This window comes from Mesorhizobium sp. M0296 (assembly GCF_040321675.1).
Lineage (GTDB): Bacteria > Pseudomonadota > Alphaproteobacteria > Rhizobiales > Rhizobiaceae > Mesorhizobium.
Genome location: NZ_JAMYRZ010000012.1, coordinates 1 through 56,251, shown reverse-complemented (window position 1 = coordinate 56,251; position 56,251 = coordinate 1). Strand labels below are relative to the sequence as shown.

54 protein-coding genes and 1 pseudogene (1 of these 55 cut by a window edge) are annotated in these 56,251 nt (G+C 63.7%); 35 read left to right on the top strand and 20 right to left on the bottom strand.

The annotated features are described in order from the left end of the window. The 9 genes from gcvA (NKI97_RS14030) to NKI97_RS13990 all read left to right on the top strand — a co-directional run. A protein-coding gene (gene gcvA / locus NKI97_RS14030; protein WP_292662413.1) for a transcriptional regulator GcvA crosses the window boundary here: on the top strand, positions 1-838 show its 3' portion. The gene continues 74 nt to the left of window position 1, outside the view; only the last 838 of its 912 coding nucleotides appear in the window; its start codon lies beyond the left edge, outside the window; it ends in the stop codon at positions 836-838. A gap of 214 nt (positions 839-1,052) precedes the next feature. Continuing rightward, the gene (locus NKI97_RS14025) at positions 1,053-2,363 is read left to right on the top strand and encodes an ABC transporter substrate-binding protein (RefSeq protein ID WP_352449478.1); all 1,311 of its coding nucleotides are present in this window, start codon (positions 1,053-1,055) and stop codon (positions 2,361-2,363) included. Between the two features lie 114 nt (positions 2,364-2,477). Beyond that, positions 2,478-3,350 carry a carbohydrate ABC transporter permease gene (locus NKI97_RS14020; RefSeq protein ID WP_023676993.1) on the top strand — a complete coding sequence of 291 codons (873 nt, stop codon included), beginning with the start codon at positions 2,478-2,480 and terminating at the stop codon, positions 3,348-3,350. Positions 3,351-3,361: 11 nt separating this feature from the next. Continuing rightward, complete coding sequence (locus NKI97_RS14015) at positions 3,362-4,186, top strand: carbohydrate ABC transporter permease (protein ID WP_023676992.1); 825 nt, start codon at positions 3,362-3,364, stop codon at positions 4,184-4,186. A gap of 51 nt (positions 4,187-4,237) precedes the next feature. After that, complete coding sequence (locus tag NKI97_RS14010; RefSeq protein ID WP_023676991.1) at positions 4,238-5,242, top strand: ABC transporter ATP-binding protein; 1,005 nt, start codon at positions 4,238-4,240, stop codon at positions 5,240-5,242. Further along, a complete protein-coding gene (locus NKI97_RS14005; RefSeq protein WP_352449477.1) occupies positions 5,239-6,009 on the top strand; it encodes an L-iditol 2-dehydrogenase in 771 nt (256 codons plus the stop codon). The genes NKI97_RS14010 and NKI97_RS14005 overlap by 4 nt, the downstream gene beginning before the upstream one ends. Before the next feature lie 71 nt (positions 6,010-6,080). After that, complete coding sequence (locus NKI97_RS14000) at positions 6,081-7,559, top strand: mannitol dehydrogenase family protein (protein WP_352449476.1); 1,479 nt, start codon at positions 6,081-6,083, stop codon at positions 7,557-7,559. A gap of 15 nt (positions 7,560-7,574) precedes the next feature. Next, positions 7,575-8,258, top strand: a complete 684-nt coding sequence (locus NKI97_RS13995) for an HAD family hydrolase (protein ID WP_352449475.1) — start codon at positions 7,575-7,577, stop codon at positions 8,256-8,258. After that, entirely contained in the window at positions 8,255-9,841 is a 1,587-nt protein-coding gene (locus tag NKI97_RS13990; protein ID WP_352449474.1) for an FGGY-family carbohydrate kinase, read from the top strand. Before NKI97_RS13995 ends, NKI97_RS13990 begins: the two co-directional genes overlap by 4 nt. Positions 9,842-9,855: 14 nt before the next feature. Here the strand turns inward: NKI97_RS13990 and NKI97_RS13985 are convergent, their stop codons facing one another. Then, complete coding sequence (locus NKI97_RS13985) at positions 9,856-10,437, bottom strand: histidine phosphatase family protein (RefSeq protein ID WP_352449631.1); 582 nt, start codon at positions 10,435-10,437, stop codon at positions 9,856-9,858. Between the two features lie 245 nt (positions 10,438-10,682). Here NKI97_RS13985 and NKI97_RS13980 point away from each other — a divergent pair, with 245 nt between their 5' ends. Next, complete coding sequence (locus NKI97_RS13980) at positions 10,683-12,086, top strand: MATE family efflux transporter (protein WP_352449473.1); 1,404 nt, start codon at positions 10,683-10,685, stop codon at positions 12,084-12,086. Positions 12,087-12,102: 16 nt separating this feature from the next. Here the strand turns inward: NKI97_RS13980 and NKI97_RS13975 are convergent, their stop codons facing one another. The 4 genes from NKI97_RS13975 to speB all read right to left on the bottom strand — a co-directional run bounded on the left by NKI97_RS13975 (position 12,103) and on the right by speB (position 15,430). Next, positions 12,103-12,750: an amino acid ABC transporter permease gene (locus tag NKI97_RS13975; protein ID WP_023722520.1), complete on the bottom strand. Its 648-nt coding sequence runs from the start codon at positions 12,748-12,750 to the stop codon at positions 12,103-12,105. Further along, a complete protein-coding gene (locus NKI97_RS13970) occupies positions 12,747-13,415 on the bottom strand; it encodes an amino acid ABC transporter permease (protein ID WP_352449472.1) in 669 nt (222 codons plus the stop codon). The genes NKI97_RS13975 and NKI97_RS13970 overlap by 4 nt, the downstream gene beginning before the upstream one ends. A gap of 6 nt (positions 13,416-13,421) precedes the next feature. After that, entirely contained in the window at positions 13,422-14,243 is an 822-nt protein-coding gene (locus NKI97_RS13965; protein ID WP_352449471.1) for a transporter substrate-binding domain-containing protein, read from the bottom strand. 125 nt (positions 14,244-14,368) lie between these two features. After that, entirely contained in the window at positions 14,369-15,430 is a 1,062-nt protein-coding gene (gene speB, locus NKI97_RS13960) for an agmatinase (protein WP_352449470.1), read from the bottom strand. 183 nt (positions 15,431-15,613) lie between these two features. Here speB and gcvA (NKI97_RS13955) point away from each other — a divergent pair, with 183 nt between their 5' ends. The 8 genes from gcvA (NKI97_RS13955) to NKI97_RS13920 all read left to right on the top strand — a co-directional run bounded on the left by gcvA (NKI97_RS13955) (position 15,614) and on the right by NKI97_RS13920 (position 24,666). Beyond that, the gene (gcvA, locus tag NKI97_RS13955) at positions 15,614-16,588 is read left to right on the top strand and encodes a transcriptional regulator GcvA (protein ID WP_023676980.1); all 975 of its coding nucleotides are present in this window, start codon (positions 15,614-15,616) and stop codon (positions 16,586-16,588) included. A 192-nt stretch (positions 16,589-16,780) separates the two neighbouring features. Then, positions 16,781-18,085, top strand: a complete 1,305-nt coding sequence (gene pncB / locus NKI97_RS13950; protein ID WP_352449469.1) for a nicotinate phosphoribosyltransferase — start codon at positions 16,781-16,783, stop codon at positions 18,083-18,085. 163 nt (positions 18,086-18,248) lie between these two features. Continuing rightward, on the top strand, positions 18,249-19,688 hold the full coding sequence (locus tag NKI97_RS13945) for a hypothetical protein (protein ID WP_352834693.1): 1,440 nt from the start codon (positions 18,249-18,251) through the stop codon (positions 19,686-19,688). Between the two features lie 162 nt (positions 19,689-19,850). Next, positions 19,851-21,155 (top strand): ABC transporter substrate-binding protein, encoded by a 1,305-nt coding sequence (locus NKI97_RS13940; protein ID WP_352449467.1) that lies wholly within the window; start codon positions 19,851-19,853, stop codon positions 21,153-21,155. 233 nt (positions 21,156-21,388) lie between these two features. Beyond that, positions 21,389-22,270, top strand: a complete 882-nt coding sequence (locus NKI97_RS13935) for a branched-chain amino acid ABC transporter permease (protein WP_352449466.1) — start codon at positions 21,389-21,391, stop codon at positions 22,268-22,270. Continuing rightward, positions 22,267-23,229, top strand: a complete 963-nt coding sequence (locus tag NKI97_RS13930; RefSeq protein WP_352449465.1) for a branched-chain amino acid ABC transporter permease — start codon at positions 22,267-22,269, stop codon at positions 23,227-23,229. The genes NKI97_RS13935 and NKI97_RS13930 overlap by 4 nt, the downstream gene beginning before the upstream one ends. Further along, positions 23,226-23,954 (top strand): ABC transporter ATP-binding protein, encoded by a 729-nt coding sequence (locus NKI97_RS13925; RefSeq protein ID WP_352449464.1) that lies wholly within the window; start codon positions 23,226-23,228, stop codon positions 23,952-23,954. Before NKI97_RS13930 ends, NKI97_RS13925 begins: the two co-directional genes overlap by 4 nt. After that, complete coding sequence (locus tag NKI97_RS13920; RefSeq protein ID WP_352449462.1) at positions 23,947-24,666, top strand: ABC transporter ATP-binding protein; 720 nt, start codon at positions 23,947-23,949, stop codon at positions 24,664-24,666. Before NKI97_RS13925 ends, NKI97_RS13920 begins: the two co-directional genes overlap by 8 nt. Here the strand turns inward: NKI97_RS13920 and NKI97_RS13915 are convergent, their stop codons facing one another. Further along, positions 24,667-26,094 (bottom strand): sodium:proton antiporter, encoded by a 1,428-nt coding sequence (locus NKI97_RS13915; RefSeq protein WP_352449461.1) that lies wholly within the window; start codon positions 26,092-26,094, stop codon positions 24,667-24,669. A gap of 40 nt (positions 26,095-26,134) precedes the next feature. Then, entirely contained in the window at positions 26,135-26,734 is a 600-nt protein-coding gene (pncA, locus tag NKI97_RS13910) for a bifunctional nicotinamidase/pyrazinamidase (RefSeq protein ID WP_352449460.1), read from the bottom strand. Between the two features lie 272 nt (positions 26,735-27,006). On the opposite strand from pncA, the gene NKI97_RS13905 reads away from it, so the two are divergent. The 6 genes from NKI97_RS13905 to NKI97_RS13880 are packed head-to-tail and all read left to right on the top strand — an operon-like array spanning position 27,007 to position 34,068. Continuing rightward, positions 27,007-27,867, top strand: coding sequence for an FAD binding domain-containing protein (locus tag NKI97_RS13905; RefSeq protein ID WP_352834688.1), 861 nt, complete (start codon positions 27,007-27,009; stop codon positions 27,865-27,867). Further along, positions 27,867-30,620 carry a molybdopterin-dependent oxidoreductase gene (locus NKI97_RS13900; RefSeq protein WP_352449458.1) on the top strand — a complete coding sequence of 918 codons (2,754 nt, stop codon included), beginning with the start codon at positions 27,867-27,869 and terminating at the stop codon, positions 30,618-30,620. Before NKI97_RS13905 ends, NKI97_RS13900 begins: the two co-directional genes overlap by 1 nt. After that, positions 30,617-32,161, top strand: a complete 1,545-nt coding sequence (locus NKI97_RS13895) for a 6-hydroxynicotinate reductase (RefSeq protein ID WP_352449457.1) — start codon at positions 30,617-30,619, stop codon at positions 32,159-32,161. Before NKI97_RS13900 ends, NKI97_RS13895 begins: the two co-directional genes overlap by 4 nt. Further along, entirely contained in the window at positions 32,158-33,033 is an 876-nt protein-coding gene (locus NKI97_RS13890; RefSeq protein WP_352834685.1) for a UPF0280 family protein, read from the top strand. The genes NKI97_RS13895 and NKI97_RS13890 overlap by 4 nt, the downstream gene beginning before the upstream one ends. Then, positions 33,026-33,610, top strand: a complete 585-nt coding sequence (locus NKI97_RS13885) for an amino acid synthesis family protein (protein ID WP_352834682.1) — start codon at positions 33,026-33,028, stop codon at positions 33,608-33,610. The genes NKI97_RS13890 and NKI97_RS13885 overlap by 8 nt, the downstream gene beginning before the upstream one ends. Then, positions 33,607-34,068: a MarR family winged helix-turn-helix transcriptional regulator gene (locus NKI97_RS13880; RefSeq protein ID WP_352449630.1), complete on the top strand. Its 462-nt coding sequence runs from the start codon at positions 33,607-33,609 to the stop codon at positions 34,066-34,068. Before NKI97_RS13885 ends, NKI97_RS13880 begins: the two co-directional genes overlap by 4 nt. 68 nt (positions 34,069-34,136) lie before the next feature. Here the strand turns inward: NKI97_RS13880 and NKI97_RS13875 are convergent, their stop codons facing one another. From NKI97_RS13875 to NKI97_RS13865, 3 genes are read right to left on the bottom strand one after another with little or no spacing between them, the layout of a single operon-like run. Further along, entirely contained in the window at positions 34,137-35,102 is a 966-nt protein-coding gene (locus NKI97_RS13875; protein ID WP_254815861.1) for a substrate-binding domain-containing protein, read from the bottom strand. Beyond that, positions 35,099-36,412, bottom strand: a complete 1,314-nt coding sequence (locus NKI97_RS13870; RefSeq protein WP_023676963.1) for an ABC transporter permease — start codon at positions 36,410-36,412, stop codon at positions 35,099-35,101. Before NKI97_RS13870 ends, NKI97_RS13875 begins: the two co-directional genes overlap by 4 nt. Then, positions 36,409-37,992, bottom strand: coding sequence for a sugar ABC transporter ATP-binding protein (locus NKI97_RS13865; protein ID WP_352449455.1), 1,584 nt, complete (start codon positions 37,990-37,992; stop codon positions 36,409-36,411). The genes NKI97_RS13870 and NKI97_RS13865 overlap by 4 nt, the downstream gene beginning before the upstream one ends. 217 nt (positions 37,993-38,209) lie before the next feature. On the opposite strand from NKI97_RS13865, the gene NKI97_RS13860 reads away from it, so the two are divergent. Both NKI97_RS13860 and NKI97_RS13855 read left to right on the top strand, forming a co-directional pair. Beyond that, positions 38,210-39,229: a LacI family DNA-binding transcriptional regulator gene (locus NKI97_RS13860; protein ID WP_352449454.1), complete on the top strand. Its 1,020-nt coding sequence runs from the start codon at positions 38,210-38,212 to the stop codon at positions 39,227-39,229. A gap of 254 nt (positions 39,230-39,483) precedes the next feature. After that, positions 39,484-40,107, top strand: coding sequence for a L,D-transpeptidase (locus NKI97_RS13855; RefSeq protein ID WP_352750083.1), 624 nt, complete (start codon positions 39,484-39,486; stop codon positions 40,105-40,107). A gap of 156 nt (positions 40,108-40,263) precedes the next feature. Here NKI97_RS13855 and NKI97_RS13850 read toward each other — a convergent pair whose 3' ends face one another. The 3 genes from NKI97_RS13850 to NKI97_RS13840 form a co-directional block, all read right to left on the bottom strand. Beyond that, on the bottom strand, positions 40,264-41,265 hold the full coding sequence (locus NKI97_RS13850) for an LLM class flavin-dependent oxidoreductase (RefSeq protein WP_352750084.1): 1,002 nt from the start codon (positions 41,263-41,265) through the stop codon (positions 40,264-40,266). A 151-nt stretch (positions 41,266-41,416) separates the two neighbouring features. Beyond that, positions 41,417-42,577: an AI-2E family transporter gene (locus NKI97_RS13845; protein WP_352750085.1), complete on the bottom strand. Its 1,161-nt coding sequence runs from the start codon at positions 42,575-42,577 to the stop codon at positions 41,417-41,419. Positions 42,578-42,710: 133 nt separating this feature from the next. After that, positions 42,711-43,772 (bottom strand): LLM class flavin-dependent oxidoreductase, encoded by a 1,062-nt coding sequence (locus tag NKI97_RS13840; protein ID WP_352750086.1) that lies wholly within the window; start codon positions 43,770-43,772, stop codon positions 42,711-42,713. Positions 43,773-44,002: 230 nt separating this feature from the next. Between NKI97_RS13840 and NKI97_RS13835 the strand changes: the two genes are divergently transcribed. Beyond that, positions 44,003-44,431 carry a DUF6481 family protein gene (locus NKI97_RS13835; RefSeq protein ID WP_023718183.1) on the top strand — a complete coding sequence of 143 codons (429 nt, stop codon included), beginning with the start codon at positions 44,003-44,005 and terminating at the stop codon, positions 44,429-44,431. An 82-nt stretch (positions 44,432-44,513) separates the two neighbouring features. Here NKI97_RS13835 and sugE read toward each other — a convergent pair whose 3' ends face one another. Then, positions 44,514-44,828 carry a quaternary ammonium compound efflux SMR transporter SugE gene (gene sugE, locus NKI97_RS13830; protein ID WP_352750087.1) on the bottom strand — a complete coding sequence of 105 codons (315 nt, stop codon included), beginning with the start codon at positions 44,826-44,828 and terminating at the stop codon, positions 44,514-44,516. A 153-nt stretch (positions 44,829-44,981) separates the two neighbouring features. Then, positions 44,982-45,107: a hypothetical protein gene (locus NKI97_RS13825; protein ID WP_013528464.1), complete on the bottom strand. Its 126-nt coding sequence runs from the start codon at positions 45,105-45,107 to the stop codon at positions 44,982-44,984. Positions 45,108-45,322: 215 nt separating this feature from the next. On the opposite strand from NKI97_RS13825, the gene NKI97_RS13820 reads away from it, so the two are divergent. From NKI97_RS13820 to NKI97_RS13810, 3 genes are all read left to right on the top strand, one after another. After that, positions 45,323-46,132: a transglutaminase-like domain-containing protein gene (locus NKI97_RS13820; protein WP_352449448.1), complete on the top strand. Its 810-nt coding sequence runs from the start codon at positions 45,323-45,325 to the stop codon at positions 46,130-46,132. 122 nt (positions 46,133-46,254) lie between these two features. Continuing rightward, entirely contained in the window at positions 46,255-47,220 is a 966-nt protein-coding gene (locus NKI97_RS13815; protein WP_352619447.1) for a cation diffusion facilitator family transporter, read from the top strand. Between the two features lie 80 nt (positions 47,221-47,300). Further along, positions 47,301-47,705, top strand: a complete 405-nt coding sequence (locus tag NKI97_RS13810; protein WP_352834677.1) for a GFA family protein — start codon at positions 47,301-47,303, stop codon at positions 47,703-47,705. 39 nt (positions 47,706-47,744) lie between these two features. Here NKI97_RS13810 and NKI97_RS13805 read toward each other — a convergent pair whose 3' ends face one another. After that, entirely contained in the window at positions 47,745-49,007 is a 1,263-nt protein-coding gene (locus NKI97_RS13805) for a DNA recombination protein RmuC (protein WP_352834674.1), read from the bottom strand. A 103-nt stretch (positions 49,008-49,110) separates the two neighbouring features. On the opposite strand from NKI97_RS13805, the gene def reads away from it, so the two are divergent. From def to truA, 4 genes are read left to right on the top strand one after another with little or no spacing between them, the layout of a single operon-like run. Next, positions 49,111-49,641 carry a peptide deformylase gene (gene def, locus NKI97_RS13800; RefSeq protein ID WP_352455964.1) on the top strand — a complete coding sequence of 177 codons (531 nt, stop codon included), beginning with the start codon at positions 49,111-49,113 and terminating at the stop codon, positions 49,639-49,641. 16 nt (positions 49,642-49,657) lie between these two features. After that, positions 49,658-50,587, top strand: coding sequence for a methionyl-tRNA formyltransferase (fmt, locus tag NKI97_RS13795; protein WP_352834842.1), 930 nt, complete (start codon positions 49,658-49,660; stop codon positions 50,585-50,587). After that, positions 50,584-51,093: a GNAT family N-acetyltransferase gene (locus NKI97_RS13790; protein WP_352834672.1), complete on the top strand. Its 510-nt coding sequence runs from the start codon at positions 50,584-50,586 to the stop codon at positions 51,091-51,093. Before fmt ends, NKI97_RS13790 begins: the two co-directional genes overlap by 4 nt. Positions 51,094-51,111: 18 nt before the next feature. After that, the gene (truA, locus tag NKI97_RS13785; RefSeq protein ID WP_352834669.1) at positions 51,112-51,867 is read left to right on the top strand and encodes a tRNA pseudouridine(38-40) synthase TruA; all 756 of its coding nucleotides are present in this window, start codon (positions 51,112-51,114) and stop codon (positions 51,865-51,867) included. On the opposite strand, the gene NKI97_RS13780 is transcribed toward truA, so the two are convergent. Beyond that, entirely contained in the window at positions 51,849-52,457 is a 609-nt protein-coding gene (locus NKI97_RS13780) for a transporter (RefSeq protein WP_352455970.1), read from the bottom strand. The genes truA and NKI97_RS13780 overlap by 19 nt on opposite strands. A gap of 2 nt (positions 52,458-52,459) precedes the next feature. Next, entirely contained in the window at positions 52,460-53,659 is a 1,200-nt protein-coding gene (dapE, locus tag NKI97_RS13775; RefSeq protein WP_352834667.1) for a succinyl-diaminopimelate desuccinylase, read from the bottom strand. Positions 53,660-53,788: 129 nt separating this feature from the next. On the opposite strand from dapE, the gene NKI97_RS13770 reads away from it, so the two are divergent. Then, positions 53,789-54,820: a 2-dehydropantoate 2-reductase gene (locus NKI97_RS13770; protein ID WP_352834665.1), complete on the top strand. Its 1,032-nt coding sequence runs from the start codon at positions 53,789-53,791 to the stop codon at positions 54,818-54,820. Here NKI97_RS13770 and NKI97_RS13765 read toward each other — a convergent pair. Next, positions 54,810-55,910 (bottom strand): diguanylate cyclase domain-containing protein, encoded by a 1,101-nt coding sequence (locus tag NKI97_RS13765; protein ID WP_352834662.1) that lies wholly within the window; start codon positions 55,908-55,910, stop codon positions 54,810-54,812. The genes NKI97_RS13770 and NKI97_RS13765 overlap by 11 nt on opposite strands. Before the next feature lie 222 nt (positions 55,911-56,132). After that, positions 56,133-56,251: pseudogene (locus NKI97_RS13760) on the bottom strand (IS110 family transposase); the annotation flags it as partial.

The window sequence follows — 56,251 nt, the reverse complement described above, 5'->3', positions numbered from 1 at the left end:
GGCGCGGCATCTCTCGTTCACCAAGGCCGCCCAGGAGCTTGGCATGACGCAGGCGGCGGCAAGCTATCAGATCAAGCTTCTGGAGGAGCGCATCGGCGCGCCCCTGTTCTTGCGCCAGCCAAAACAGATCGTGCTGACCGAACCCGGCCAGCGCCTGGCGCCCGCGGTCAGCGAGGCGTTCGCGCTGTTGAGCGGCGCTTATGCCGCCGCGCGCACTGGCGCCGACGGCGTGCTTTGCGTTTCGACGCTGCTGACATTTGCCTCCAATTGGCTGGCGCAGCATCTCGGTTCGTTCCAGGTCGCGCATCCGTCGCTGGCGGTGCGCGTCGATACTTCGAACAGGGTTGTCGACTTTGCCAGAGAGGATATCGACATCGCCATCCGCTCCGGCGGCGGCAACTGGCCGGGCGTCGAGACCCATATGCTTTTCAGGGCCGATTTCACGCCGGTCCTTAGTCCAAAGCTCGCGGCAAGCATCGGCGGCGTCAAGGAGCCGGCCGACCTGCTGCGGCTGCCGATCCTCGACCCGGGTGACATCTGGTGGCGGGACTGGTTTGCCGCCGCCGGCCTGCCGGTCGAGGAGCTGGCCAAGCGTCCCGGCACCAGCATGGGCGCGCAGGCCTACGAGGCCAATGCCGCGATTGCCGGCCACGGCGTGGCGATCGTTACCAAGGCGCTGTTCAAGACCGAACTTGCCGACGGCCGCCTGATCCAGCCCTTTGATCTGGTCGGTGACGACGGCCACGCCTATTGGCTGGTCTATCCGACGGCACGACGCAACGTGCCGAAGATCCGCGCCTTCCGCGATTGGATCCTGAGCGAGATCGCTTGCCAGTAGGCTGAATCCCAGCAAGCCCGATAGCAAAGCGCCGGGCCCAATCAGCCCGGCCGAATCCTTCGTCAGGCATGCCGCAAACGTCCCAGGCTTGCCGCTGCACGAGACCCGGCGTGCTGCGCTGCAGCAACGAATCCGTCTTGACATAATTCATCGTAAGTGAGTAATTGCTCACAGCCAAGGCAAATGCTCATCTTGGTTTATGAGAGGAATTTTGATGAAACTTCGCACGTTCACCCTAGGCCTGTTCTCGGCCAGCGCGCTCGCTTTCGCCGCGCATGCCGAATCCATCACGATCGCCACGGTCAACAATGGCGACATGGTCCGCATGCAGAAGCTGACCGACGACTTCACCGCCAAAAATCCCGACATTCAGCTGCAGTGGGTCACGCTCGAGGAAAACGTCCTGCGCGAGCGCGTCACCACCGACATCGCCACCAAGGGTGGCCAGTACGACGTGATGACTATCGGCACCTATGAAGTGCCGATCTGGGCCAAGCAGAACTGGCTTTTGCCGCTCGACAAACTCGGCGACGATTACGACGTCAAGGACATCATCCCGGCCATAGCCGGCGGCCTGTCGGTCGACGGCAAGCTCTACGCAGCCCCGTTCTACGGCGAAAGCTCCTTCGTCATGTACCGCAAGGACCTGATGGACAAGGCCGGGCTCAAGATGCCCGATGCACCGACCTGGGACTTCATCAAGCAGGCCGCCGACAAGATGACCGACCGCGCCAACGGCGTGAACGGCGTCTGCCTGCGCGGCAAGGCCGGCTGGGGCGAGAACATGGCCTTCCTGACCGCCATGTCGAACTCGTTCGGCGCGCGCTGGTTCGACGAGAACTGGAAGCCGCAATTCGACCAGCCCGAATGGAAGAACACGCTGCAGTTCTATGTCGACCTGATGAAAGCCGACGGCCCCGAGGGCGCGTCGTCCAATGGGTTCAACGAAAACCTGGCGCTGTTCCAGCAGGGCAAATGCGGCATGTGGATCGACGCTACCGTCGCTGCCTCCTTCGTTTCCGACCCGAAGAACTCCACCGTCGCCGACAAGGTCGGCTATGCGCTGGCGCCGGACAACGGCCTCGGCAAGCGCGGCAATTGGCTGTGGGCATGGTCGCTAGCCATCCCCGCCGGCACGCAGAAGGCCGACGCCGCTCAAAAGTTCGTATCCTGGGCAACCAGCAAGCACTATGCCGAGCTCGTCGCCTCGAAGGAAGGCTGGGCCAATGTTCCGCCGGGAACGCGCTCGTCGCTCTATGCCAATCCCGAATACCAGAAGGCAGCACCTTTCGCCAAGATGACGCTGGACTCGATCAACTCCGCCGATCCGACGCACCCGACCGTCAAGCCGGTGCCTTATGTCGGCGTCCAGTTCGTCGCCATTCCTGAGTTCCAGGGCCTCGGCACCACCGTCGGCCAGCTCTTCTCGGCGGCACTTGCCGGCCAGTCGAGCGTCGACGATGCCTTGAAGCAGGCGCAGGACGCCGCCACCGCGACGATGACCGAAGGCGGTTACATCAAGTAAGCTCCTCCCGGTGCCGGTTGCCAATGGCGACCGGCAACGGCCGCCCGAATCCCAGTTCGGGCGGCCAGCTTTCACACCGCTGAAAAACTTGGCCGACCTCGAAGGGTGACCGTCATGGCTACTCAGCAGACCCGTTCGCTTGCCCGTTTCATGATGGCGCCATCCGTGGTGCTGCTGCTGGTCTGGATGATTGTGCCGCTGGCATTCACGCTGTGGTTTTCCTTCCAGCAATACAACCCGCTCAATCCAATGCGCGACGGCTTCGTCGGGTTTTCGAACTACGCGCTGTTCTATTCCAACCCGGCATTCCTGCAGTCGATCCTCAACACGCTCACCATCGTCGTCAGCGTGCTTTTGATCACGGTGATTGGCGGTATTCTGCTCGCCCTTCTGCTCGATCAGCCGATGTGGGGACAGGGCATCGTCCGCATCCTTGTCATCTCGCCGTTCTTCGTCATGCCACCGGTGGCAGCACTGGTCTGGAAGAACATGATCATGCATCCGCAGTACGGGGTTTTCGCCGATATTGCGCGCTTCTTCGGCGGGCAGCCGATCGATTGGTTCGGGCAGCACCCGCTCCTGGCGATCATCATCATCGTTGCCTGGCAATGGCTGCCGTTTGCTACGCTGATCCTGTTGACCGCGCTTCAGTCGCTCGACGTCGAGCAGAAGGAAGCCGCCGAAATGGACGGCGCCGGCTTCATCAGCCGCTTCATCTATTTGACGCTGCCTCACATGTCGCGCGCCATAACCGTCGTCATCCTGATCCAGACGATCTTCCTGCTGTCGGTCTATGCCGAGATCCTCGTCACCACCAACGGCGGCCCGGGTTACGCCTCCACCAACCTGCCCTTCCTCGTCTATCAGAAGGCATTGCTGGAGTTCAAAATCGGCCAGGCGTCCGCCGGCGGTATCATTGCCGTCATTCTCGCCAACATCGTTGCTTTCTTCGCTATGCGCGCTGTCGGCAAGAACCTGGATAAATAAGGGAGGATAAGATGGCACGTGCAGTCACCACCCAGCACAAGACGATTGCTACCGCGGCCGCCTGGATCGTCGCGCTGCTGATCTTCTTCCCGATCCTCTATACGATCATCACCTCGTTCAAGTCGGAGCAGGAGGCTATCCAGGGCTTCAACCTGTTCCCGTCGGGAACCACGGAGAGCTATTCCGAGGTCCAGGCGCAGAACGGCTATTTCAAATTCTTCCTGAACTCGGTGTTCCTGTCGGTCGGCTCGACCATCCTGGCTCTGCTCGTCGCCATACCGGCGGCATGGTCGATGGCGTTTTCGCCGGGCAAACGCACCAAGGACATCCTGATGTGGATGCTTTCCACCAAGATGATGCCGGCCGTCGCCGTGCTGTTTCCGATCTATCTGATCTTCCGCGATACCGGTCTGCTCGACAGCCGCATCGGCCTGATGGTCATGCTGATGCTGATCAACCTGCCGATCGTGGTCTGGATGCTTTACACCTATTTTCGCGAGATCCCGGGGGAGATCCTGGAAGCGGCGCGCATGGACGGCGCATCGCTCTGGAACGAGATCATCTACGTGCTGACGCCGATGGCGGTCCCCGGCATCGCCTCGACCATGCTGCTCAACATCATTCTCGCCTGGAACGAGGCGTTCTGGACGATCCGGCTGACCACCACCGAGGCCGCGCCGCTCACCGCTTTCATCAGCTCCTTCTCCAGCCCGCAGGGGCTGTTCTGGGCCAAGCTTTCGGCCGCCTCGACGCTGGCGATCGCGCCGATCCTGATCATGGGCTGGTTCAGCCAGAAGCAGCTGGTCCGAGGCCTGACATTCGGTGCGGTAAAGTAGCGGGCATCGCCTGACGCAAAACGAAAAGATAGCCCTTCGGGGGAGGAAACCATGGGAAACATCACGCTCAAGAACGTCTCCAAATCCTTCGGGGCGACGTCCATCATCCCCGGCCTCGATCTGGTCATCGAGGACGGAGAGTTCGTCGTCTTCGTCGGCCCGTCGGGCTGCGGCAAATCCACCCTGTTGCGTCTGATCGCCGGTCTCGAGGATACCAGCGGCGGCACCATCATCATCGATGGTCGCGACGTCACCGGCGAGGCGCCGGCCAAGCGCAAGCTGGCTATGGTGTTCCAGTCCTATGCGCTCTACCCGCACATGACGGTGGCCAAGAACATCGCCTTCCCGCTGAAGATGGCGGGCGAGGACCAGGCGACCATCGACAAGAAGGTGAAGGACGCCGCGCGGATCCTGAACCTCACCAACTACCTCGACCGCCGCCCCGGCCAGCTCTCCGGCGGCCAGCGGCAGCGCGTCGCCATCGGCCGCGCCATCGTGCGCCAGCCGTCGGCCTTCCTGTTCGACGAGCCTTTGTCCAATCTCGACGCGGCGCTGCGCGGCACCATGCGGCTGGAGATCAGCGAGCTGCATCACCAGCTCAAGACAACCATGGTCTACGTCACCCACGACCAGATCGAGGCGATGACCATGGCCGACAAGATCGTCGTGCTCAATGCCGGCAATATCGAGCAGGTCGGCTCGCCGATGGAGCTCTATAAGACGCCGAAGAACCTGTTCGTCGCCGGGTTCATAGGTTCGCCGAAGATGAACCTGATCGAAGGCGCGCCGGCCGCCAAATATGGCGCCAAGACAGTTGGCATCCGCCCGGAGCATATGAACATTTCGAAGACGTCAGGCGACTGGAAGGCGACGGTCGGGGTTGCCGAGCATCTCGGCTCCGACACGTTTTTGCACGTCCAGGCGGATGGTGTCGGGCAGCTGACGGTGCGTGCCGACGGCGAGTTGGCCGCCCATCACGGCGACACAATCTACCTGACGCCGGAAAAGGCCAAGCTGCATCGTTTCGGCGCCGACGGGAAGGCGATGCTGCAATGAGGCTCCGGGGTAAATCGGCGCTGATTACCGGATCGGCGCGCGGCATCGGCAGGGCGTTTGCCGAAGCCTACATGCGCGAAGGGGCGACGGTCGCGATTGGCGACATCAACCTCGAAGCCGCCGAGAAGACGGCTTCGGAAATCGGCCGCAATGCCTACGCGGTAAAGCTCGACGTCACCGATCTCGCGTCTATCGATGAGGCCGTCAAGGCGGTCGAAGCCAGGGCCGGCGGCCTCGATATCTTGATCAACAACGCTGCTTTGTTCGACTTGGCGCCGATCGTCGAGATCACCAAGACAAGCTACGACAAATTATTTTCGGTCAACGTCGCCGGCACGCTGTTTACGTTGCAGGCCGCCGCCCGTTCTATGATTGCCCGGGGCAAGGGCGGCAAGATCATCAATATGGCAAGCCAGGCCGGGCGCCGCGGCGAGGCGGTGGTTGCCGTCTACTGCGCCACCAAGGCCGCGGTCATCTCGCTCACCCAGTCGGCAGGGCTCGACCTGATCAAACACCGCATCAACGTCAATGCCATCGCCCCGGGTGTCGTCGACGGCGAGCATTGGGACCATGTCGATGCATTGTTCGCCAAGTTCGAGAACCGGCCGAGGGGCGAGAAGAAGAGGCTGGTCGGCGAAGCCGTGCCTTATGGCCGCATGGGCACGGCGCAAGACCTCACCGGCATGGCGGTGTTCCTGGCCAGCGATGAGGCCGAGTACATCGTCGCCCAGACCTATAATGTCGATGGCGGCCAGTGGATGAGTTGAGGGGGCGAAGGCGCTCTTCCCCCCGTCTCCTCCACGGGGGGAAGAGCCGTCCCGCTAAAGGGTAAAAGCAGATGACCGTGAAACTCTCTTCTTCCATCCTCGCCAAGCTGCCGCCCAAGGTCGCCGGCCCGAAATATGATCGCGCCGCGCTCAAGGCCGGGATCGTGCATTTCGGCGTCGGCAATTTCCATCGCTCGCACCAGGCCGTCTATCTCGACGATCTGTTCAATTCGGGTGTCGGCCACGACTGGGCCATTGTTGGCGCCGGCGTCTTCGAGGGCGAGAAGGTCGGCCGCGGCAAGTTGCAGGAGCAGGACTGGCTGACCACCGTGGTCGAGCAGGACAGCGGCCATATGAGCGCGCGCGTCACCGGCGTCATGATCGAATTCCTGGTGCCGGGCGATGCGGCCGCAATCGTCGAGCAGCTTGCCGATCCGGCGATCAAGATCGTCTCCCTGACCATTACCGAGGGCGGCTATTTCATCGATCCGGCATCCGGCGTCTTCAATCCGACACATCCCGACATCGTTGCCGACGCTGAGCCGGGGGCGACGCCGAAGACCGTCTTCGGCCTCGTCCTCGCCGGGCTGCTGCGCCGCCGCGCCGACGGTATCGTGCCCTTCACAATCATGTCCTGCGACAACATCCCCCATAACGGCCACGTCACCTCAGATGGCGTCATCGGCCTTGCGCGGCTGATCGACGAAGGTTTGGCAAACTGGGTGAGCGAGAACGTTGCCTTTCCCAATGGCATGGTCGACCGCATCACGCCGGCCACCACCGACCGCGAGCGCGGCATTCTCTCCAGCGAGTTCGGCCTCGACGACAATTGGCCGGTGTTTTGCGAACCGTTCAAGCAATGGGTGCTGGAGGACCGTTTCACCGACGGCCGCCCGCCGCTGGAAAAGGTCGGCGTGCAGTTCGTCAGCGACGTCGCGCCCTATGAGCTGATGAAGATCCGCATCCTCAATGGCGGCCATGCGACCATCGCCTATCCGGCCGGGCTGATGGACATCCATTTCGTCCATGAGGCGATGCAGGAGCCGCTGGTACGCGGCTTCCTCGACAAGCTCGAGCATGACGAAATCATCCCGACCGTGCCGCCGGTTCCGGACACCGACCTCGAAGATTACTACCAGCTCATCGAGCACCGCTTCTCCAATCCGAAGATCGGCGACACCATACGCCGGCTTTGCCTCGACGGCTCCAACCGCCAGCCGAAATTCATCATCCCGACCATCGCCGACCGGCTGAAGGCTGGCAAAAGTGTCACCGGCCTTGCGCTGGAATCGGCGCTCTGGTGTCGCTACTGCTTCGGCACGACGGATTCCGGTGCCGTCACCGAGCCCAACGACCCGAACTGGGGCCGGTTGCAGGCGACGGCCAAGGCGGCCAGGGACATGCCTGCCGCCTGGCTTGCCATGGAGGACATCTATGGCGATGTCGGCCGCTCGCCGCCGTTCGCTGAAGCCTTCGGCCAAGCGCTGAGACTGCTGTGGGCGGACGGCGCGCGCGCGACACTGACGCGCTATCTCGCCGGCGATCTCTGAAGCCGATCCAGCGCGATGACGCCTGAACTGGTCATTTTCGACTGTGACGGCGTGCTGGTGGACAGTGAGATGCTGTCCGTCTCGGCATTGCTGGAGATGATCGCGCTTGCCGGTGGCAACGTCAGCGAGGACATTGCCTACGAGCACTTCCTCGGCAAGAGCATGAAGAGCGTCCGCGAAATCCTCGCAAGCGACTTCGGGCTCGATCTCACCGAGCAGCATCTGACCGAGATGCGCTCCGAACTGATGCGCAGATTCCGCGAGGAGCTGAAACCGATGCCAGGTATCGCACAGGTCCTGCCGAGACTCGGCGTACCGTGCTGCGTCGCCTCCTCCGGCACCCTGGAACGCATCCGCTATGCGCTCGACGTCACCGGGTTGCTTGGGCTGCTGGAGCCGCATTTGTTCAGCGCCGCCATGGTGGCGCGGGGCAAACCGGCGCCCGATCTCTTTCTCCATGCAGCAGATAAAATGAGAGCGGCCCCGCGAAACTGCCTCGTCGTCGAGGACAGCCCGGCCGGCATCGAAGCGGCGCGGGCGGCCGGCATGCGCGTCCTTGCCTTCACCGGCGGCTCGCACACCGGCAACCCGGCATTGAAAGCGCGGCTTGCGTCGAGTGAGCCGGACTTTATATTCGCTGACATGCTGCAATTGCCCGATCTGATTGCAGGCCTGGGAGCGAGAGCAAGAACACCTTGACCAACAGTTTCGTTTGCGCGGTCGATGTCGGCACCGGAAGCGCTCGTGCCGGCATTCTCGACACCGGTGGCGCCTTGCTCGGCCGCGCCGAGCACCCGATCGCCATGCAACGGCCGAAGGCCGACCATGCCGAGCACGATTCGCAGGATATATGGTCGGCGGTGTGCATGGCCGTCCGCGCTGCCCGCGAAAAGGCGGGCGTGCGGGCCGAGGATATCGTCGGCATCTCCTTTGATGCCACGTGCTCGCTGGTGGTGCGAGACCGGCATGGCGGCCAGCTCAGCGTGTCCGTCACTGGTGAAAGGCGCTGGGACACCATTGTCTGGCTCGACCATCGCGCAATTGCCGAGGCCGACGAATGCACTGAAAGCGGCCACGCTGTGCTCGACTATATCGGCGGCGTCATGTCGCCGGAAATGGAGACGCCGAAGCTGATGTGGCTGAAGCGCAACCTGCCCGGAACATGGAACGAAGCCGGCTGTCTATTCGACCTCACCGACTTCCTCACCTGGAAGGCAAGCGGCTCGCTCTCCCGTTCACAATGCACGCTGACCGCCAAATGGACCTATCTAGCCCATGAAGCGACCGGCTGGCGGCGCGACTTCTTCGAAGCCGTCGGGCTCGGCGATATCTTTGAGCACGGCAACCTGCCGGAAAAGGCAAGCCCGGTCGGTGCCGATATCGGCCCGCTCGGCGCGCAAGCCGCGACGGAGCTTGGCCTCACCGAAAAATGCCGGGTCGGCGCCGGTGTCATCGATGCCTATGCCGGCGCGCTTGGCGTGCTCGGCGGTTTCGCCGGTGACGCGACGAACATCGGCCGCCATCTGGCCCTGATTGCCGGTACGTCGAGTTGCGTCATGGCGATGTCGCCCGATCCGCAGCCTTTCGCCGGTGTCTGGGGCCCATATTATGGCGCAGGCCTTCCCGGCCTGTGGCTGTCGGAAGGTGGCCAGTCGGCCACCGGCGCGCTGCTCGACCACATCATCCGCTGGCATGGCGCCGGCGGCGAGCCGGATGCCGCCATGCATGCCAGGATTGCCCACCGCGTCGCCGAGCTGCGCGCCGCCGAGGGCGACAACCTCGCCGCAAGGCTGCACGTACTGCCCGATTTTCACGGTAACCGCTCGCCGCTCGCCGACCCGCATGCCGTCGGCGTCATCAGCGGGCTGACGCTGGATGCCTCCTTCGACAGTCTGTGCAAGCTCTACTGGCGCACCGCCGTCAGCATCGCGCTTGGCGTCCGTCATGTGCTGGAAGCGCTGAACGAGAACGGCTATCTGATCGACACGCTGCACGTCACCGGTGGCCACACCAAGAACCCGCTGTTGATGGAGCTCTATGCCGATGCCACCGGCTGCACGGTGGTCGAGCCGCTGGCGGATGAGGCGGTGCTGCTCGGCACCGGCATGATTGCCGCCACCGCGGCCAGGCTTTTTCCCGATTTGAACGCTGCCTGCGTTGCCATGCAACAGGGCGGCAGGACGCGAGAGCCCAATCCGGCTGCCGCCGGCCGGTTCGATCGCGACTACCGCGTGTTTCTCGAAATGCACACGCAAAGGCAGGCGCTGGACGCGATCCGATAAATCGGGGTCGGTTGCTATCTCTGGTTCCAGCGCCGGATGACCGGCTCGTCAAGGTCGTGCTCATAACCGAGCACGCTTATGCTGGCGGTATCCAGCACGAAAAACGCGCCGGCTTGCGGCGGCAGGCCGAGCCAGCGTGCGGCCAGCACCCTAAGGAAATGCGAGCTTGAGAAGACCAGGACATTGCTGCCGACCTCGCGCAACTGGCTGACGATCCGGTCCGCCCTCGAGCCGACATCCGTGGCGGACTCGCCGCTCGGGCAGCCGTCGCGAAAGAGACGCCAGCCGGGGCGCTCGGCGAGGATTTGCTTGGTGGTCAATCCCTCATAGGCACCATAATCCCACTCCGCCAGATCGTCTTTCTTCACGCCTGACGAGCCGAAGCCGGCCAGCGCACAGGTGTTGAAGGCGCGCTGCGACGGGCTCGACCACACCGCCGAGACGGACAGGCCCTTGAGCCGCTCAGCGATCCGCCTTGCCGCTTCCTCGCCGGCCGGCGTCAGCGGTATGTCGGTTCGGCCGGTATGTTTTCCGGACGCACTCCATTCCGTCTCGCCATGCCGAACCAGATAGATTTCGGGAAACGCGCTCATCAGGCGGCCTTTCAAATGGATCTGCCGCGACCATAGTGGCTTCCATAGCCTCTCCAATAGCCTCTCCAATAGCCTGCATTGAACCGACTGGCTTAACCCTTCCGCAAGTCAGCCTCTTGCCACCGGTGCCCATTTGATAGACAAACCCGTCGTAATGCGGAATCCGGCCGATCTTGGCCATTTTCCGCGCTGAGACGCGGCTTCCGGCTCTTGCTGACGTGCCGCAATCGGATAGGCGGAAAACTAGAATGTCTGCGATCGAAGCCGACGCTCGCGCGCCGGAAAACCTTTGGCGTCGGGAAATCAGGGCGATGCTGGCGCTCGCCTGGCCGATGGTGCTGACCAATCTCGGCCAGACCGCGATGACCGCTACCGACGTCATGATGATGGGGCGGCTGGGGGCGGACACGCTGGCCAGCGGTGCGCTTGGTGCCAACCTCTACTTCATGCCGCTCATCTTCGGGCTCGGCCTGATGCTTGCGACCTCGCCGATGATGGCGACCGAGCTCGGCCGTCGCCGGCACTCGGTGCGCGACCTGCGCCGCACCGTGCGCCAGGGTCTGTGGCTGGCGATCCTCATTTGCATTCCGATATGGGCCCTTCTCTGGCACGGCGAGAGCGTGTTGCTGGCCATGGGTCAGGAACCGGCGCTGGCGCACCAGGCCGGCATCTATCTGCGCTGGCTCGAATGGGCGGTGCTGCCCTTTTTCGGCTACATCGTCCTGCGCTCGTTCATTTCGGCGCTGGAGCGGCCGGGCTGGGCGCTGATCATCGTCTTCGTTGCCGTCGCCTGCAACGCCTTCTTCAACTGGCTGTTCATGTTCGGCAATCTCGGCATCCAATCGATGGGCATCGCCGGCTCCGGCCTCGCCACCACTCTGTCCAGCACGTTGATGTTCGCCGGCATGGCGGCGGTGGTGATGCTTGAGAAGAAATTCCGGCGCTATCGCCTGTTCGGACGCTTCTGGCGCGCCGATTGGCCGCGCTTCAAGGGCCTGCTGCGGCTCGGCCTGCCGATCGCGGGCCTGCTGGCGTTCGAGGTGACGATCTTCAACGCGGCGGCCTTTCTCATGGGCCTGATCGATGCGGCTTCGCTTGCCGCCCATGCGATCGCCATCCAGATCGCCTCGATCACCTTCATGGTGCCGCTCGGCCTCAACCAGGCGGTGACGGTGCGCGTCGGACTTGCCCACGGCGCCGGCAATCCGGAAGGTGTCAGCCGGGCTGGCTGGACCGCCTATGTCGTCGGTGTCTCCTTCATGGCGCTGATGGGGCTAGTGATGATCCTGTGGCCGCATCTCTTGATCGGCGCCTTCATCGATCTGGGCAATCCGGCTAATGCCGAGGTGGTGGCGCTTGCCGTGTCGTTCCTCGCCTTTGCCGCGCTGTTCCAGGTTTTTGACGGTGCGCAGGCGGTCGCCAGCGGCATGCTGCGCGGCCTGCACGACACCAAGGTGCCGATGATCTATGCCGCGATCGGCTATTGGGGCGTCGGGCTGCCGCTCGGCGTGCTGCTAGCCTTTCGTTTCAGCTTCAACGGCGTCGGCATCTGGATCGGCCTGTCGTCGGGACTGGCGGTGGTTGCGGCACTCCTGCTGGTGCGCTGGCTGCGGCGTGACAGGATCGCGCCGCCGCTGGTATTCGGGCGTTGAATTGCTGGTCGCCCGCTCAGCGGGCCGCCGCCCGCTGCTCGAGCGAACGTGCGTATTGCGTCAGCGGAAAGCACATGACGAAGAAGATCAGCGCTACCAGCCCATAGACTTTGAATGGTTCGAAGGTCGCATTGTTGATCGCGTTGGATGTCCTCACCAGCTCCTCGAAACCGATGATCGACGTCAGCGCGGTCGACTTGATCAGCTGCACCAGAAAGCCGACGGTCGGTGCGCGGGTGATCGAAAACGCCTGAGGTAAGATGATCAGCCGGAGTTCCTGCAGATAGTGCAGGCCGAGGCTGGCGCCGGCGTCCCACTGGCCGCGCGGCAGTGCATCGACGCCGCCGCGCCAGATCTCGGCGAGATAGGCGCTGGCAAAGAAGGTCAGGCCAAGCACCGCCGCGGTCCACGGCTCGATGCGCAGGCCCAGCATCGGCAAGCCGAAGAACATCAGGAAGAGCTGCATCAGCAGCGGCGTGCCCTGGAAAAGCGCGATGTAGCCGGAGGCAAACCGGCGCGCCCATTTATTCTTGGCGATCCGGAAGAACAGCACGATCATGCCGACCACGGCCCCGCCGACAAAGGCGGCCAGCGACAAGAGCACCGTCCAGCGCGCCGCCAGCAGCAGGTTGCGCAGAATGTCCCAGAAGGTGAATTCGATCATGACACGCCGGCTCCGAGAAGCCGGCGCCCGCCGCCGACCAGCAGCCGGCGCAGCCCAATCGACAGGATGAGATAGACCATCGTCACGATGAAATAGGTCTCGAAAGCCCGGAACGTGCGCGCCTGCAGCATATCGGCTTCATAGGTCAGCTCGCGAACGGCGATCTGCGATACCACGGCGGATTCCAGCATCATGATGACGATCTGGCTGGTCAGCGCCGGATAGATCACCTTGAGCGCCTGCGGCAGCACGATCTTGATGAAGACCTGGCGCGGCCTGAGCCCAAGCGCCAGTGCCGCTTCCGTCTGCCCGGGCGGCACCGCGTCGAGCCCGGCGCCAACGATCTCGATCGTATAGGCGGCCATGTTGAGCGTCATCGCCAGCATGGCTGCCAGCACCGGATCGAGCCTGACGCCGATGCTGGGCAGCCCGAAGAAGATGAAGAATAGCTGCACCAGGAACGGCGTGTTGCGGATCACCTCGACATAGACGCCGATCGCCCGCTTGAGCAGGAGCGGACCGTTCCGCCGCCCTGCGGCGCCGAGGATGCTGAGCAACGTTCCCGCCAGCGTGGTCACGGCGATCAACAGGATCGTCGTGGCCGCGCCGCGCGCGATCGCCCCTGTCGCCCCGGCAAGCCAGCCGAAGTCGAGGCTATAGCTCACCGGCCATCAATCCTTGAGATTGGCGGGATCGAGCGGCGTCTTCAGCCAGGCTTTCGAGCTTTCGTCCAGCTTGCCGTCGGCCAGCATCTTGGCAACCGCGTCATTGACCGCCTGCTTCAGGCGGTCTTCCTTCTTGTTGAGGCCGATATGCGAGGGCGAGGTGAGAAGCTGGAATTTCTGCTCCGGCTTCAGTTCCTCCTGGCGGGCAAGCACCTGGGCGCCGACATCGTTGCCGACCACCATCAGCTGGGTCTGGCCCGAAATGAAGGCCTGGATGACGGAATTATAGTTGTCGAAGCGACGGATGTCGGCCGAGGCCGGTGCCGCCTCGGTCAGCGAGGTATCCTCCAGCGTGCCGCGATTGACGGCGATCGACTTGTCGGCGAGGTCTTCCTTGCCTTTGACCGCAAGAGCTGCCGGGCCGATGACGGCGATGTAATAGGGCGCGTAGGCGGCGGCGAAATCGATCACCTGCTCACGCTCCTTGGAATAGCCGACGCTCATCAGCAGGTCGACGCGCTTGTCGGTAAGGTACGGGATGCGGTTCTGGCCGGTCACGCTGACCAGATTGAGCTTGACCTTGAGCTGGTCGGCGATGAACTGCGCCACGTCGATGTCGTAGCCCTTGATGCTCATGTCGGCGCTGGCCGAGGAGAAGGGCGGGAAGTCGGAAAAGATACCGACATTGATCGCGCCTGCCTTGGTGATGTCGTCGATCGCGTCGGCATTGGCGGCCTGGGTGAAACCGAAACTGGCCGCGCCGAACATCAGCATGGCGGCGAAGGTTGATTTTAGCTTGATGTGAAGTGTCTTCATGTGAAGCGTCATTGTCATTCCCCTGCTGGAAGCTTGTTTGTTTGAGTCCGGCCGCCGGCTCCAGCGCGGCGGCCGCCTTCTGGACCATGATCTTCTCCGAAAACCGGTTCCCACTTTCCGGATCATGGTCGAGCGTGTCAGCCCGCCTTGCCGGTGATTGCCGGGCTGAAGACCATCAGGCTGAGGATCTCGAACAGCACCTGCGCGCCGGCGTGCGCCGTGTTGGTGGTCGCGTCGTACTGCGGTGCCACCTCGACGACGTCGCCGCCGACGATGTTGAGTCCCTTCAGGCCGCGCAGCAGCTCGAGCACTTCGCGCGTCGTCAGTCCGCCGACTTCCGGTGTGCCGGTGCCCGGCGCGAAGGCCGGATCGATGCTGTCAATGTCGAAGGAGACATAGGTCGGGCCGTCGCCGACTATCCTGCGCGCCTTCTCGATAATGGCGGGAATGCCGAGGCCGGTCACCTCTTCGGCATGCACGACGGTCATGCCGGACTCATAGGTGAACTCCCACAGATATTCGGCCGAGCCGCGAATGCCGATCTGGATGGTGCGGCTCGGGTCGAGCACGCCGTCCAGCACCGCGTTGCGGAACGGCCCGCCATGGTGGAACTTGGTCATGTCGAACAGGCCGCTGGTATCGCAATGAGCGTCGATATGGATCATGCCCACCGGCGCCTTCTTGCCGACCGCCTTCAGGATCGGGTGGCTGATCGAATGGTCGCCGCCGACAGACAAGGGCAGGACGCCGGCGTCGACGATCTGGTTGGTGCGGCGTTCGATGTCGTCATGGCTGGTCTCCAGCCGGTAGCGGCTCTGGAACGGCACGTCGCCGATGTCGGCGACCTTCAGCTCATGCGTCGGTGCGCATTCCAGCACATGATTGTAGGGGCCGATGCGCTCGATGGCGCGCAACGCCCTTGGCCCGAAACGGGCGCCCGGCCGGTTGGTGACGCCCAGATCCATCGGCACACCGATCATCGCCACCTGCAGATCGCCGAAATCCGGATTGTCGGCGGCGATTTCACGATAGGGCGCCGCGAGGAAGGTCGGGATGCCGGAATAGGGCGCCAGTCGCGTGCCGGTCTTGGAGAAGATCTTGTCGGCGACACGCTGGAATTTCGGGTCGAACATTTCGCCGCCATGGCTCTCGCCGTATTTGCGGCGCAACGCTTCGAGCTTGCCGCGGTCGTAACCCATGTCGGTCCTCCATGGCTGGTGCGGCGCGCGGGCGGCGGCCTCGATAGCCGCAGCCGCCGGCTGCCTGCAGATTTCACGTCTTGATGCAATGCCTGGGCAAAGTGTCCCGTAGCTGCATTGAAAAATCAATTGATATTGTTAGCGTGTTATCTGTGAGAAAATCTCACAGAGCCTAGGGTCCAAATGGCCAAGCGTTTGCCACCGCTCAACCCGCTGCGCGCCTTCGAGGCGACGGCGCGCCACGCCTCGCTGAGCAAGGCGGCGGCTGAGCTCAACGTCACCCACGGCGCCATCAGCCATCAGATCAAGGCGCTCGAGCAATCGTTGGGTGTCAAGCTGTTCGAGCGTGCCGGTCAGCGGGTGAAGCTGACGCCGCACGGCGCCGAGTTGCTGCCGGCGGTGTCGACCGCCTTCGACGGCATTGCCGCCGCCACGCAGCGCATGACGAGACCGGCCAGCACCGGCGTTCTCTCTGTATCCTGCGTGCCGGCGCTACTGTTGCTGTGGATGATCCCGCGGCTGGGCAGCTTCACCTCGCAATATCCGGATATCAGGCTGACGCTGATCCCATCCAATGATGCCAAGGACGTCCGCGCACCGCACATCGATGTCTGCGTGCACTATGGTGACGGCAGCTGGACCGACTGCTGGATGCGCAAATGGTCGGGCCTCGAACTGTTCCCGGTGGTCAGCCCGACGCTGATCAACAACCGCCCGATCCGCACCGTCCGCGACCTCGCCGATCACGTCTTCCTGCATGGCGACGACGGCCGCGAATGGCATACCTGGCTGGCCGCCGCCGACGCGCTGGACCTCGAGCGCGGCCGTCGCCATCATCTCGGCGATGCGCGGATGGCGACCGAGGCCGCGGTTCACGGCCATGGCGTGGCGCTCGGCGATACGGTGACGGCAAGCGGACTGCTCGCCAGGGGCCTGCTTGTCGCCCCGTTCAGTCTTTCCGTGCCGGCCGTCGACGATTTCTACGTCGTCTGCCGCAACGAGATGCGGTCGGCGCCGATCGTGCAATTGTTCATCGACTGGCTGTTTGCCGAGAAAGAACAGGCCGACCGCCGCGCTGACGCACCGGTGGCAGGCCGCATCGGCATTCGCCGCAAGCGTCCGGCGCTCAAGGTGGTCGGCGCCAAGACCGCATCCTGAGGCGGAAACTGCCGTAGGCGCCGCTTGCAGCAGGGGCTTCTTTTTGTCGGGCCAGCCCGCAAAGCGGGAGGCGCGTTCAAAAATTCGATGCTAAGAGGCATTTGGAGCAATTCCAGGAAAAGTGCGCAGCGGTTTTCCGTCCGGAATTGCGCTAGACAAAAGCTAGAGCGAGCAACGAAGGCGCATTAAGCGATGGCAAAGACCGATATAGCGCGGCGCGTCTACAATCACACCTGGAAGCTCGACCCGATCGTCCGCAGCTTGCTCGACACCGATTTCTACAAGCTTCTGATGCTGCAGATGATCTGGGGCATGTATCCCAAGGTCGACGCCACCTTCTCGCTGATCAACCGCACCACGTCGGTCCGCCTTGCCGAGGAGATCGATGAGACGGAGCTGCGCGAGCAGCTCGACCATGCCCGCACCTTGCGCTTCTCTAAGAAAGAGATGATCTGGCTCGGCGGCAACACCTTCTATGGCCGCAAGCAGATATTCGAACCGGAATTCCTCGCCTGGCTGGAAAATTTCCGGCTGCCCGAATACGAGCTTTCCAAGCGCGACGGCCAATACGAACTCGCCTTCAGCGGTCCGTGGATGTACACGACGCTGTGGGAGATCCCGGCGCTGGCAATTATCAATGAACTTCGATCTCGCGCGGCCATGCGGGCGTTCGGGCCGTTCGCGCTCGACGTGCTCTATGCCCGCGCCAAGGCCAAGATGTGGGCCAAGACCGAGCGGCTGAAGGCGCTGCCCGGCATCCGCATCTCGGATTTCGGCACCCGCCGCCGTCATTCTTTCCTGTGGCAGCGCTGGTGCGTCGAAGCGTTGAAGGAGGGCATCGGCGAGGCCTTCACTGGCACCTCCAACGTGCTGCTCGCCATGGACAATGATCTCGAGGCGCTCGGCACCAATGCGCATGAACTGCCGATGGTGTTCGCCGCGCTCACCAATTCGGAAAAGGAATTGAAACAGTCGCCCTACAACGTGCTGCAGGACTGGCAGCGCTACTACGGCGGCAACCTGCTGATCGTACTGCCGGACACCTTCGGCACCGCGGCGTTCCTGCGCGATGCCCCGGACTGGGTCGCCGACTGGACCGGCTTCCGCCCCGACAGCGCGCCGCCGATCGAAGGCGGCGAGAAAATCATTTCCTGGTGGCGCGAAAAGGGCAAGGACCCCAAGCAGAAGCTGCTCATCTTCTCGGATGGGCTGGAGGTCGAGACCATCGAGGAAACCTACCGCCACTTCCGCGGCAAGGTGCGCATGTCCTTCGGCTGGGGCACCAACCTGACCAACGATTTCGAGGGCTGCGCGCCGACCGAGACCAACCGGCTAGACGCCATCTCGCTGGTCTGCAAGGTCACCGAAGCCAACGGCAGGCCGGCGGTCAAGCTTTCCGACAATCCGGCCAAGTCGACAGGCGACGAGAAAGAGATCTCGCGCTATTTGCGCATCTTCGGCCAGAAGGACCGCGTGGAGCAGTTGGTGAAGGTGTGAAGTAGGGGAACTCTTGCGTAGTATGAGTTCCTTCGCGCCCCCCTCTGTCCTGCCGGACATCTCCCCCGCGAGGGGGGAGATTGCGCCCTCATTGCTGCTTTCGCCAATTGCTGAAGTTGCAGAAGGAGAGCCGACCGCGGAACCGCCGATCTCCCCGCTTGAGATGTCCGGCAGGACAGAGGGGGGCGCTGTAGAGCGCTGCATTTCGGCAATCAGGCCCTTTCCCGGCCTCGTCGCTTCCTTGGCATTCCCATCCACGCCCGCCTTCGCCCACGCCTCCGACCGCGGCCACGTGCTGCTGCTTCCCACCGGCTACTACGTCGTCGGTGGCGCGCTCGCGGTTGCCGCCAGCTTCCTTGTCCTGGCTCTACTGCCGCCGGACTCCCTCGACCGCTGCTGGCGCAAACGCCTGCCGCTTTTCGCCTTCGCTGACGGCGCGCGGACTGCCGTCAGCCTGGTATCCTTTGCCGGCTTTGCAATCCTCACTGCCGCCGGCCTGTTCGGCAGCCGCGATCCGCTCTCCAATCCGCTGCCGTTGACCGTATGGACATTGCTCTGGGTTGGGCTGGCCCTGCTGCAAGGGCTCGGCGGCGATCTCTGGTCATGGCTCAATCCCTGGTACGGGCCGTGCCGCGTCGTCTCGCGCCTGTCCGGTAGAACGCAGCCGTATCTGCTCCCCCAACGGCTCGGCTATTGGCCGGCTTTCCTGCTGTTCTTCGCCTTCGCCTGGTTCGAGCTGATCGACCCTGCGCCCGACGATCCGGCGCGGCTGGCCTGGGCCGCCGGCCTCTACTGGCTGCTGAGCTTCGCCGCCATGCAGGTCTTCGGCTACCGCGACTGGACCCTGCGCGGTGAGTTCCTGACCGTGTTCTTTTCCATGGTGGCGCGCTTCGCCATCGTCGAACGTAGTGCAGACGGCCGGCTAAAACTCTGCTGGCCGGGCGCCAAGCTGCTCGCTGCCGCGCCGCTACCGCTCAGCGGCGTCGCTTTCCTGCTGCTTGCGCTGTCGTCGGTGTCCTTCGACGGCCTGTCGAAAACCTTCTTCTGGCTAGGCTGGTTCGGCATCAATCCGCTGGAATTTCCGGGACGCACCGCTTTGATCGGCATCGGCAGCTTCGGCCTTGTGCTGGCCTTTGCCGTGCTTGCGGCCGTGTTCGCGCTCGCCGTCTTTCTTGGCCAGAACCTTGCCGGCAGCAAGCATTCGCTCGGTCACGCCGCCGGGCTTTTGGTCTGGTCGATCGTACCGATCGCGCTCGCCTACCACTTCGCGCATTATCTGACGGCGCTGCTGGTCGACGGCCAATATGCGATTGCCGCTCTCTCCGACCCGTTTGCGCTGGGCTGGAACCTGTTCGGTACCGCCGACATGTCAATTGAAGCCGGCGTCGTCGCCGGTGCCGGTTCGGCGTGGTGGCTGTGGAACCTCCAGGCTGGCGTCATCATAGCCGGCCACATGCTTGCGGTGCTTGTCGCCCATGGCTTGGCCTGGAGGCTGCACGCCCTTCCGGCTCGCGCCGCGCTCAGCCAGTTCCCGCTCACCGTGCTGATGATCGCCTACACCGTCCTCGGCCTATGGCTGCTTGCGACGCCGAGCGCCGGATGAACGAGGTGTGCGATGCCCGTCAATCGAACCTTGGGGAAAGCTCGCTTGCCACGTCAGAGCTTTGGTGATTTAGTTTGTACACATGCAATTTTCGCCCCTCTTAACAAGAGTGGCCTGCCTGCTACAGCCATTGGTCAAAGCTCAAAAACAAGGGGAACTGCCGTGACTGACAAGAATGGGTTTTTCGATCTCTCCAGATACGCTCTCACCCGCCGCACGGCGCTGAAGGGCCTTGCCGTCGGCGCCGGTCTTGCCGTCGCGCCGGGTTTCGTGCGTTACAGCCAGGCGCAGAGCTCGGCGCCGATCAAGATCGGCTTCCAGTCGCACCGCACCGGCATCGGCGCCGCCTACGGCCGCTGGTACGAGAGGACCACTGCCGCCGCGGTCAAGGCGATCAACGAAGCCGGCGGCATCAACGGCCGGCCGGTCGAGGTGATCATCGAGGATGACGGCACCGATCCCGGCCGGGGCGCCGAAGTCGTCGGCAAGTTCGCCTCCCAGCACAAGACCGATATCGTCTACGGCACGCTGTTTTCGCATGTCGTCATCGGCTCGGCGCCGGCCGCCGGCGAGGCCAAGATGCCCTATTTCGTTGTCAGCGAAGGCCACCACGTCGCCTCGACCAAGTTGAACCGCTACGTCTTCCAGCCCGGCATCACCGATGTGAAGAGCCAGATTCAGTCGATGGCGCCGTGGATTGCCGCCAATGCCGGCAAGAAGGTGACGCAGATCTTCCCCGATTTCGCCTTCGGCTACGACCATCGCGACTACCTTCCGCCGGCCCTGAAGGCGCAAGGCGCCGAGGTTATCGCCCAGATCGCCATCCCCCCGACGGAATCCTCCTTCACCAAATATTTCCCGCAGATCCCCGCAGAGACCGAGGTGATCTACCACGTCATGGTCGGCCCGGCGGTGCTCACCTTCGTCAAGGAGCTCGGCGAGTTCTATGGCTCCAATCGGCCACAATTGTTCGGCTTCATCGATTCGCTCGAAGCTACCGACATCAACAGCCCCGGCCTCGAATTCCTCGACGGCAGCCATTTCTGGGAAGGTTCGCCGCGCTACGCGCAGCCCGATGATTCCCCCGCACAGAAGGCCTACCGCGCCGCCGTCGGCATCGACGACAACGGTGCTGCTGTCGGCGACCCCAAGGACGTCTCCACCGCCGCGCATATGTTCGGCTGCTGGGAAACGCTCTACGTCGTCAAGAAGGCGATGGAGGATGCCGGCTACAAGGGGCCGGAAGACCGCGCCAAGCTGGTCGAGGCGACCGAGGCGTTGACCGAGTTCGCCGAGGGGCCGGAGCATCCGCAGGGACCGAAAACGTTCAACGGCAAGATCCACCAGTGCTTTGGTATCCAGAACATCTCCAAGGTCGAAGGCGGCCGGCTGAATGTCGTCCACAAGACCAAGATCGAGGACGGCCTCTACGAGCCTGAGGGGGATTACACGACGCAGACGCTGTGAGCTTGGTTTCATTAAGCACAGTGCGCTTCGGCCCACCCCCCTCTGTCCTGCCGGACATCTCCCCCTCAAGGGAGGAGATTGGCAGTGCCTGCGAAGGCGGCCGCTTTCCGACCTCGACGATTGGCGAAAGCGGTGATGACAGCCAATCTCTCGCCTCGAGGGGGAGATGCCAAGTTTTGGCAAAGAGGGCAGGCCAGAGGGGGGTGCCTCGCGCATCCGCCGGTGCTTAGCCGATGCACTTCGGACCTCACCTGCTCCTCGCCGCTCTCGAAGGTCTCGTCACCTCCGCCGTGCTGGCGCTGACGGCGCTTGGCCTGTCGCTGGTGTTCGGCGTCATGCGCGTCGTCAATGTCGCGCATGGCGAGTTCTTCATGCTTGGCGCGGTGCTTGCCTGGGCGATCTCAACGGCGGTATCCGGCCATCCGGCGCTCGGCTTCCTGGCCGCCCTGGTGCTGGCGCCGCTGATCGTCGGCCTGATCGCGCTGCTCGCCGAACGGCTGGTGCTGCGCCGGCTCAACTACAATCCGGAAGCCACCATCGTCGCCACCATCGGCATGCTCTACATCATCCAGCAACTGGCGCTGACCTTCTACGGCCCGGAGGCGCGGCCGGTGGAGCCGCCGTTCAGCTACCGCATCCTCCTGCCGTGGTTCGGTTATTCCGGGTACAAGCTGTCGATCATCGCCGCGTCGGCGCTGCTGCTGGTCGCGACCTGGCTGGTGCTGACGCGCACGAAAATCGGCCTCGTCATGCGCGCCACGCAATATGACAGCGAGACGGCGCAGGCCTTCGGCATCCCGGTGACCAGAGTCTATGCCGGTGTTTTCGCGCTCGGCGCCATGCTGGCTGCTGTCGCCGCGGTGCTGATCGTGCCGATCAGCCAGGCTCACTATCTGATGGGGCAGGACCCGCTGTTGCTGTCGTTCATCGTCGTCATCATCGGCGGCCTCGGCTCGCTGCGCGGCACGGTCGTCGCCGCGGTGCTGATCGGCCTTTCCGACGGCATCATCTCGGTGTTCTTCTCACCGACGCTGGCCAAGATCATCGCCACCTTGCTCGTCGCCATGGTGCTGGTGTTCCGGCCGCAAGGCCTGTTCGGGACGACATCGCGATGAAGGATGCTTCGCCGGCAAAGCCATATGCGCTGCACCTCGGCGTCATCGCCCTGCTTTTCGGGCTTAGCTTCGTCCTGCCGGAATACCATCACGGCCTGCTCGCCCGCATCATGGTGCTGGCGGTCTTCGCCATGGGCTACAATCTGCTGTTCGGCTATGTCGGGCTGCTCAGCCTCGGCCATGCCATGTTCTTTTCAGCCGGGCTCTATGGCGCCGGCCTTGCCGTCATCCATCTCGGCTGGAGCGTGCCGGCCGCCTTCGCAGCCGGGCTTGCCTGCGGCGCGCTTCTCGCGCTGGTGATCGGGCTGCTGGCGCTGCGCACCTCCGGCGTCGCCTTCATGATCGTCACCATGATGTTCGCGCAGGTATTCTATCTGGTCATCCTCTATTTCGCTGCCTGGACCGGTGGCGACCAGGGCATGGTCGTGCCGCAGCCGATGCGTGTCCTTGTCCTGGGCAGCACGTCGCTCGACCTCACCAACCCGACCGTGCGCTATATGAGCGCGCTGGCACTGTTCTCGATCGTGCTGCTCATAAGCCTGGCGATAGTCCGCTCCGGCTACGGTCGCGTGCTGGTCGCCATCCGCGAGAACGAGGAGCGGACCAAGATGCTCGGCTATGACACGTTCTCCAGCAAGCTCGCCGCCGTCGTCATCTCAGGCAGCATCTGCGCGGCTTCCGGCGCCGCCTATGCGCTGCTGTTCGGCTATGTCGGCTCGAGCTTCGCTTCGGTGCAATATTCCATCCTGCCGCTGCTCTGGGTGCTGCTAGGCGGCGCCGCCACCACGCTCGGTCCGCTGATCGGCACGCTGTTCATGTATTATGTCATCGACGTCGCCAGCGGCTACACCTCGGCCTATCTGCTGATCGTCGGCATAGCGCTCATCCTGCTGGTGCTGTTCTTCCCGAGAGGCATTCTCGGCAGCATCCGCCAGCGCTGGCTCGGGTGGTTGCCATGATGCCGCTGCTCACCACCAAAGGCCTGTCGCGCAGTTTCGGCGGCTTGCGTGCCGTCGACGGCGTCGACTTCGCGCTGATACCGGGCGAGATTCGCGCCATCATCGGCCCCAACGGCGCCGGCAAGACCACCTTCGTCAGCCTGGTCAGCGGCCGCATCCAGCCCTCGTCGGGCACGATCATCTTTGACGGCGCCGATATCACCAGCCTGCCTGCCTACGCCAGGGTTCGCCTCGGCATCGCCTATACGTTCCAGATCACCAGCGTCTTTGCCAATCTCAGCGCCTACGACAATGTTGCCCTGCCGGTGCAGCGCACGCTGACCGACGGCCGCTCGAAGGGTGCTGTGCACACCGGCGTCATGGCCGCGCTCGAGCGTACCGGCCTTGCCGACCGCGCCGACATGCCGGCCGGGCAGCTGTCCTACGGTCACCAACGGTTGCTGGAAGTGGCTATGGGGCTGGCACTGAAGCCGCGGCTGCTGATCCTCGACGAACCGACGCAAGGGCTTGCCGACAGCGAGATCGATAATTTCATCGAGCTGGTGCGCGAGATCGCCGATAGCGCCACCGTGCTTTTGATCGAGCACAACATGCCGGTGGTCATGCGGCTCGCCGACCGCATCACCGTCTTCAACACCGGCAGGATCTTGGCTGAAGGCACGCCCGAGCAGATCCGCGCCAATGCCGCGGTGCAGGACGCCTATCTGGGGACGACCCATGGCTGAGGCCCAGTCCAAGGCACTGACGATCTCCGGGGTCGACTGCTTCTATGGCGAGGTCCAGGTGCTCTATGGCCTCGATCTTGTCTTGAACGAGGGCGAAGTGCTCTGCCTGTTCGGCCGCAACGGCGCCGGCAAGACGACGACGCTGAAGGCAATCATGGGCCTGGTGCCGGTAAGCTCAGGCTCGATCCGGCTCGAAGGGCGGGAATTGAGCGGCTTGCCGGCGCACGAGGTGCCCAAGGCCGGCGTCGCCTACGTGCCGCAGGGCCGGCGGCTGTTCGCCGAGATGACGGTGGCGGAAAACATCGAGATCGGCCTGATGGCCCGCAACAAGGGCAAGGCGACGCGCGAGAACGTGCTCGATCTCTTCCCGCTGTTGCGCCAGCGCCTCAGGCAGCGTTCCGGCACGCTGTCCGGCGGCGAGCAGCAGATGCTGGCCATGGCCCGCGCCCTGTGTCTGGAACCGCAGGTGCTCCTGCTCGACGAGCCGACCGAAGGGCTGATGCCGTCGATGATCGCCAAGATCCGCGAAACGGTGTCGAAGCTGCGCGCGCTTGGCGTGTCGACAATTCTTGTCGAGCAGCGCGTCGATGCCGTGCTGTCGGTAGCAGACCGCGTTTGTTTCATCGAAAACGGCCGCGACCGCGAGACGGTCGGCGTCGAGGAACTGCGTTCCGATCCCTCCACGGTCCGTCGCTATGTCGGCGTCGGATGATCAGGCAAAGAACAGCAAGCCGGCAAGCAGGAATGTCGGGATCAGCACCGCGCCCGACCACGCCATATAGCCAAAGAAGCTCGGCATCTTGATGCCGCGATGCCTGGCAATGGCATAGACCATGAAATTCGGCGCATTGCCGACATAGGTGTTGGCGCCCATGAACACCGCGCCGGCCGAGATCGCCGCCAGCGTCGAGGCGAACTCGGTCATCAGATGCTGCGCATCGCCGCCAGCCAGCTCGAAGAACACCAGATAGGTCGGCGCATTGTCGAGGAAGGACGACAGCGCTCCGGTCAGCCAGAAATAGGCAAGGTTGTCCGGCGCGCCGGTCGGCGAGCTGACCAGCAGCACCAACGGCGCCAGCGCGCCGTCGAGGCCGGCCCGCAATATGGCGACGACCGGCACGATGCAGATGAAGATGCTGGCGAACAGCTTCGCCACCTCGGCAATCGGCCCCCAGCTGAAGGCGTTTGCGCCGCGAAACTCCTTCGGCGAGACGACAAGCGAGGTGAAGGCCAGTATCAGGATGGCGGCGTCGCGCACCAGATTCTGCAGCTCGAGGCTGACGCCCTGAAAAGAGAAACTCACTCCCGGCTTCCAGGCAGCGGAAATCAGGATCGCGGCGATTACGCCGGCCAGCAGCGGGATGTTGGCCAGGCCGCGAATGCGCACCTTGCTGTCGGGCGTCGGATCCTTGATCTTCGGCGCGCCTTCCTCCCGGCGATGCATGATGATGTCGATCGCCAGGAAAACAGCCAGCACCACGCCGGCGACGAACAGCGTCTCGGGCAGCAGGTGAACTGTCGTCCAGAAGAAATCGACGCCGCGCAGAAAGCCGACGAACAGCGGCGGATCGCCCAGGGGCGTTAGCGACCCGCCGATGTTGGACACCAGGAAGATGAAAAAGATGACGACATGGGCGTTGAAGCGCCGGTTGTCGTTGGCGCGGATGAGCGGCCGGATCAGGATCATCGAGGCGCCGGTTGTGCCAATGATCGAGGCAAGCAGCGCCCCTCCCAGCAACAGCCCGGCATTGACCAGCGGCGTGCCGTGTATGTTGCCGGCAACGAAGATACCGCCCGAAATGGTGAACAGCGCAAACAGCAGGATGATGAACGACATGTATTCGGTGAGCAGCGCATGCAGCACCGCCTGCGTGGCGGACGGGATGCCGAAGGCGATGGCCAGCGGCCCGATCACCAACGCTGCCCAGAAGGCAGCGATCTTGCCGTAATGGTGCTCCCAAGCATGATGGAACAGCAGCGGGCCGGTCGCGATGCAAAGCAATAGCCCGGCAAACGGCAGCACCCACCAAAGCGACATGGCGGCGCCCGGCAATTCGTGCGCTTCGGCCGCGAGAACCGCTCCCGGAGAAAAGATTGCTGCAATAAGTGCAGCACTTGCCGTCAACGCCGCAAACCGCATGAAGCCCCTCAAAAGTCTGTCAGGTTCGGCTGGATGACGTTCAAATCAGTGTCACGCCGGCATGGCGCATCCGGCCCAGCATCCTCTCCACGGAGCCGTTGAGATCGATGCCGCGGCAGGCGTCGAGCCGCACGGACGTCTCAAAACCGAGCTTGACCGCGTCGAGCGCCGAAAAGGCGACGCAGAAATCCGTCGCCAGGCCGACCAGGGTCAGCGTCTCGATGTTCCGATCCCGGAGATAGCCGGCAAGGCCGGTCGGCGTCGTCCGGTCGTTCTCGAAGAATGCGGAATAGCTGTCGATCGCAGGACGGAACCCCTTGCGGATCACCAGCTCGGCCTTGCTCCAGGCGAGGCCCGAATGGAAATCCGATCCCAGGCTGCCCTGGATGCAGTGATCCGGCCACAGCGTCTGGTGGCCATAAGGCACGTCGATCGTTTCGAACGGGTGCTTGCCGGGGTGGCTGGAGGCAAAGCTCGAATGGCCGGCAGGGTGCCAGTCCTGCGTCAGCAGGACGTGCTCGGTCCGCCGGATTAGGTCATTGACCAACGGCACGATTTCGTCGCCACCGGCCACTTCAAGGGCGCCACCCGGGCAGAAATCGTTCTGCAGGTCGATAACGACAAGCGCTTCGTCGGCCATGGAGCCTCCTTATTTTCTTGGTCTTGAGCTTAGGCTCCAATGAAAACGCGACCGGACGCAGAAACTTGACCAGATGGCCGGCTGCGTCAACCTCTCATGGCATAACAAATGCGTTCCGGGTGCACCGGTGCCAACAGCCGTGCAAACTCTGGCTTTGACAATTCCTGCCGGCTTGATATCATTTGCATACGAATGAATTTCCTGCCTTGAATGCTCGGGAAAATCTTTCGGCAGGATCCCCTCTCGGGAAGCCCATTCTGGGAAGGCAAAGCGTGATCCGTTACGCAAAACCCACCACGGTCGACGATGCCCTCGCTTTGCTGGGCGAAGGGCAATGGCGCATCCTCGCCGGCGGCACCGACTTCTATCCGGCACAGGGCAGCAAGCCTTTCCGCGACAATGTCCTCGATATCAATGGCCTGGTGGCATTGCGCGGCATTGCCGAAGCCGAAAACCATTGGCTCGTCGGCGCGCGCACCACCTGGACCGATCTCGTCCGCCATCCTCTGCCGGCGGCTTTCGACGCGCTGAAGCAGGCGGCGCGGGAAGTCGGCTCGGTGCAGATCCAGAACGTTGCCTCGATTGCCGGCAATCTCTGCAACGCCTCGCCGGCCGCCGACGGCGTGCCGGCGCTGCTGGTGCTCGATGCCGAAGTCGAACTGCGTTCCGCTGTGGCGACCCGGCATCTGCCCCTTGCAGAATTCATCCTCGGCAACCGTCGCACCGCACTGCAGCCCGGCGAAATGGTCACGGCAATCCGCATTCCCAAACCCGCGACCGCCGGCAGCTCCGCCTTCGTGAAACTCGGCGCGCGGCGTTATCTCGTCATCTCCATCGCCATGGCCGCCGCACGCCTGGCCGTCGAAGATGGTATGGTCAGGAACGCGGCCGTCGCCGTCGGTTCCTGCTCGGTTGTCGCCAGGCGCCTGGCGGGTGTCGAGGCGGCGCTGCGCGGCCGGCCCGTCGGCCAAGCGCTGGCCACTGCGATCCAATCCGCACCAATGGACGAGCTGTCGCCGATCGGCGACGTGCGCGGCAGCGCCGAATATCGGCTGGACGCTGCGCGCGAGATCGTCGCCCGCGCCGTGCTTGGTGCGATGGGCGCTGTTCCCGACGAAAGGGCGGCGGCCTGATGGGCATGGAGCGCGCCGACATAGCCTTCGAAGTCAACGGCGCCGCCGTCAGCGTTTGTGTGCCGCCGGTGCGGCGGCTGTCTGCGGTGCTGCGCGACGAGTTGCGGCTGACCGGCACCAAGATCGGCTGTGATGCCGGCGATTGCGGCGCCTGCACGGTGCTGGTCGACGGCGAGCCGGTCTGCGCCTGCCTGATTCCCGCGGCTTCCGCCTCCGGCACCGTGGTGACGACCGTCGAAGGCCTCGCCAATGGCCGGCTGTCGGGGCTGCAGGCCTCGTTTCTCAGCCATGGCGCAGCGCAATGCGGCGCCTGCACGCCCGGCCTGCTGGTCGCCGCAACGGCACTCCTGGACAGGACGCCTTGCCCGAGCGAGGCCGAAACGCAGGATGCGCTGGGCGGCGTGCTCTGCCGCTGTACCGGCTACCGCAAGATCGTCGCCGCGGTGATGGATGCTTGGCGCCACGCCGACGGCCTCGATCAGCGCATGCCATCCTCTGGCCATGCCGTCGGCTCCTCCCCGATCCGCCTCGATGGCCTTCCGAAAGTCACTGGCGGCGAAAAATTCGGCGGTGATTCATTCCCGGCCGACGCATTGTCGGTGCTGGTGGTCCGCTCGCCGCATTATCATGCCGCTTTCACTTTTGGCGATCTCGGCAGCTGGGTGAAATCCCGTTCCGGCATTGCCGGCGTCTTCACCGCCGCCGACATTCCGGGAAAGAATTGTTTCGGCGTCATCGCGCCCTTCGCCGACCAGCCGGCGCTGGCCGAAGGGGTTTCGCGCTTTCGCGGTGAGGCGGTGGCGCTGGTCGCCGGCGAACGCGAGGCTATCCTCGATCTCGACCTTGCCGATTTTCCTGTCAGTTGGACCGAGTTGCCGCATTTTCTGGAAACTGGCGAAGCGCAGGCCGGCGGTGCGCCACTGGTCCATGAAAACCGGCCCTCGAACCTGCTCACCTCCGGCTTCGTCGAGCGTGGCGACCCCGAAGCCGCGCTTGCCGGTGCGGCTTTCGTCGTTTCCGGCGCCATCGACACCTCCTATGTCGAGCATGCCTATATCGAACCGGAAGCCGGCTATGCCTTCATGGACGGCGACACGCTGGTCGTCGTCGCCTGCACGCAGGCGCCCTATATGGACCGTGACGACACGGCAAAAGTGCTCGGCCTTGCCCCGGAAAAGGTGCGCATCGTGCCGACCGCCACCGGCGGCGGCTTCGGCTCCAAGCTCGACGTCTCGCTGCAACCGCTCATCGGCCTCGTCGCCATGAAAACCGGCCGGCCGGCGGCGCTCGCCTATAGCCGCACCGAATCGATGATCTCGACCACCAAGCGCCATCCGGCTCTGATGAGAGCGAGCATCGGCGCCGATGCCGACGGCCGCATCACCGGCATGGTCTTCGCCGGCGATTTCAATACCGGCGCCTATGCCAGCTGGGGGCCGACGGTCGCCAACCGCGTGCCGGTGCACGCCTCCGGCCCTTATGCGACGCCGAACTATCGCGCCGAAGGCCGCGCCATCCACACCAACGGCCCGATTGCCGGCGCCTTTCGGGGTTTCGGCGTGCCGCAGGCGACGATCATGCAGGAGACCCTCTATGACGAGCTGGCCGACAAGCTCGGCATAGATCGGTTCGACTTTCGCCTGAAGAACTGCCTTCGGAACGGGTCCGAAACAGTTACCGGGCAGCGGCTCGAGTCGGGCGTCGGCATCGCCGACTGCCTGGAGGCCCTCCGTTCACATTGGCAGCGTGCCGTTCGCGATGCCGAAGCGTTCAACGCCCGCAGCAGCATCAAAAAACGCGGCGTCGGCATCGCTTCTTGCTGGTACGGCTGCGGCAACACCTCGCTGCCTAATCCGTCGAGCATCAAGGTCGGCATCTCGGCATCGGGCGAAGTCGTCCTGCATCAGGGTGCGGTCGATATCGGGCAAGGCTCGAACACCGTCATCGCGCAGATCTGCGCCGATGCGTTGGGTCTTCCGCTCGAAAAGCTGCGGCTGAAAGGCGCTGACACGGCGATCACCCCCGACGCCGGCAAGACCTCGGCCTCGCGCCAGACTTTCGTCACCGGCAAGGCCGCCGAAAAGGCCGGCCGCGCCTTGCGCGAGAAGATCTTGCGTTTCGCCAATGTCTCGGAAAAGGCGGCGATTGCGCTGGACGGCACAAGTCTGAGCATCAGGGAAGGCGAAGCGACCCGCCGCGTCGATCTTTCCTCGCTGAAGGCAGACCCCGAAGGCTTTGTCTTCCGCGCCGAGGAAAGCTACGACCCGCCGACGCTGCCGCTCGATGCCAAGGGCCAGGGCAAGCCTTATGCCGTCTATGGCTATGGCGCCCAGATCGCCGAACTGGAGGTCGACCTCAGGCTCGGCACCGTGAAGCTTATAAAAATCACCGCCGCTCACGATGTCGGCAAGGCCATCAACCCTTTACTGGCAGAGGGCCAGATCGAGGGTGGCATCGCCCAGGGCATCGGCATGGCGCTGATGGAGGAATTCATCCCCGGCCGCACCGAAAACCTGCACGATTATCTGATCCCGACGATCGGCGACGTGCCACCGATCGAGACCATCCTGATAGAAGTTCCGGACCCGGAAGGACCCTTCGGCGCCAAGGGTTTGGGCGAGCATGTGCTGATCCCGACGGCGCCGGCGATCCTCAACGCCATCCGCCACGCCACCGGTGTGCTGGTCACCAAAATTCCGGCGACGCCGACCCGCATCCGCGCCGCCATCCTCGACAAGGAGGCGCGCCGATGAGCGAGCTTGCCGAACGCTTCGAGACGCATGATCCCGGCGAGAAGCTGGTGGCCGAGAAGATCCGCTGCGATGCCTGTCCGGTCATGTGCTACATCGCCGATGGCCGCACCGGCGCCTGCGACCGCTACGGCAATGTTGGCGGCAGGATCGTGCGGATGGATCCACTGACCATCCTCGACCACGCGGCCGAGACCGGCGCCGCAATCGTACCCTTTGCCGAAGAAGGCGAGGCATGGGACGGCGAACTGGTCAACACCGGCCGCCGCTTCGTCACCGCCATCGGCGCCGGCACCACCTATCCCGATTACAAGCCGGCGCCCTTCATCGTCAGCCAGGAGGTCGAGGGCGTCGATCTGGTCACCGTCGTCACCGAGGGCATCTTCTCCTATTGCGGCGTCAAGGTGAAGATCGACACCGACCGTCATATCGGCCCCGAAACGGCGACGGTCCGTGCCCAAGGCGAGGCGATCGGCCATGTCACGACCGGCGAATACGGCTCGCAGATGCTGTCGCTGGGCGGCGTACATCATTTGACCGGCGGCTCGAAGGCTGAAGGGCGCGCCACCTGCGACGCCATGCTCGCCCTGTGCAACCGCAAACCGGTTGAACTCGTCATCGACGGCGGCGCCACCGTCATCGTCGAAGCCGGCAAGCCGCCGGTCATCGACGGCAAGCTCGAGCAGCGGATGCGCGTCGGCTGCGGTTCGGCTACTATAGGCATGTTCGCGACCCAATGGCGCGGCCTTGTCGACGAGGTGGTGGTGGTCGATGACCACATCACCGGCGTCGTCTCCGAGCATCAGGCCGGCAAGGTGCTTGGCTGGCAGGATACCGGCATCAAGATCATCGGCCGCCGTTCGACGCCGGGCCGTTATTTCAAGGTGTCGGAGCCCGGCCTCGGCTGGGGCGGCACCAGCATTTCCGACCCGCTGTCGATCCTTGGTGAATGGAACGCCAAAAAGGGTGCGCGCCCCGGCATGTCGCTGCTGATGGTCTCGACCACCGGTGAGCAATTCGCCTATTACGAGCTCGACGACGAACTGAAGCCGGTCCAGAAACCGTTCCCGGAGCGGCTGCGGAAGTCGGTCGAACTGATCGAGGACAATTGCGAGCCGGCGCTCTGCACCGTGCTTTTCGTCGGCGGCGCCGGCGGCTCGCTGCGCGCCGGCGTCACCGAGAACCCGGTCAATCTGACCCGCTCGGTGCAGGGCTTGACGACCTATGTGACGGTCGGCGGCGCGCCGGTCTATGTCTGGCCGGGCGGCGGCATCACGCTGATGGTCGACGTCACCCGCGTGCCGGAAGGCGCCTTCGGCTATGTGCCGACCCCGGCGCTGGTGGCGCCGATCGAGTTCACCATGCGCCACGACGATTATGTCAGGCTTGGCGGCTACGAAGGCGAAATCCGCAGCGTCGACGATATCCTGGCCAAGGGCGGCGAATATCTCAATCCGCGCCGCGGCACGGCCGCACCCCGTGACAATCCCTGGCCGCCGCTGGCGCAGTTGCGTCGCGCGGTCGCAAACGGGGCCGGGCGATGAACGGCCCGCAGGCGCATTGGCTCGAGGACGGCCGGAGGCTTCATCTCAATCATGGGCCGATCGACCTGATCGTCGAGGCATTCGGCGAGGCGAGTGAATGCAGCGCCGCATATCGCCAGGCAGTGGCGCGCTTCCAGACAATCCTGCCCGAACTGGTCGAAGAGTTGCCCGAACTGCGGCGCCCGGCCGCCTCGCGGCCACGTGCTTTCGCTGGCCCGACGGCGCGCCGCATGGAAGCGGCGGTCGTTCCGCTAGCGAAACAATTCATCACACCGATGGCGGCCGTCGCCGGCTCGGTAGCCGACGAAGTGCTTGGCGCGCTGCTTGCCGGCCGCCCGCTCGAGCGCGCCTATGTCAACAATGGCGGCGACAGCGCGATCTATCTCGGCCACGGGCAGTCGATGACGCTTGCCATTGCCGGGACAGGTCATGGGTTGGCAGATCGTCTCACGATCCGCCCCGAAGACGGGATCCGCGGTGTCGCGACAAGCGGTTGGCGCGGCCGCTCCTTTTCGCTGGGCATCGCCGACGCGGTCACGGTGCTGGCGCGAACGGGTGCTGAAGCCGATGCCGCCGCGACCTTGATCGCCAACGCCGTCGACCTGCCCGGTCATCCGGCCGTTAGGCGCGTACGGGCGCGTGATCTCGCACCTGACAGCGACCTCGGCGACCGTTTGGTGACGCAGGGCGTGGGGCTGCTTTCCGCCGCTGAAATCGCTATTGCGCTGGAAGGCGGATTTGCCGTTGCCGAGGAGTTTCGGCGGCGCGGCCTGATTGCCGCCGCGGCGCTTTTCCTCGGCGGTCAGGCGCGCATCGCAGGTCCGATGGCGCTCGCCAATAAAGTTTTAGAGAGGGAAATTGCTCATGCCTGAGTTTCCGATCCGCAAGATCGCCGTGCTGACCGAAGAGATTTTTCACGAAGGCGGGCCGGTGGCGAAGGTGCCGCGGCGCCGCGCGGCGGCCATGGCTGTGGTCAAGAACCCGTTCGCCGGCCGTTACGTCGAGGAACTGCAGAGCGCCATGGAGGATTTGAAGCCGCTCGGGCTGCTGCTCTCCGACAGGCTTATTGCCGCATTGGGCGGCGACATCAAACAGATCGACGGTTACGGCAAGGGCGCCATCGTCGGCATGGCGGGCGAGCTGGAGCATGGCGCGCTGTGGCATGTGCCGGGCGGCTATGCCATGCGCGAACGGCTCGGCGACGCCAAGGCGATCGTGCCCTCGGCGAAGAAGGTCGGCGGCTTCGGCGCGCGGCTCGATGTGCCGCTCGGCCACATCAACGCCGCCTATGTGCGCAGCCATTTCGATGCCATGGAAATCGGCATCAGCGATGGCCCCCGTCCCGACGAGATCCTGTTTTGCCTAGCCATGACCTGCGGCCCGCGCGTGCACGACCGCATGGGTGGGCTGGCGGCCAAGGACATTAAGGCATGGGATGGGCTGCGGTGAGCGCCGAGGACAATCTGCTCAAGCTGGTCGAGGCCGAGGAGCCTGACGAAAACGACTATCGCTTGCAGGAGCAGGTCGGCTTCATCCTGCGCAAGGCGCATCAGCGCCATGTCTCGATCTTCGCCGCACACATCGCCGATCTGACGCCGCCGCAATTTGCCGCTTTGGCCAAATTGCGCGACGTCGGCGAGACCTCGCAGAACCAGCTTGGCAGCCTGATCGCCATGGATGCGGCGACCGTGAAGGGCGTCATCGACCGGCTGAAAGCGCGTGGCTTTGTCGAACTTAGCAAACACGAAATCGACAAACGGCGCCTGCTGGTCAATCTGACCGCCGAGGGGCGCGACGCGATCGAGCAGCTGATTCCGCTTGCCCGTGAGATTACGCAGGAAACGCTGGCGCCGCTTTCCGCCAAGGAAGCGGCCATTTTCATGAAGCTGCTGGCCAAGCTGGCTTGAGCTGCTGCCTGCCGGCATTTGGTTGTTGTTCCTGCCGGGCGCTGAGCGCCCGGCAGGAAAGCCTCGTCTCAGAGGCCGTTGTCCTTCAGGATCTGGGCGGCATTTTCCTTGGTGATCTTCTGCGTCGGCAGGGTGATGGTCTTTTCCACCTTCTCCCCGTTCAGGAACTTGATCGCCTGCCGCAGCCCTTCGGCGCCCGGCGTCACATAAGTGAACGTCGCCGTCAGCTCGCCATTGGCGACGAGCTGCACGCCTTCATTGGGCAGGCCGTCGATGCCGATGAACTTGATGTCCTTCTCACGTCCGACGTCCTTGGCGGCAAGATAGGCGCCATAGGCCATCGGATCATTGTGGCCGTAGACGAGATCGATCTTCTCGTTGTTGCGCAGCGCCGTCGCCATGATGTTGTAGGCCTGGTCCTGCTTCCAGTCGCCCGACTGTTGGTCGAGCAGGTATTTTATGCCCGGCTCCTTGTCGGTGAATTCATGGAAACCGTCATGGCGGTCGTGTGCCGGCTGGGTGCCCATGCCGCCCCAGATCTCGACGACGTTGCCGGCGGCCTTGCCCTTGCCGCCAAGCAGCTCGACGGCATATTCACCGGCAGCCCGGCCGATCAGCTTGTTGTCGCCGCCGACGAACTGCGTGTAGTCGTTGGTTTCGACGTTGCGGTCGAGCACGAAGACTGGGATCTTGGCATCGATCGCCTGCTGCACGACACCGGTCAGGCCGGCGGATTCTTTCGGTGATACCAAGAGCGCATCGACCTCCTGACGGATAAGGTTTTCGACATCGGCGACCTGCTTCTCGGTCTTGTCCTCGCCGTCGGTGATGATCAGCTCGACTTCCGGATGCTTGGCCGCTTCGGCCAGGATGTCCTTGTTGAACTGGGCGCGCCAGGGTTCGATGGTCGTCACCTGCGAGAAGCCGATCTTCCACTTCTTGTCCTGCGCATGGGCGCCGCCGGCAAGCATGGCGGTCGTGGTCAGGAGTGCCGCTGTCAGCCCGGCGAGCTTCAACAATTCACGTCGTTTCATTTCTTGTTTCCTCCAATATTCAGAGACGCGGTCTCTTGCGACGGCCGCTTTGCCGCGGCCGTTTCCTTGTGCGCTTGCCCACCGGGCAGTCGCAGATAGAAAAGAAGATCACCGGCACTGCGCTCCTGTACGAGCACGGTACCGATGATGATCATCCCCTTCAGCACCAGCTGAAGATTCGAATTGATGTTGTGCAGCTGCAGGATGTTGGAGAGCAGCCCGAAGATCAGCACGCCGCAGAACGTCCCGGTGAGGCTGCCGCGTCCGCCCATCAGGCTGGTGCCGCCGATGACCACGGCGGCAATCGCGTCGAGCTCCAGCCCGGCGCCGGCGTCCGGCTTGCCTTGCCGGTACTGCGCGACATAGAGCACCGCCGCGATGCCGGCCAGCAGCCCTGACACGGCATAGGTGGCGATCTTCACGCGGCCTGCGGCGATGCCCGACAGCCGTGCCGCCTCCTCATTGCCGCCGATCGCATAGACATAGCGGCCGAACGGGGTGAAGCGCAGCACGGCGCCGTAGATCAGGATGGCGCCGAGGAAGAACAGGCCCGGCATCGGGATCACGCCGAATACCAGCGAGCGCAGCATTTCGAAATCGGCGGTGGCATTCGAGCCGGTGTAGACCGGCAGCACCGCATTGTTCTGGCCGGCCGTCAGCCGGGCGATGCCGAGCGCAGTGACCATCATCGCCAGCGTCACGATGAAGGGCTGCAGCCGCCCGGCGACGATGATGAAGCCGTTGAGCGCGCCGAACAGCAGGCCGACGCAAGGCGCCACCAGCAGCACGCCGAGCACGCCGAATTTTGAGCCCACCTGCGGCAGCAGGAACCACAGCACCAGACTGCACAGGATCACCCCGACAATGCCGGGTGTCACCAGCCCGCGAACGCTGTCCAACCTGATGTCGTGCGTGGCCTGCGCGCCGGCGCGGGATTTTTCGATGTTCAGCAGGATGAAACGAGTGACGAGGATGCCGAGGCAAAGGGCTGCCAGGGCAACTGTCGGCACCCCCAGCACCACCGCCGGCGTCACGCCGGGGACCGTCAGCAGCATGGCACAGACGACCGTGCAGATAGCCATCAGCGACCCGACGGAAAGGTCGATACCGCCGGTGATGATCACCGCAGTCATGCCAGTGGCAATCAGCCCGGTGGTCGACACCTGGCGCAGCACATCGAGCAGGTTGCCGTAGGACAGGAAGATGTTGTTGCCCTTGGAGCTGATCGGCGAGCCGAGCACGCCGATCAGGAAGATGGCGATCAGGCCCCAATAGAGCTTCGTCCGGGACAGGATATGCAAAATGCTCATGCGGCAGGCCTCGTCATCGTCCGTCGCGGCGCCGCAAGCCGCATGATGGCCTCCTCGCTGGCTTGCGCGCGGGACAGGATTCCCGTCTGGCGGCCGTCGGCCATGACCAGGATACGGTCGGAAAGATGCAGCAGCTCCGGCAATTCCGAGCTGATGACGGCGATCGCCAGCCCGTCTCGCGCCAGCTTGAAGATGAGATCGTAAATTTCCCGCTTGGCACCGACATCGATGCCGCGTGTCGGCTCGTCGAGCAGCAGCACCCGCGGCCTCGTCGCCAGCCATTTGCCGATGACGACCTTCTGCTGGTTGCCGCCGGACAGCGTGCCGGCCGGCTGCTCGACGGTCTCGCAGCGAATGCCGAGCGCCTTGACGGCGTCCCGTGCCAGCCCTTGCTCACCGGCCAGCGAGCGCACGCCGAACCGCGCCAGCGCGCCGACCAGCGGCAGCGCGACATTGTCGGTGATCGAGGCCTCGAGATGCAGGCCTTGCGTCTTGCGGTCTTCCGTGACCAGAGCGATGCCGAGCCGGCGCGCATCGCGCGGCGAACGGATTTCTACTGCCTCGCCATCGAGCCTGATCTCACCGCCGGCGCGTCCGCCGCTGGACCCGAAGATGGTTTCCAGGATTTCGGTACGGCCCGAGCCCAGCAGCCCGCCGATACCGAGGATTTCTCCTGCGGCAAGATCGAAGCTGACGCCGTCGAGCACGGTGCGCCAACCATGGCGATTGGGCTTCGACAGCGACAGCTCGCTTACGGACAGGACGGTGTTGCCACCGGGGATGCGGTGCTCCTGGGAGGAAGCAAGCAGGTTTCGCCCGACCATCGCCGAAATTATGGCGTCTTCGTCGAGCTTGTCCATCACCCGCGTCAGGACGTGGCGTCCATCGCGAAACACGGTGACGCGGCTGGCCAGATGCATGACCTCGTCGATGCGGTGCGAAATGTAGACGATCGCCACGCCGCTGTCGGCGAGCTGGCGGATGATGCGGAACAGCCGCTGGCATTCGGCTGGCGAAAGGGCGGAGGTCGGCTCGTCCATGATCAGGATGCGTGCCGACATCGACAGCGCCTTGGCGATCTCGACCAGTTGCTGTTCGCCGACGCGCAAGGCACCGACGCGTGCATCCGGGTCGAGCTCGATGCCGAGCCTTTCCAAGAGCGTTCCGGCGGCGCGGCTGCTCGTCTTGCGGTCGACGATCAGTCCGGCGATCAGCTTCTCGCGGCCGAGAAAAATGTTGTCGGCGACGCTGAGTTCGGGGACGAGGTTCAGCTCCTGGTGGATGATGGCGATGCCGGCGCGCTCGGCCTCGCGGACGCCGGTAAAGCGCACCGGGTGGCCATCGATACTGACCGTTCCGTTATAATCCGTGTAGACGCCGGACAGGATCTTCATCAGCGTCGACTTGCCGGCGCCGTTCTCGCCCATCAGCGCATGGACTTCGCCGCGCCGCAGCTCGAAGCCGACATCGACGAGTGCCGCGATACCGCCGAAGGATTTGGAGATGTGCTCGGCCCTCAGCACGATAGCCGAGCCGTCCGCCGTAGCGCCTTCCGCAGGGATGGAATTGCCGTGCTGCATGACAAGGACGGCCTCCCTCCGTCGTCACCTAACGCCTCAAACGCTAATCTAAACGTTTCGATCATGTCAAGCCAATATCTGGAGCGTAAGATTGTTCCATTTCAATTCTTGCGCAAAATCATAAGATTCCGTACGTATTGCTGCCGCGGAGTGGTGAAACGTTTCGAAAATGACAGCGTCAGGACGAAAAAAGCAGCGCAAATCCACTGCACCGACCATGCTTCATGTGGCCGAGGCGGCGCGTGTTTCCGTGGCCACCGTATCGGCGCTGATCAACGGCACCGCGACCGTCAGCCCCGAGCTCAGCCAGCGCATCGAACAGGCGATCCGCGACATCGGCTACAAGCGCAACGCCATTGCCCGCAGCCTGAAGATGGGCACCACACGCACCATCGGTCTTACCGTCCCCCATATCACCAATCCGTTCTTTACCGACGTGGTTTCGGTCATCCAGCAGGCTTTCGACAGGGCCGGCTACGCCGTCATGCTGTGCTGCACCGACGAGCACCTGAACACGCAGGACGACCAGATCAGGCTGCTGCTCGACCGCATGGTCGACGGACTGATCGTCGCGCGTGTCGGTGACGGCGCGATCCTCAAACGGATTGTCGACGACGCCAATGTGCCCGTCGTGCTGCTCGACCGTGTTTGCCAGGGTGTCGACACCGATGCCGTCGTTCTCGACAATCAGCGCGCGGTGTTCGACGCCATCACTTACCTGATCGATCTCGGCCATCGGCGCATCGGCTACATCTCCGGCTCGTTCGATATCTCGCCGATGCATGACCGCATGGCGGGATACCGCGAGGCCCTCCAGGCCGCCGGCCTGCCGGCCGAGGCCGAACTCGTCCGCTTCGGCAACTTCCATGAAGTAGACGGCTACAACGCCACCATGCAGCTGCTTTCGCTGCACGACCGGCCGAGCGCCATCTTTTCGGCCAACAACCCGATGGTGATCGGCACCATGAAGGCCATTCGCGATATCGGCCTGTCATGTCCGGAGGATATTTCGGTCGCCTGCTTCGACGACTTTCCGTGGTCGGATGTGTTCCGGCCGCAATTGACCACGGTCGCACAGCCGGTGCAGGCGATTGGCGAACAGGCGGCCAATCTGCTGCTCGACCGGCTCGCCGGAAACAGGGATGCGCCGCCGCGCAAGCTGACGCTCAAGGGACGCTTGATGATCCGCAATTCATGCCGTCCGCTAGGTGCGACTGCGCAGAGTGTCAGCGCGTAGCGCTTGGGCTCTGTTCAGAAACTTTGCAATGCCGGACGGACAGCGCTCCCTCTGTCCTGCCGACCCCGGGCCTTCGCAGCCACTACGGGCGTTCGTCTTTCGAAAACCGAGCAATTGAAGGACGCGGCGCCGATCGAGCCAAGTGGCCAACAATCAGCCAGCCGACAGTCAGGAAAATCTTGGCAATCGAAGCATGTCGGTTTAGGAATATGACGAGATGCGGCTGATCGCCCACACGGGCGCCGGCTTGAGTCATGCGCGTGAAATCGATCCTAATCGGGCTGGGACTTGCTGGGATGGTCGCATTCTCTGGCTGCACCACCGGCGGCGCATTAAAGACTTTCCCCTCGGCCTATGGCGGCCTCACCGACGCCGGTTTCCGCGTTCCGCCGGTTCCGATCTACAAGGTCGACCAAAAGTTCCATCGGCAGACAGTGCCTTATGCGACTGAAGAGGCGCCGGGCACCATCATTGTCGATACAGGAGCGAAGTTCCTCTACTACGTGTTGGGAGACGGTCAGGCGCTGCGCTACGGAATCGGCGTCGGCAAGGCGGGCTTCGAGTGGCATGGCACTGCTCACGTTGCGAGGAAGCGCGAATGGCCGGATTGGAGCGCGCCGTCTGCGATGATCGTGCGCGAGCAGAAGCGAGGCCGCATCATACCGGCCCATATGGAGGGCGGACTCATGAACCCGCTCGGGGCGCGGGCGCTCTATCTCTTTAACGAGGAAGGTGACACTGGATATCGCCTGCACGGTAGCCCTGAATGGTGGTCCATCGGCAAAGCTGTGTCGGCGGGCTGCATTCGCCTCATGAACCAGGACATCATCGATCTCTATGACCGCGCCACAATCGGCACCAAGGTGATCGTCATTTAGTGGACGCCGCGTTTCCCGCTAACGGACGAGCATGACGGATCGAAAACCTCCGCGTAAAACGCGCGAAATGTTCGCTATGTCTTCGCACACCTGTTCGCAATGTTCCCTGCCTAAGGCGGGCCTTGCCCGCAACAGTGGCAAGTGGCGAACCAACTCTCAGGCAGCTTCAGACAGCGATTTGTGAGCGTCGGCCAGGATCTCGAACGAGCGCACCCGCGCCGCATGGTTGAAAATCTGCGCTGTGACCATCAGCTCGTCGGCCCCCGTGCGGCGCACAAACGCCTCGATGCCTTGCCTGACCGTTTCCGGGGAGCCGACGACGGCGCAGGAAAGCGCTTGGCCGAGCATGGTCTTGGCTATTGGATCGAGGTCGCGCTCGTGTCCTTCGACCGGCGGCGGCAATCGGCCGGGCCGGCCGGTGCGCAGATTGACGAAGGCCTGCTGCAGCGAGGTGAACAACAGCCGCGCCTCGGCATCGGAAGGAGCGGCGAAGACGTTGAGGCCGAGCATCACATAAGGCTTGTCGAGCTGCTCCGAAGGCTGGAAACGCGAGCGGTAGATCTCCAGAGCATGGTCGAGCTCGGCCGGCGCAAAATGCGAAGCGAAGGCGTAGGGCAGGCCGAGCATGGCGGCAAGCTGCGCGCCGTAGAGGCTGGAACCGAGAATCCAGACCGGCACCTTTTCGCCTTCGCCGGGCACCGCGCGGATGCGTTGGCCGTCTTCGGCCGGCTGCAAGTAACCCATCAGCTCGACGACGTCCTGCGGGAAATTGTCGGCGCCAGCGTCGAGGTTACGGCGCAGCGCCCGTGCCGTGGCCATGTCGGTGCCGGGCGCCCGGCCGAGGCCGAGATCGATGCGGCCAGGATGCAGAGCGTTAAGCGTACCGAACTGCTCGGCGATGACCAGCGGCGAATGATTGGGCAGCATGATGCCGCCGGCGCCGACGCGTATCGTATTGGTGCCGCCGGCCACATGGGCAATGACCACCGAGGTGGCGGCGCTGGCGATGCCCGGCATATTGTGGTGCTCTGCCAGCCAATAGCGCCGGTAACCCAGCCGCTCGGCATGACGGGCGAGATCGAGCGAATTGGCGAGTGACTGTGAAGCGTTGCTGCCTTCGACGATCGGCGACAGGTCGAGAACGGAAAGAACGGTCATCGGCGCGGGTTTCCTGTGGGCCGAAGGGATGTAGGAAGCCGTTGCCGAGGCGGCAAATTCAAAATGTTGATGGAGCGCTGAGGGCGGACGTGCGACCGATGCAAGGTCGTGATCTGCCCCATCGGGGGGACGCTTTTGACCCTTTAAGCCGCTACTTTTTCACCTCGGGAATCTCTTCGTCCTCGATCGCTGCCGTGTGTTGCGCCGCCAGGAAATTGCCGACATGGCTGAGACCGTCGAAATGATCGCAGAACACCTTGATGACGACCAGCAGCGGCACCGCCAGCAGCGCGCCGACAAAACCCCACAGCCACGACCAGAAGGCGATGGCGATGAGGATCGCCACTGCGTTGATTTCGAGACGGCGGCCGACCACCGTCGGCGTCACGAACTGGCCTTCGACGACATCGCACATAAGGACGAAGGCCGGCGCCAGCAGCGCATAGGACATCGTGTCGAAGCTTATCAGCGCGATGATCGTAACCAGCGTGATGGTGGTCAGCGCCCCGATATAGGGCAGGAAATTGAGCAGAGCCGCTGCCGCGCCCCAGACCTGCGCGTTGGGCACGCCGAGCGCCCACAGGCCGAGCCCGATGACCACGCCGAGACATGTATTGATGACCGTGACAGTAAGCAGATAATGCGAGATTTCACGTTCTACGTCGTAGACGACGCGCAGCGCCCGCTTCTTTTCGCTGAGACTGGGGAAGGACTGGACGATCTTTTCATAGAACATCGTGCCCGAGGCGAGCAGGAACAGCGACAGGACGAAGACGATGGTAACGCTGGCGCCGGCCGACAGCACATTGCCGGCGGCCTGCGAGAGAATACCGGATGGCGCCGTCGCCACCCTCTGAACGCCCGGCTCCTGGGATGTCTGTGTCAGGCCCTCGATCTGGCGCGAAATCTCCACGATCCGTTCGAACGGACGGCGCAGTTGTGCCAGACGTTCGGTAAGCTGCTGGCCGATCGTCGAGGTGTTGTTGATGAGGTCGATGACCGGGCCGCTGAGCAGATATCCCGCGACGGCGACGAGGCAGAACGAAAGCAGCACCAACAGTGTCGCTGAAATGACATCGGGCATGCCATGCTTGCGCAGGAAGCGAACGATCGGCGTCAGCGTCAGCGCCAGCAGGAAAGCCAGAATGACCGGCATGAAGAAGGCGCGGGCGAAGTAAAGCGCGTAGATCGCCATGAGGATGAAGATGCCGACGAGCAGCGAACGCATCAGATGCGCATCCGCCCGCGCCTCGACGCGCGGATCCGGGCTTTCGGCAGCGCTTGCGCCCGAAGCGTCGGGTTCGGCTTTCATTCTGACCCTCGGCGGCACACCGCGATTGGTGCAGACCGTTGGCGAAAACGCCTCTGTCGCTTCAAGGTTCCGTTAGCCGGCGTCACCGGCAAGGCCGCCTCGCGGCCTTGGCAATGAATCAGGTGACTGGGAATCAGGCAACCGGCGCCGCCACGGCGGGAACGGCCTTCGCAGTTTCCCGGCGCACGATCGGCGCCACTTTAGTGCCGTAGAGTTCGATGGCCTTCATCACCTTGGCGTGCGGCATGGTGCCGATCGCCATTTGCAGCAGGAAGCGGTCGTTGCCGAATATCCTGTGCTGGGCAATGATCTTCTCGGCCACCTGTTCTGGATTGCCGACGAACAGCGCGCCGTTTGGGCCGCGCGATTGGTCGAAATGCGCCCGCGATGTCGGCCCCCAGCCGCGCTCGCGGCCGATGCGGTTCATCACCTCGGCCTGCGGCCCGTAAAAATCGTCGGCTGCCTGGTCCGTGGTGTCGGCAATGAAGCCGTGCACGTTGAGACTGGTGGCAAGGCTTGCCGGATCGTTGCCGGCGCGCCTGGCTGCATCCCTGTAGATGTCGAACAGCGGTGCGAACCGCGCCGGCTCGCCACCGATGATCGCCAGTGCCAGCGGCAACCCGAGCACACCCGCGCGGGCGACGGATTGCGGTGTTCCACCGACGGCGATCCAGATCGGCAATTTGTCCTGCAAGGGCCGCGGATAGACGCCGCGGTTGTGGATCGGCGCGCGCAGACTGCCCGACCAGGTCACCTTGACATGATCGCGGATGGCGAGCAGCAGGTCGAGCTTCTCGGCGAAGAGCTCGTCATAATCTTCGAGATTGTAGCCGAACAGCGGAAAGGACTCGATGAACGAGCCGCGCCCGGCCATGATCTCGGCACGGCCGCCGGACAGAAGATCGAGGGTGGCAAACTGCTGGAAGACGCGCACCGGATCGTCGGAGGACAGCACGGTGACAGCGCTGGTCAGCCTTATGCGCTTGGTCCGTTCGGCCGCCGCCGCTAGCGCCACCACCGGAGCCGAGGCAGCATAGTCGGGACGGTGGTGCTCGCCGAGACCAAAGACGTCCAGCCCGACCTGGTCGGCGAGCTCGATCTCCTCGATCAGGTTGCGCAACCGCTCATGCGCACCGATCGCACCGGGACCTGGTTCCGGGCTGACGTCGGCGAAGGTGTAGAGACCGAGTTCCATAGTGTGTCATCTCAGCGTTTTGTCTTGGCGCTACACGTAGCGATCAGTCCGCCGCCCCGCCAGATGCCTGGATGGTGAACAGTGCGGGTGCCTTTCAGCCGAATTCAATCGAAATGGCGTCTCCCGGCTGCAACAGATCAGAATTTCATGGCTGGCATACCGTTTTGGCGCTTGAACTCTCGGTTTTCGCGCGTATGTAAGCCTCGCAAATTGACTTCAGGGAAGTGGACTTGGCTATCTATAGGGAAAAAGACGTTTTCGAGCGGCGCAATGCCGCAAACGAGGCAAAGAAGGCGCTTCTGGAGCGCTTCAAGGCAAAGCCGGCGGCAGATGATCCAGCGGTGCTGGCACGACAGGCCGAGCGCAAGGCGATCCTCGAGGCCCGCGCGATACGCGAGGCCGAAAAGGCCAGGCTGAAGCAGGAAAAGCTGGCGCGCGAAGCGGCCGAAAAGGCCGAGCGCGAGGCAGCTGCCGAAGCGGCACGCATTGCCGCGGAAGAAGCCGCACAGGCCGAAGCGAAGATCCGGGAAGCTGAAGAGAACGAGCGCATCGCCCGTTTTCTTGCCGACGAGGCCGAACGCAAGGCCAAGCGTGATGCGCGCTATGCGGCGCGCAAGCAGCGCACCGGCAGGACGCCGCCCGGCTTCTCCGCGCGATAGCGCTTTCCGGCGCCGATCAGCCGAATTCAAGAATCAGGGCCGCCTTGCAGCGGCCCCGAACGCGTTCGTCTGTCAGAATCGACTAAGCAGCGAGCTTCAGTCCCATGATGCCGCAGACGATTAGCGCGATGCGGGCTAGTCTGATCGCGGTCGCCGGCTCGCCGAGCAGCCATATCCCGAGCAGCGCCGTGCCGACGGTGCCGATGCCGGTCCACACCGCATATGCGGTGCCGACCGGCAGTGCCTTCAGCGCCAGGCCGAGCAAGATCAGGCTGACCATCATCGAGGCTACCGTCAGGACGGTCGGCAGCGGCTTCGAGAATCCGTCGGTGTATTTGAGGCCGATCGCCCAGCCGATCTCGAACAGGCCGGCGAGGAACAGGAAAATCCACGACATCGGAACGCTCCGTTTCGATGGCTTCCGGCCGATTGCTTGAACGCGCAAAAACTGTCTTCGCCGCATCCACAGGGGATGCGCGTGAGCTTAATGAACAATCATACCGGCCGCGTTTGCGGCCGGTCGAAATAAGCCGAAACGGTAGCTGCGGCCCTACTTGTCCTTCAGCTTCATCGCCTTCACCGGCGGTGCCTTCAGGGCCGGCGCCGGAGCGGGTTTCTTCGCGTCCTTCTTCGGCTTGCGGGCTTCCTTGCCTGCCTTCATCGCACCCTTAGCCATGATTCGTTCCTCCAGTTGATGTCTGGCGAAGTGAAACAAGAGAAAACGCTCGACTGCAAGAGGCCGCTGCCGTGCAGTCGCCCTGGCCGATGGCTGTCAACCGGTTTCTAATTCCCTCGTAAACCGCAGCGGTCCGTGCCATGGTCTTCTTCGCACTGCAGCATCAGCCCTTGCGTTTCGCCGGCTGATGATCGGGCAGGCCGGTCAGGACGACAATGCGGATCCACATCGGTTGCCAGATGAGCTTCGACTTCCCGCAGGAAACACCGCTGATCGCGATGCTAAACGTCCATTATTCGCGCGCATCCGATCTTGAGCGGCCGGACTTCCTGACGTCGAACCCGCCGGTGCCGATCGAAAGCTACCGCGACAGTTTCGGCAATTGGTGCAGCCGTTTCGTTGCGCCGGCCGGGCGCTTTGCGTTCGGCACGGACGCGGTGATCCGCGACCCCGGCTCCTTCGAGACGCGCGAGCTGACGGCGTGGCAGCACGAGGTGCGCGATCTGCCGTCGGAGACGCTGCTGTTCCTGCTGCCCAGCCGTTATTGCGAGAGCGACGTGCTGTCGAACGAAGCGTGGCGGCTGTTCGGCAGCACCCCGCTCGGCATTCCGCGCGTCCAGGCGGTCTGCGACTTCGTCCATAACCACATCGTCTTCAACTATTTCAATGCACGGCCGACGCGCACCGCCGCCGAGGCCTATCGCGAGCAGAGTGGTGTATGCCGCGACTTTGCTCACCTCGCTGTTGCCTTCTGCCGCGCCCTGAACATTCCAACCCGCTACTGCACCGGCTATATCAGTGATATCGGCCTGCCAAAGCCGTGGTCGGACATGGATTTCGCCGCTTGGATGGAGGTCTATCTCGGCGGCCGCTGGCACGCGTTCGACCCGCGCAACAACGCGCCGCGCATCGGCCGCATCCTGATTGCCTCCGGACGCGATGCCGCCGATGTGCCGCTGACCCACATTTTTGGGCCGGGCGCGCTGGCTGGCTTCAAGGTCTGGACGGACGAGGTCGTCGAATAGCCCCGCGCCGCCCTTTTGAACAACTGACCTTGTGAACAACTGGGCACTTCGGGCGTTGTGAGAGCTGTGGAGCGTGGGCGGGCGCTCCGCCAATCTCGGTGCATCAACCAAGGCAGCACACCATGGCGGCGCATGGCGGGTCGAAAAAAGTGATCTATGCGGCGCTCGCCGGAAATCTTGCGATCGCACTGACCAAATTTGCCGCTGCCTTGTTCACGGGCAGCTCGGCAATGCTCTCGGAAGGCGTCCACTCGCTCGTCGATACCGGCAATGGCAGCCTGCTGCTTTACGGCATGCACCGTGCCGCCCGGCCGGCCGACCGCACGCATCCGCTCGGCCATGGCCGCGAGCTGTACTTCTGGAGCTTCATCGTTGCGCTCCTCGTCTTTGCACTGGGCGCCGGCATATCGTTCTACGAAGGCGTGACGCACATCATGGCGCCGGAGCCGATCGCCAACGCCAAGGTGAACTACGCTGTCCTTGGCCTTTCCTTCCTCTTCGAAGGCACCTCTTGGCTGGTGGCGCTGAAGGAATTCCGCCACCAAAAAGGCAGCCACGGCTGGCTTGAGGCGGTGCAGCTCAGCAAGGATCCGAGTGTCTACACCGTACTCTTCGAGGACAGCGCGGCACTTCTCGGCCTCGTTGTCGCCTTCGCCGGGATATCGGCGGCGGAACTGCTGGACATGCCGAAGCTCGACGGCGCCGCGTCGATTGGCATCGCGCTGATCCTGGGCGGGACCGCGATCTTCCTGGCGCGCGAAAGCAAGAGCCTGCTGCTCGGCGAGCCGGCCTCGCCCGAGGTGCAAACAGAGGTGCTGGCCATCATCCAGCAGGACCCGGCGGTGCAACGGGCAAATGGCGTGCTGACGCTGCATATGGGTCCGCAGGAGATCGTCGCCGCTTTGAGCATCGAGTTCGAGGATCATTTGTCGGCGCCGGAGATAGAGACCTGTGTCGAGCGCCTCGAGACGCGGCTGAAGGCGGAGATGCCGGAGGTGACGCGGCTCTTCGTCAAGCCGCAGACCACCGGCACCTGGGAACGCCGGAGCAAGGCCTTGGCGGGGGCATCCGGACAAGAACCGGCCTAAGGAAAATGGCTTGAGGAAATCGATGCGCCATCGGGCAGTCCCGGCTATGATCGCAGGCAAAAGCTCCAGGAGGAACGAAGATGAAAATCGACGGCGCGTGTCATTGTGGCGCTATCACTTACGAGGCCGAAGTCGATCCGGAAAAGACCACCATTTGTCACTGCATCGATTGTCAGAAGCTAACCGGAACGGCCTTTCGCGTCACCGTGCCGGCGTCCGAGGACAATTACAGGATCACCAAGGGCACGCCGAAGATCTATATCAAGACCGGTTCGAGCGGCGCCAAGCGCGCCCAGGCATTTTGCGGTGAGTGCAGCTCGCATCTCTACGCCACGTCGGCGGGCGAGGGACCGAAGGTTTACGGTATCAGGGTCGGCACGGCACGGCAGCGCGAGCAACTGGTGCCGAGAAAGCAGATCTGGCACCGCTCGGCGCTGCATTGGCTGCCGGAATTCGAAGGCACAACCATCATCGAGGAGCAGTAGCGCCAGACCCGGGCGAAGCCTCCGGTTCCGGCGTAGCTCTCAATCGTCGCCTTCGACGACCCTTAGCCTCAACTGCCCGGTTTTCGAATCGGCGACGCGCGGGCTGCTTTCCGCTTTTGCTCCGCTGCCATTCGAACCAGCGGTGTCCTCCGCCGGCTGCACGCCAAACTCCAGCGCCTCGATCTTTTGTCCGCGCCTGGTCACCTTCGATGTCGAGACCAGAATGTCCTCGATATCTTTGGCCGATTGACCGAAATGCGTCTGCAATTTGCGCACCCGCTCGTCGAGCCGGGAAACATCTTCCATCAGCCGGATGACCTCGCCCTGGATCAGGTGCGCCTGCTCACGCATGCGGGCATCCTTGAGGATCGCCTGGATGACCTGGATCGACAGCATCAAAAGCGATGGCGAGACGATGACGATCCGCGATCGATGCGCCTTTTGGACAACGGCCTCGAAATTCTCATGGATTTCGGCGAACACCGATTCCGAGGGCACGAACATGAAGGCGGTGTCCTGCGTCTCGCCCTGGATCAGGTATTTTTCGGAAATATCGCGGACATGCACCTCGATGTCGCGGCGGAAAGCCTGTGCGGCGGTCTTCTGCAGGTCGGCGCCTTCGGCGGCCCGGATGGCATTCCACGCCTCGAGCGGAAACTTTGCGTCGATGGCAAGCGACGGTGCGCCGTTCGGCATCTTCACCAGGCAGTCGGGCCGGCTGCCATTCGACAAGGTCGCCTGGAATTCATAGGCGCCGTGCGGCAATCCGTCGGCGACGATGGCTTCCATACGCGACTGGCCGAAGGCGCCGCGCGTCTGCTTGTTGGAAAGTATCGCCTGCAATTGCACGACCTGGCCGGCCAGCGACTGAATATTGCCTTGCGCGATATCGATGATCGCCAGCCGTTCCTGCAGCTTGGCGAGGCTCTCATGCGTCGATCTCGTCTGCTCGGTCATGGTCTGGCCCAGGCGGCCGGTCATGGCATCGAGACGCTGGCCGATCGACTGTGTCAGTTCCGCCTGGCGCGCCCCGAACACTTCGGCGATGGCGCCCATGCGGCCCTGCATTTCCGCCTGGCTTGCCAAGATGCCGGCCATTCGCACCTCGGCGTCGCGGGCGTGGTCGGCGGCTTCGGCGGCCGCCACTGCACGCGCCTTGGCCGATCGCCAGAGCGCAACGACGAGCGCCACGAACAGTCCAAGGAACAGCATTGCGCCGAAACCCAGGGCATGGCCGAGCGTGAGCGTGGTGGCGCCGAGGCGGGCGACAGGTTCGGACAGGATGGTGGCCAGTTCGTTCATGCCGACAGCATAGATGATTCGGAACGTCGGCACAGATCAAAACGTGAACGGCCCGGAGGCGCCCCGGTTGACGCTTTTCCTGCGAGGTCTTAGGTGAGACGCCATGTCGATCAAGCCGCTTATCATCCTTCCCGATCCCGTCCTGCGTCAGGTTTCAAAACCGGTCGAGCGTGTCGACGGGGATTTGCGCAAACTGGCCGGCGACATGCTGGACACCATGTATGACGCGCCCGGCATCGGCCTCGCAGCGATCCAGGTCGGCGAACCCTTGCGCATGCTGGTGATCGACCTGGCCAAAGAGGACGAGACGCCGGCACCGCACGTCTTCATCAATCCCGAAATCCTTGAAAGCTCCGACCAGCGTTCGGTCTACGAGGAAGGCTGTCTGTCGATCCCGGACTACTATGCCGAGGTCGAGCGCCCCGCGGCGGTGCGGGTGAAATATCTCGATCGCGACGGCAAGCTGCAGGAGATCGAGGCCGAGGGCCTGATGGCGACCTGCCTGCAGCATGAAATCGACCACCTCAACGGCGTGCTGTTCATCGATTACATCTCCAAGCTGAAGCGCGACATGGTGGTCAAGAAATTCAAGAAGCTCGCCAGGGACAAGGCGCCGGGCAAGATGGTGGGGTAGGCGTCGACGAATGCCCCTGCGTGTCATCTTCATGGGTACGCCTGAATTCTCCGTGCCGACGCTGCGGGCGATTGCCGGGGCCGGGCACGGGTTGACGGCCGTCTACACGCAGCCGCCGCGCGCCGGCGGCCGGCGCGGGCTCGAACTGACGCCGTCGCCGGTGCAGCGCGAGGCGGAGCGGCTTGGCATCGAGGTGCGGTCGCCGGTGTCGCTGAAGGGCGAGGCGGAGCAGGAGGCGTTCCGCGCCTTGGGTGCCGACGTCGCCGTGGTCGTCGCCTACGGGCTGCTTCTGCCTAAACCCATTCTCGAGGCGCCGCGGCTCGGTTGCCTCAACGGTCACGCATCGCTATTGCCGCGCTGGCGCGGCGCTGCCCCTGTCCAGCGCGCCATCATGGCCGGCGATACCGAAACGGGCATTATGGTGATGCGGATGGAGGAAGGCCTCGACACCGGGCCGGTGGCAATGGTTGAAAAATGTCCCATTGGACCCGACATGACGGCCGGCGATCTGCACGACCGGCTGATGGTCTTGGGTGCTTCGCTGATCGTGCAAGCGCTCGAACGGCTGGAGCGGAATACGCTGACATTTACCACACAGGCGGAGGTGGGGGTGACCTATGCCAAGAAAATCGATAAATCGGAGTCTCGCATAGACTGGCTGCGACCTGCCGGCGACGTGCACAACCAGATTCGCGGCCTGTCGCCCTTTCCCGGTGGATGGTGTGAGGCCGAAATCGGCGGCCGCGTGGAACGGCTGAAACTGCTTCGCTCGACGCTCTCGCAAGGCGCCGGCGAACCGGGAGGAATTCTCGATGACCGGCTGACGGTCGCCTGCGGGTCAGGCGCGATCAGGCTGGTCGAAGTTCAACGTGCGGGCGGAAGGCCCATTGCCGCGCAGGAGTTTCTGCGCGGGGCCAAGCTCGAAAAAGGAATGAAATTGTCATGAGCATGATGTCCATACGCGCGGCGACGCCGCGGGACCGTGAGGCGATCCGCCTTGTCGAAGAACACGCGTTCGGCCAGCAGGCGGAGGCCGGATTGGTCGACGCGCTGGTCACCGGCGGTGATGCCGTCGTCGAACTGGTGGCGGACGAAGACGGGCAAGTGGTCGGCCATATTCTGTTTTCACGGCTTTTCGTGCAGAATGGCGGCAAGAGCTTCCCGGCGGTGGCTTTGGCTCCTTTGGCGGTCGAGCCGTCGTTCCACGGCACCGGCATCGGCGGTGCCCTGGTCCGCGAGGCGCATATCCGCCTGAAGGCTGCTGGCGAGACGCTCGCCGTGGTGCTCGGCGATCCGGCCTATTATGGGCGTTTCGGCTACAGTCGTGCCCGTGCCGCGAAATTCGACAGCGACTATCAGGGCGAAGCCCTGCAGGCGCTTGCCTGGGGCGAGGCGCCGGAGACCGGCAGGCTGGTCTACGCCTCGGCCTTCGGCTCAGCCCTCGCCGCCTGATTTCGCCTCGATCCGGGAATGCCGCGTTTTCGCCTCGACATCGAATATGACGGCAGTCTCTTCGCCGGCTGGCAGCGCCAGGCCAACCAGCCATCGGTGCAGCAGGCGATCGAGCAGGCGATCGAGAAGTTCTGTGGTCAGCAGGTTTCGCTGCGCGCCGCCGGCCGCACCGATGCCGGCGTCCATGCGACCGCTCAGGTGGCGCATGTCGATCTGATCAAGGCATGGCCCGGCGACAAGGTGCGCGACGCCGTCAACGCGCATCTGCAGGCGGCCAAGGTGCGCATCGCCATCCTGAAGGCCGCCGTCGTGCCGGATGGCTTCGATGCGCGTTTCTCGGCAATCGGCCGCCACTACGTCTACCGCATCGTCAATCGCCGCGCGCCGGCGGCGCTCGACAAGGGCAAGATCTGGTGGGTACCGAAGCAGCTCGATGCCGGTGCCATGCACGAAGCGGCAAAGGTGCTGCTTGGCCGGCATGATTTCACCACCTTCCGCTCGACCCAGTGCCAAGCCACCAGCCCCGTCCGCACGCTCGACCGGCTGGATGTCAGCCGCACCGGCGATTTCATCGAAGTCCGCGCTTCGGCGCGGTCATTCCTTCACAACCAGGTCCGCTCGATGGTCGGCTCGCTCAAACGTGTCGGCGAAGGCGGCTGGACTGTTGCCGACCTCAAGGCGGCGCTTGAGGCGCGCGACCGTGCGGCCTGCGGTCAGGTGGCGCCGCCCGACGGGCTGTTTCTCGTCGGCGTCAATTATCCGACGCCTGGCTGATCCGGAACGCTGATCCCGAGCAGCGCCTGCAGTCCGAACAGGACGATCAGCGACGCCACGAACATGCCGGCAAAAACGGCGCTGCCGGTGGCCGCTCCCCTGCCGATCGCAACGTTGGTCATCCGCCAGGTCAAGACCATCGACAGCGCGAACAACAGCAGCGACACGAGTCCGGAGACTTCGTTGGCCGACGTCAGGAAAAGCCGGATCAACGCCGATGGCAGCATCATCCAGGCGATGATCGCCGAGGCCCAATTGCTGGCCACGACATAATGGACGAAACGGCCGCCGACGCCGACCCGCGGCGCCACCAGGGCGAGGCCTATGAGCGGCAGCACCCAGGCGCCGATATCGACGGTGGCCAGGCGGATCAACATGCTGAAACGGCCGACGAATGCGTTGGGATCGCCGATCTCGTTGGCAATACCGACCCAGCCGACGATCAGTGCCGGCGCCGCGACGACGATGGCAAAAAAGGAGTTCCAGAAACCGTCCGCCGAAAGGTCGAGCAGGCGAAATCCGTCGGCCTTGCCGAGCATCAGCCGCCAGGCACCGGCAAGCGAAGCGTAGGTTTCATCCGCTGAAAGCATCACTAGGATATGTCCTGCGCAAACCAGTCTTCAACGAAGCGCAGATAAATCTGCGTCAGCGTCTCGAGGTCGGCAATCGCCACGCGTTCGTCGACCATGTGCATGGTCTTGCCGACCAGTCCGAATTCGACCACCGGACAATAATCCTTGATGAAGCGGGCATCGGAGGTGCCGCCGGAGGTGGAGAGCGCCGGCTTCCTGCCGGTCACCGCCTTGATCGAGCCGCCAAGCGTCTCGATCAACCTGTCGTCGCGTGTCAGGAAAACATGGCTCGGCCCGTCGCGCCAGACGATCTCGTAGTCGACCGGCGTCTTCTTGCCGGCGCGGTATTTCTTGCGTTTCGCCGCCCGGTCGAGGCGGTTGTGGATCTCGGCCTGGATCGTCTCGGCGGTCCATGTGTCGTTGAAGCGAATATTGAAGGTAGCCGCTGCCTTCGCCGGGATGACGTTGGTGGCAGGGTTGCCAACATCGATGGAGGTGACCTCAAGATTGGTCGGCTGGAAATCCGTTGTTCCGTTGTCGAAGACGGGGTCAAGCAAGGCGTCGACCAGCGTCACCAGGCCGCGCACGGGATTGTCGGCTAGCTGCGGATAGGCGGCGTGTCCCTGCCGGCCGTTGACGATGACCGTGCCGGAGAGCGAGCCGCGCCGGCCGATCTTGATCATATCGCCGAGCGCGTCGGGATTGGTCGGCTCGCCGACGATCGCAGCATGCCATTTCTCACCCTTGGCAGCCGCCCATTCGAGCAGTTTCGTCGTGCCGTTGATCGCCGGCCCTTCCTCGTCGCCGGTTATCAGCAGCGAGACCGACCCCTTCGGGCCGCCCTTCTGCGCGATGTGTCGCGCTACCGCCGCGACGAAACAAGCAATGCCGCCCTTCATGTCGACGGCGCCGCGGCCGAACATCTCGCCATTGGCGATGTCGGCGGCAAAGGGCGGGTGCGTCCAGGCTGTTTCATCGCCCACCGGCACCACATCGGCATGGCCGGCAAACATCAGATGCGGGCCGTTGCCGGAACGCCGCGCGTAAAGGTTCTCTATGTCAGGTGTGCCGGATTCGGAAAACACCGGGCGCTCGACGGCAAAGCCGAGCGGCTTCAACATTTCTTCCAGCGCGCTCAGCGCACCGCCTTCGGCGGGCGTCACGGAAGCGCAGCGGATGAGAGCAGCCAGATTTCTGGTCGGATCGGTAGGCAGCGTCATGGGCAAAAGCGATAGTCGAAAGCGCAAGGCCTGTCACGGCCAGACATAAGGGCCAGCCATGCCGCCGACATTATGGTTTTCATGCCGTATAGTTGCGGCAAGGCCTCTCGACCAGGACAGGGCCATCGCATGATCACGCATGGCAAGACGATCGTAATCGCCGGTGCCGGCAGTATCGGATGCTACGCCGGCGGCTGCCTGATACTTGCCGGGCGAAAGGTGGTTCTGCTGGCGCGGCCTCGCATCGAGAAAGCGCTGCAAAAAGGTGGATTGCGCATCACCGACCGTGATGGCCGCGACCGATCCGTCAAGCCGGAGGCATTGTCGGTCACCGCCGATCCGGCCGCGGCATTCCCCGGTGCCGATGTCATCCTGCTAACGGTCAAGAGCGGCGCGACGCAGGACATGGCCGGGCTTATTGCGGCCCATGCCCGACCGGATGCGGTGGTACTCAGTCTGCAGAACGGCGTCGACAATGCCGATAAGTTGCGAGCCCATCTCGCCGCCCGGCGGGTGCTCGCGGGCATGGTGCCGTTCAACGTGGTCCAATCGGCGGAGGGCGAATTGCCGCTTCGTCTGCACCGCGCCAGCGGCGGCAAGGTGATGATCGAACAGGGTCCGACAGGCCTTGACGAACTGCTTGACGTTGAGGGCTTTGCCGTCGCCACGCATGGTGACATCGAAGCGATGCTATGGGGCAAGCTGCTGCTCAACCTCAACAACGCGCTGGTGGCGCTTTCCGGCCTGCCGCTGGCGGCAGAGCTTGCCGATCGCCGCTGGCGGCTGATCCTGGCCGGCCAGATCGACGAAGCATTGGCGGCAATGATGGCGACGGGCATCGAACCCGCTCGCATCGCCGGCCTGCGTCCCGCGCTGCTGCCGAAAGTGCTTCGCCTGCCCGACTGGCTGTTCAAGTTCTTGGCGCGGCGGATGCTTGCCATCGACCCTGCCGCGCGTTCGTCGATGTGGGATGACCTTCAGCGCCGCCGGCCGACGGGGATCGGCGAACTGCAAGGCGCGGTCCTGCGTTTGGCCGAAAAGGCCGGCACGCCGGCGCCGTTGCTGAAGCATGTCACTGCACTGGTGCGCGCGGCCGAGCAGAAGAGGCGCGGATCGCCCTGCCAGACGCCGGAAGCCGTTGTCGCGACCGTCAGATCATAGCCCGCACAGGCGCCCAGTAACGGCCCTTGCCGGTGCGCTTGGCCTCGTAGAGCGCATGGTCGGAACAGGTGAGCAGGATTTCCGGATCGCCGCCGTCGGCGGGTGCGAAGGCGCTGCCGACGCTCAAGCCGACATGGATGGCGGAACCGACCCCGAGGTCGAAAGGCACCGAGACCTTTTCGATGGCCCGTTTTGCCAGGTGGGTGGCCTCGATCTCCGAGGTTGCGGGCAAAAGGATGACAAATTCATCGCCGCCAATGCGGAAGACCACGTCCCCCGGACGGAAGCCGCGCTTCAATCGTTCGGCCACCTTGCGCAGCAGCACGTCGCCGACGGCGTGGCCAAAACGGTCGTTGACCTGTTTGAAACCGTCGAGATCCATGCTGAGCACTGCAAACGGCTTGCCGCCATTGGCGGCCGGCGCCGCAAGGTCGCGGCACATGTCGCGCAATTTCTCCTGCAGGAAGATGCGGTTTGGCAGGCCGGTCAGCGCGTCCTTGATGGCCAGGTCGCGATTGTCCAGTTCGGCGCGGATCATGCGGGCATTGATTGCGTGGTTCTGAAGCAGCACGATGATGACGCCGGCCACATATAACGGCGTTTGAATTCCGACGATCGGCATTCCGGGCGCCGCAGAAAACAATGCACCGACCACGTAAGGCAGACTTACGACCAACATGACGAATATGGCGAAGCGCGGGGTCGCCGCATTGCGTGACGACACTACGCCGACGACGCCTGCGACATTCAAGGCGGCAAGTACGGAAAGCGCCATATTCCCGCTGGCAACACAGCCATAGCAGCCGAGGCCGAAAACAACCGACCAGACGCCGCTGGCTGCCATCAGGCCCGCCAGCGGCCCTTTCGAGCCGCGCCTGCGGGCCTGCTCGCATTCCCGCATCAGCAGAACGCGGACGGTGAAAAGCATCAGGTCGGCGGCAATCCAGGCGTAGGGCCACCAATCCCCGGTGGCAAGAGCGGCGCTGACCGCAACCAACAGAACGCTGATGGTGCCGAACAGGACTGCGAATTTGCGGTCGAAGGTGGTGTCGAGAAGCCGGGCGCGGACAGCTTCCGGTTCCAATTTCATCGGCGAAGAGAACCAGGCAAACAGGCGAGCGGCGGCGCTCCACGTTTTGCGCGGCTCCTTGGTGGTCAGGGACAGGTCGCTTGCCAGTCGAGCGCTCCGTGCCCGTCGACACAGTCTTTGCCGGCATGCTGGGCCAGGGTGATTAACATTCGCTTAGAGCATCCGGCGCAAAACCGGGCTTTCGGAACTCCCCGCTCTGCCGCTCTGGAGTATCCGTGTTGGTCAAGGGAGAGATGGTGTCCAGGTCCGATTGTCGCTGAGTAGTGCGTTTGCGAGGATGATGAGCTTTCGCATGATGGCTGTGATGGCGAGTTTTGAGGCTTTGCCGTCGGCCGTGAGCT

Coding starts and splice junctions, on each gene's coding strand:
- speB (WP_352449470.1), bottom strand. CDS start 15,430: ATGGGTTACGACCGCGGCAAGCTCGAAGCGTTGCGCCGCAAATACGGC.
- NKI97_RS14010 (WP_023676991.1), top strand. CDS start 4,238: ATGGGAAACATCACGCTCAAGAACGTCTCCAAATCCTTCGGGGCGACG.
- NKI97_RS13865 (WP_352449455.1), bottom strand. CDS start 37,992: ATGCAGCACGGCAATTCCATCCCTGCGGAAGGCGCTACGGCGGACGGC.
- NKI97_RS13850 (WP_352750084.1), bottom strand. CDS start 41,265: ATGACCGTTCTTTCCGTTCTCGACCTGTCGCCGATCGTCGAAGGCAGC.
- NKI97_RS13765 (WP_352834662.1), bottom strand. CDS start 55,910: ATGAAATTGGAACCGGAAGCTGTCCGCGCCCGGCTTCTCGACACCACC.
- NKI97_RS13840 (WP_352750086.1), bottom strand. CDS start 43,772: ATGGAACTCGGTCTCTACACCTTCGCCGACGTCAGCCCGGAACCAGGT.
- NKI97_RS13980 (WP_352449473.1), top strand. CDS start 10,683: ATGTCTGCGATCGAAGCCGACGCTCGCGCGCCGGAAAACCTTTGGCGT.
- NKI97_RS13860 (WP_352449454.1), top strand. CDS start 38,210: ATGCTTCATGTGGCCGAGGCGGCGCGTGTTTCCGTGGCCACCGTATCG.
- NKI97_RS14025 (WP_352449478.1), top strand. CDS start 1,053: ATGAAACTTCGCACGTTCACCCTAGGCCTGTTCTCGGCCAGCGCGCTC.
- pncB (WP_352449469.1), top strand. CDS start 16,781: ATGGCAAAGACCGATATAGCGCGGCGCGTCTACAATCACACCTGGAAG.
- NKI97_RS13935 (WP_352449466.1), top strand. CDS start 21,389: ATGCACTTCGGACCTCACCTGCTCCTCGCCGCTCTCGAAGGTCTCGTC.
- NKI97_RS14005 (WP_352449477.1), top strand. CDS start 5,239: ATGAGGCTCCGGGGTAAATCGGCGCTGATTACCGGATCGGCGCGCGGC.
- NKI97_RS13875 (WP_254815861.1), bottom strand. CDS start 35,102: ATGAAACGACGTGAATTGTTGAAGCTCGCCGGGCTGACAGCGGCACTC.
- NKI97_RS13890 (WP_352834685.1), top strand. CDS start 32,158: ATGAACGGCCCGCAGGCGCATTGGCTCGAGGACGGCCGGAGGCTTCAT.
- truA (WP_352834669.1), top strand. CDS start 51,112: ATGCCGCGTTTTCGCCTCGACATCGAATATGACGGCAGTCTCTTCGCC.
- def (WP_352455964.1), top strand. CDS start 49,111: ATGTCGATCAAGCCGCTTATCATCCTTCCCGATCCCGTCCTGCGTCAG.
- NKI97_RS13975 (WP_023722520.1), bottom strand. CDS start 12,750: ATGATCGAATTCACCTTCTGGGACATTCTGCGCAACCTGCTGCTGGCG.
- NKI97_RS13780 (WP_352455970.1), bottom strand. CDS start 52,457: ATGCTTTCAGCGGATGAAACCTACGCTTCGCTTGCCGGTGCCTGGCGG.
- NKI97_RS13770 (WP_352834665.1), top strand. CDS start 53,789: ATGATCACGCATGGCAAGACGATCGTAATCGCCGGTGCCGGCAGTATC.
- NKI97_RS13825 (WP_013528464.1), bottom strand. CDS start 45,107: ATGGCTAAGGGTGCGATGAAGGCAGGCAAGGAAGCCCGCAAGCCGAAG.
- NKI97_RS13925 (WP_352449464.1), top strand. CDS start 23,226: ATGATGCCGCTGCTCACCACCAAAGGCCTGTCGCGCAGTTTCGGCGGC.
- NKI97_RS13805 (WP_352834674.1), bottom strand. CDS start 49,007: ATGAACGAACTGGCCACCATCCTGTCCGAACCTGTCGCCCGCCTCGGC.
- NKI97_RS13930 (WP_352449465.1), top strand. CDS start 22,267: ATGAAGGATGCTTCGCCGGCAAAGCCATATGCGCTGCACCTCGGCGTC.
- NKI97_RS13915 (WP_352449461.1), bottom strand. CDS start 26,094: ATGCGGTTTGCGGCGTTGACGGCAAGTGCTGCACTTATTGCAGCAATC.
- NKI97_RS13945 (WP_352834693.1), top strand. CDS start 18,249: ATGTCCGGCAGGACAGAGGGGGGCGCTGTAGAGCGCTGCATTTCGGCA.
- NKI97_RS13995 (WP_352449475.1), top strand. CDS start 7,575: ATGACGCCTGAACTGGTCATTTTCGACTGTGACGGCGTGCTGGTGGAC.
- NKI97_RS13870 (WP_023676963.1), bottom strand. CDS start 36,412: ATGAGCATTTTGCATATCCTGTCCCGGACGAAGCTCTATTGGGGCCTG.
- NKI97_RS13885 (WP_352834682.1), top strand. CDS start 33,026: ATGCCTGAGTTTCCGATCCGCAAGATCGCCGTGCTGACCGAAGAGATT.
- NKI97_RS13895 (WP_352449457.1), top strand. CDS start 30,617: ATGAGCGAGCTTGCCGAACGCTTCGAGACGCATGATCCCGGCGAGAAG.
- dapE (WP_352834667.1), bottom strand. CDS start 53,659: ATGACGCTGCCTACCGATCCGACCAGAAATCTGGCTGCTCTCATCCGC.
- pncA (WP_352449460.1), bottom strand. CDS start 26,734: ATGGCCGACGAAGCGCTTGTCGTTATCGACCTGCAGAACGATTTCTGC.
- NKI97_RS14000 (WP_352449476.1), top strand. CDS start 6,081: ATGACCGTGAAACTCTCTTCTTCCATCCTCGCCAAGCTGCCGCCCAAG.
- NKI97_RS13820 (WP_352449448.1), top strand. CDS start 45,323: ATGCGGATCCACATCGGTTGCCAGATGAGCTTCGACTTCCCGCAGGAA.
- NKI97_RS13810 (WP_352834677.1), top strand. CDS start 47,301: ATGAAAATCGACGGCGCGTGTCATTGTGGCGCTATCACTTACGAGGCC.
- NKI97_RS13845 (WP_352750085.1), bottom strand. CDS start 42,577: ATGAAAGCCGAACCCGACGCTTCGGGCGCAAGCGCTGCCGAAAGCCCG.
- NKI97_RS13790 (WP_352834672.1), top strand. CDS start 50,584: ATGAGCATGATGTCCATACGCGCGGCGACGCCGCGGGACCGTGAGGCG.
- gcvA (WP_023676980.1), top strand. CDS start 15,614: ATGGCCAAGCGTTTGCCACCGCTCAACCCGCTGCGCGCCTTCGAGGCG.
- NKI97_RS13920 (WP_352449462.1), top strand. CDS start 23,947: ATGGCTGAGGCCCAGTCCAAGGCACTGACGATCTCCGGGGTCGACTGC.
- NKI97_RS13815 (WP_352619447.1), top strand. CDS start 46,255: ATGGCGGCGCATGGCGGGTCGAAAAAAGTGATCTATGCGGCGCTCGCC.
- NKI97_RS14015 (WP_023676992.1), top strand. CDS start 3,362: ATGGCACGTGCAGTCACCACCCAGCACAAGACGATTGCTACCGCGGCC.
- NKI97_RS13965 (WP_352449471.1), bottom strand. CDS start 14,243: ATGACGCTTCACATGAAGACACTTCACATCAAGCTAAAATCAACCTTC.
- NKI97_RS14020 (WP_023676993.1), top strand. CDS start 2,478: ATGGCTACTCAGCAGACCCGTTCGCTTGCCCGTTTCATGATGGCGCCA.
- NKI97_RS13900 (WP_352449458.1), top strand. CDS start 27,867: ATGGGCATGGAGCGCGCCGACATAGCCTTCGAAGTCAACGGCGCCGCC.
- NKI97_RS13855 (WP_352750083.1), top strand. CDS start 39,484: ATGCGCGTGAAATCGATCCTAATCGGGCTGGGACTTGCTGGGATGGTC.
- sugE (WP_352750087.1), bottom strand. CDS start 44,828: ATGTCGTGGATTTTCCTGTTCCTCGCCGGCCTGTTCGAGATCGGCTGG.